A 57671-nucleotide genomic window follows, 5' to 3' on the forward strand; every position below is an offset into this window, starting at 1 on the left:
CGTATTTGGAGACACCAAGAGCATTGGCAGCGGCAGCACAGCCCATGCCTTGCTCGAAACACTCCACCAGCTGCTCACGCTGATGCTCACTCAGCGAACTTCGTGCTCTCAATGAAAACTACTCCCCACTAGTCGGTAACTGATTTCTCAGTCCAACTAATGGGGAGCAGTTCATTTTGAGAGGTGGCGGGCGTTTGATTTAAAGCTTTAGCGACGCAGACCCAGGCGCTCGATCAGGGAGCGGTAACGGTCAACGTTGTTCTCGGCCAGGTACTTCAGCAGGCCCTTGCGGCGACCAACCAGCAGCAGCAGGCCACGGCGGGAGTGGTGGTCGTGCTTGTGGTACTTCAGGTGCTCGGTCAGCTGACGGATGCGAACGGTCAGCAGTGCAATCTGAGCCTCCGGGGAGCCCGTGTCGGTCTCGTGCAGGCCGAACTCCTTGAGAGTCTCGGTCTTCTGTTCCTTGGACAGTGCCATGGATGAATCTCCTTGATAGTTATTTCAGTCCGCGCGAAAGGTTTAACCAGCGACTACCGCAGACCACAGTCGCTAGACCTGGGGAGTCTAGCACGCCCATGCCCCAGTTCCCAAAACGCTTAGCCCAGCGCCTTGCGGGTTTCGGTTACGTCCTGGCCGATAGCCTCGATCAGCTCGTCTAGCGAGTTGTAGGTTTCCATTCCCCGCAGGTGGTGTACGAACTCCACCGCGATGTCCAGGCCGTATAGGTCGGCATCGTGGTCCAGGATGAAGCTCTCCACGCTGCGTGGCTCGTGGCCGAAGGTGGGGTTGGTACCAACGGAGATCGCGGCCGGCAGCCGCTCGCCCACCGGCATGGTGCCAATGGTCGCCCCGGTGGAGATCCCATGCCCCGGCAGGATCGTCACGTAGCCTGCGTAAACGCCGTCAGCGGGCAGTGCGAACTTCTCGGCGAAGTACAGGTTGGCCGTGGGGAATCCCAGCGCCCTGCCGCCGCGGCCAGCACCGTGGGTTACTTCCCCGGCTACTCGGAAGTGCCGACCCAGCGCCTCGTTCGCGCCGTCCACGTTGCCCTCGGCCAGGGCCCGGCGGATCCACGTAGAGCAGACCACGTGGTCGCCGTCTTCCAGCAGCTCCAGTACGTCCACCCGCATGCCACGCGCCTCGCCCAACTCGCGCAGCGTCTCGGGCGTGCCCGCCGCCTTGTGGCCGAAGGTGAAGTTATCCCCCACCACCACGGCCTTGGCATTCAGCATCTTGACCAGCACCTGGTCCACGTATTCCTCCGGCGACCAGCTGGCGATCTCCTTGGTAAAGGAAACGACCACCACGTGGTCAATGCCGTACTCGTGCGCCAGCTCCGCGCGACGGCGCACGCTCGACAGCAGCGGCGGCACCGCCTCCGGCTTAAAGACGACGGTCGGGTGCGGGTCGAAGGTGAACATCACACTCGGCACGCCCCGTTCGCGCGCCAGCTCCACCGCCCGCTGCAGCAATTCTTGGTGCCCGCGATGCACGCCGTCGAACACGCCGATGGTGACGACGGTGCCGCCGGCTGCCAGGTGCTCGGGAATTCTGTCCAGTCCGTACCAGATACTCACACGTTGCATGCTAGTCGATAGTCTGTGGGTATGAACCAACGCAGTGCCCGTTCCGTCCTGAGCCGCTCCGGGGTCGTCCTCGTGGACAAGCCCTCCGGCCCCACCTCGCACGACATGGTGGCCAAGCTCCGCCGGATCATGGGTACGCGCCGGGTCGGCCATTCGGGCACCCTCGATCCGATGGCCACCGGGCTGCTGGTTGTGGGCGTCGAAAGAGGAACAAAGTTCCTGGCCCACGTCGTCGCGCACGACAAGCGCTACGAGGCCACCGTTCGTTTGGGCTCCGCCACCCACACCGACGATGCACAGGGCGATGTGCTTTCCACCGCCTCTCCCCAAGACCTGCAGGCGCTTACCGAACAGCAGGTCCGCGAGGCTTTCGCCGCACAACGGGGCGACATCATGCAGCGCCCGACCTCGGTTTCCTCCATCAAGATCGACGGCAAGCGCGCCCACGAGCTCGTCCGCGAAGGCCACGACGTTGTGCTGCCCGAGCGCCCCGTCACGATCTTTTCTCTGGAGGTTCTCGATGTTGTTGTGGATGACGCCACCTCGTGCATCGACGCCCGCATTTCCGTGCACTGTTCCAGCGGTACCTACATCCGGGCGATTGCCCGGGACGTCGGCGAGGCTTTGGGTGTGGGCGGACACCTGACACAGCTCCGCCGCACTGCGGTGGGTCCCTTCGATGTCTCCGAAGCACGCACGCTGGAGCAGCTCGAGGAGGATCCGAGCCTGACACTCACCTTGGACGAGGCGATGGTGCGCTGCTTCGAGACCCGCGAGATCAGCGAGTCGGAGGGAGTAGACCTTTCCCTCGGCAAGTGGCTGGAACCCGTCGGCAACCAGGGTGTACGTGCGGCGATCACGCCGTCCGGGCAGGCCATCGCGCTGATCGAGGAGAAAGGCAAGCGCGCTTCCAGCGTGTTCGTCGCCCGCCCGGCGGGAATGGACTAGCGAGCCGGAACGGCCGCGGCGGTGATCACGTATCCGTTGCGGATGGTCCAGCGCCCCTGAATGAACGGCACCGGCACCGGGCGCGCCAACAGGTACGAGGTAAACGTGCCGTCGGGGCGCAGGTCGATGTCGGCCTGGTCGAAGTCCAGGAAGCGGTGCGTCAACGGGAACCACGTCTTGTAGGTGGCTTCCTTAGCGCTGAACAGCACGGTATCCAGCAGCTGCAGGTCCTCGGAGCGCATTGCCTTGTGGATGCGGCGTTGCTCACCCAAGTTGGCGATCGTGTTAAACACGCCTTCCGGCAGCGGGCGAGCCACCTCCACGTCGATGCCGACGGACGCCCAGCGGTCGGTTGGCGCCAACAGTGCCGCACGGAAACCGTCGGTGTGGGTCAAGGATCCGGAGATCCCCTGCGGGAACAGCGGCATCCCGCGCGACCCGCGCAGGATCGGCGGGTGTGCGTCCATGAAGTTCTTCAGAGCCTGGTGCGCACACCAGCGCGAATCGCCGAAGTCGGCCTTACGCCGGTCCACTGCCCCATCCACCAGAGCCTGCTCCTCTGCCGGGAGTGCGTTGAACTGGCTCAGGTCCCCCTGAATGCTGTGCAGCTCTGCACAGGCCGTACCCTGGGGCAGCAATCCGCACGGAATGGTCGGCTGCTGTGCGCCGAAAGTCTCCACGATCGCCAGCTTCCCTGGCGCCGTTGCGAGCGTTCCGTTGTGCCTCATGCTGTCACCTCCTCGACGAGTACTGGGTAGGGCCACAAATTCTTCTCCAAGCGGGGCGGAAGGCTGACCTTCCTCTCCCTCGGGTAACCGAGTGAGACTTCCGCGTGCGTTACATTGCCGAGCGAAAATTCTACCGGAATGTGCAAATGGCCATAAATCACGGCACTCGCCCGGTAGCGCTCTGGCCACTCCTGTGTGTGCCGCGTTCCCGACCACAGGCCGATCTCCTGGTGCCGGACGTTAGCCATTGCCTCCCGCGCCAGCGGCCAGTGGTTCACCAGAATGGTCGGCCCCTCCACAGACGCCAGCCGGCGCACGGAGTAGCGCAGCCGCTCACGGCACCACAGAATCACATCCTCATACGGCGCAATCGCCAGGTCGTCCATCAACACGATGCCTTTGTCGCGGGCTGCCGCCAGCGCTGCAGTGGGCGTCATTGTGGGGTCGCGCCACGAGTGATCGTAGAGAGTAAACAGCGGCACCACAGTGTGCCCCGCGAACATCGGGAAGGGATCCTCCGGGGTGAGCACGCCGAGGCGCTGGGCGACCGCGATCACGGCATCGTACTTCGCCCGGCCGTGGGTGGTATCGCTGGTGCGGCTATAAAGCTCGTGGTTACCGGGCGCGTAGATGACCTGGGCGAAGCGGCTCTGCAGCAGCCCCAGGGTGCGCTCGATGGTGGGCAGGTCCTCTGCAATGTCCCCGGCGATGATGAGCCAGTCGCCCGCGCTAGCAGGCCGGACGTGCTCGCGGACAAGATCCAGATTGCCAGGGGCGCGCACGTGCAGGTCGCTGACGGCCCATAAGGTTCGGGACATCGGGCGCTCCCCTCCCCTCTCGCAATCAGGTCACAACGGTTACCAAGTTTAACACTAGCTAACCCATTTATCACCGGCGAAGCGCCAAGTCACGAAGGCCAGGCGAATCAGGATGAAGCTAAAGAGGCCCCACCAGATGCCAACCAAACCCCAGCCAAAGATCCAGGAAAGCCACACCAGCGGAATAAACCCGGCCAGCACAGAGACAATCGTGGCGGTGCGCAGGAAGGCCGCGTCCGCCGCCCCGAGCAGCACGCCATCCAGGGCGAAAACCACGCCCCCGGCCAGCACCAGGAGCACCAATAGCCACCATGGGCCGCCGATCGTGGCCAGCACGTCGGCATCCGCTGTGAAGATGCGCGGGATGAAGTGGGCTCCCGCAGCCAGCCCCGCCGCGAGCACCAGGCTGGCGCCGACGGAGAAGCGCAGCACGGACACGCCGACCTTGCGGGCCGTCGCAGCCGACCCCGCGCCCAAAGCCGCCCCTACCAGCGCCTGGGCTGCAATGGCTACGGAATCCAGCACCAACGTCAGGAAATTCCACAGCTGCAGCAGCACCTGGTGGGCGGCCAGCGGAGCCGGCCCCATGCGCCCGGCGACCGCTGCCGCAGAAATGAAGGCCACCTGGAAGCTCAGGCTGCGCAGGATCAGGTCCCGCCCCATCACCAGCTGCGACTTAATCACCGGCCAGTTCGGAGCCAGGGACTTTCCGTCCCCCTCCGCGCGCCAGTACAAGACCAGCGCCCCGAGGAAGCAGGCGGCGATGATCACCTCACCCAGCACGTTGGCATACGCCGAGCCGACCAGCCCGTAGCGCCTGACTGCCAGCGGGACTATAACCGCCATAGGAATCACCCCAGCCAAGGTGAACCACAACGGCAGCTTCGTGTTAGACATTCCCCGCAGCCAACCATTGCCCGCCATGGTGCACAGTGCCGGGATGATCGACGCGCACGTCACCCGCATCCACTTCGTGGCCTCGGAGACGACGGTGGCGTCACCAGAAAAGAAGCCCATAATCGCCGGGGCGAAGACGAGAACAACGCCGGCCAACAGCGCACCCACGGCCAGGGCAACCCACGTCGCCTGCACGCCCTCGTAGATCGCATCGGAACGGCGGCCGGCGCCATAGTGCCGCGCGGCGCGGGCAGTCGTGCCATAGGAAAGGAACGTCAGTTGGGTGGTGACGGTACCCAACACCGTCGCGCCCGCAGCCAGCGCGGCCAGATCAGCCGCACCCAGGCGGCCAACGACCGCCGTGTCCAGCAACAGATACAGCGGCGTGGCCGCCAATACAACGAGAGCCGGCCAGGCCAACCCCAAGATAGTGCGGGCATCGGCCTGGCCGGTAGAAGCGTGGGCAGTCACTACGACTTGTACGGATCCTCGTCGCCTGCCGGGCGGGCACCCGCGGACTGCGCACGCAGCGCCTCGTCCTGGGCCTTCGCCCGGGCCAGCAGCTCCTCGAAGTGCGCGGAAGCCTCCGGCACCGTGTCCAAGCTAAAGCTCAACGTCGGAGTGAAACGCACGCTCAGCTGATCGCCGACAATCTTGCGCAACTGTCCCGTAGCCTTAGCCAGCGCTGCCTCCGCTGCATCCGTATCCGGTTCCGCATCCACGGTCTTACCACGCACGGTGTAGAACACCGTCGCGTCGTGGAGGTCGCCGGTAACGCGCGCGTCCGTGATGGTCACGAACTCCAGGCGCGGGTCCTTAATCTGCCGCTCGATGGCCGTGGCAACAATCTGCTGAATACGCTTGGCCATGCGCGCAGCACGCGCGTGATCAACCATTAACTTCTCCTTCTAAAGACCTTGGACACTAAACGGTTTAGGTGCGCGGCACCTCAACCAGCTCGAATACCTCGATGATGTCGTCGACCTGGATGTCAGGGTACGACAGCACCATACCGCACTCGTAGCCTGCGGAGACCTCGGTGACATCGTCCTTCTCGCGGCGCAGCGACTCGATAGTCGCCTTCTCCGCCACGACGTTGCCGTCGCGCACCAGGCGCGCCTGAGCGTTGCGGCGCACCTTGCCGGTCTCCACCTTGCAACCTGCAATAAGGCCTACGGAGGATGCCTTGAAGATCTGGCGGATCTCCGCGGTACCGATCTCCTTCTCCTCGTAGATCGGCTTCAGCATGCCCTTCAGTGCTGCCTCTACCTCCTCGATCGCCTTGTAGATGATCGAGTAGTAGCGGATATCCACGCCCTCGGCGTTGGCCACCTCGGTAGCCTTGCCCTCGGCGCGGACGTTGAAGCCGATAATCACCGCGTCGGAGGCGGCTGCCAGGTTGACGTTGGTCTCCGTCACTGCACCGACGCCACGGTCGATGATGTTCAGATCCACTTCGTCGTCGACCTCGATCTTCAGCAGCGCGTCTTCCAGGGCCTCGACGGTACCGGCGTTGTCGCCCTTCAGAATCAGGTTCAGGGTGTTGGTTTCCTTCAACACCGCGTCCAGATCCTCCAGGGAAACGCGCTTGCGACTGCGTGCAGCCAGCGCGTTGCGGCGACGGGCGTCACGGCGGTCCGCGATCTGGCGCGCAGTGCGATCCTCGTCGACAACCAGCAGGTTATCGCCAGCACCGGACACGCTGGTCAGGCCGAGCACCTGAACCGGGCGGGACGGGCCGGCTTCCTTAACGTCGTTGCCGTGCTCGTCGATCATGCGACGCACGCGGCCGTAAGCGTCACCCACAACGATGGAATCACCGACGCGCAGGGTACCGCGCTGGACGATGATCGTGGCAACCGGACCACGGCCGCGGTCGAGGTGCGCCTCAATGGCCACACCCTGAGCGTCCATATCCGGGTTAGCGCGCAGATCCAGCGACGCATCGGCCGTCAGCAGGACGGACTCCAGCAGCTGGTCGATGTTTGTGCCCTGCTTTGCAGAGATGTCCACGAACATCGTCTCGCCGCCGTACTCCTCCGGAATGAGGCCGTATTCTGTCAGCTGGCCACGGATCTTGTCAGGCTGGGCGCCTTCCTTATCGATCTTGTTCACCGCAACCACGACAGGAATGTCAGCGGCCTTGGCGTGGTTGATTGCCTCCACGGTCTGCGGCATCACGCCGTCGTCCGCAGCGACCACCAGGATCGCGATATCGGTGGACTTTGCACCACGGGCACGCATGGCGGTGAACGCCTCGTGGCCCGGGGTATCCAGGAAGGTGACCAGGCGGTCCTCGCCCTCCATGTTCACGGAGACCTGGTAAGCACCGATGTGCTGGGTGATGCCGCCGGCCTCGCCGGAACCGACGTTGGCCTTGCGGATCGTATCCAGCAAGCGGGTCTTACCGTGGTCAACGTGACCCATGACGGTAACCACCGGCGGACGGTGTGCAAGGTCCTCGTCCTCGCCCTCGTCCTCGCCGAACTGCAGGTCGAAGGATTCCAGTAGCTCGCGGTCCTCGTCCTCTGGGGAGACAACCTCGACCTTGTAATCCATTTCCTCGCCGAGCAGCATCAGGGTTTCGTCGGAGACCGACTGGGTTGCGGTCACCATCTCGCCCAGGTTGAACAGTGCCTGGACCAGTGCTGCTGCATCCGCATCAATCTTCTCGGCGAAGTCCATCAGGGATGCACCACGAGCAAGGCGAATCTTCGCGCCCTTGCCGTTAGGCAGCTTCACGCCGCCAACGACGCTTGGCGCCTGCATTGCCTCGTACTCGTTGCGCTTCTGACGCTTCGACTTGCGCCCCTTACGCGGTGCGCCACCCGGACGGCCGAATGCACCTGCGGTGCCGCCGCGACGCCCACCGCGTCCACCGCGCGGGCCTCCCGGACCACCGGGGCCACCGGGACCGCCGTGACGTCCACCGCGACCGCGGCCGCCACCGAAGTTGTCGGACTTCGACGGCATCTGAGCCGGGTTCGGGTGGCTCGGCATCATAGCCGGCGACGGACGACGGCCGCCGCCCTGCTTAGCTCCTGGCTTCGGGCCAGACTTCTTGGCGCCACCCGGGCGGTTGCCCGGACGCGGCATGTCGCCCGGACCAGCCTGCCCACCGCGCGGACGCGGTGCAGGACGCTCGGCCGGAGCGCCAGAGGAGAACGGGTTGTTGGCCACACGCGGGGCGCGACCGCCCGGCTTCGGACCCGGCTTGGCGCCCGGCTTCGGACCTGGCTTGGCTCCCGGCTTTGGCCCCGGCTTAGCACTACCAGGCTTCGGACCCGGCTTTGCACCGCCCGGCTTCGGGCCTGGCTTAGCGCCCGGCTTCGGTGCTGGCTTCTCGCCTGGCTTCACAGAGGAGGTAGGACGGGTGCCAGCGCCCGCGACCGGGTTGGTGTTCTTCACTGGCTGGGGACCCGGCTTGGGGCCGGGCTTCGGACCCGGCTTCGCGGCAGCCTTCGGAGCTGCCTTGGCGGCAGGCTTCGGCCCCGGCGTCGTTGCGGGCTTCGGGGTAGCTGCACCCTCCTTGGCAGACTCTTCACCCACCCCGTAGTACTTCTTCATCTTCTTTACGACGGGCGGCTGCACCGTCGAAGAAGCGGTCTTAACGAACTCGCCTTGTTCCTTCAGGGTGGCGAGCAACTCCTTGCTCGTCACTCCGAGTTCCTTGGCCAACTCGTGTACGCGTAGCTTTCCGGCCACTACTCTCCTTCATGTTTGCGGAGCCGTAGTGCGCTCTAGCGTGCAGGTGCGCCTGCAGCCGGGCTACTTACGACTCCCGTACTTGTAGATACTCATCGCTGATGCTGCTTCATCGCGTGCTCATCAGGGCTGGTTGTTCTTCATGTCGACGTAACTTCCTCGTCTTTACTTGTCACTGTCACTGGCAGTGTGACGATGTATTCACGTACAGGGTCTGCATCCACATTGGCGGATACCCTCAACGCACGGCCAAAGGCCCTGCGTTTCACGGCGATTTCCCATGCCTCCACTGTGGGGGTGATCCACGCGCCTCGCCCGGGAAGTTTCCGACCCGGATCGGGGACAACCTGAAGTTCACCCTCGGCATCTTCCGCACGTTTCTGCACAACGCAACGCAACAGCCGATCTATTCCCATCACCTGCTTCGTTGCAATGCACGTCCTTAGCGGAATGTGCTTGCTTGTGGGACACTCATGGAATACCACCAGTCCAGTGTATCGCGCCGACCCCCGAAACAGTTAACTGGGCGTGTCCTCCGCTGCGGCGTCCGTCTCCGAGCGAATGTCGATCTTCCACCCGGTCAGGCGCGCGGCCAGTCGGGCATTTTGCCCCTCGCGGCCGATGGCGAGGCTCAGTTGATAGTCCGGCACGACGGCGCGAGCGATCTGCATCTCCGGGTCAGTAACTTTCACACTGACGACCTTCGACGGCGACAGCGCATTGCCGACGAACGTCGCTGGATCGTCGGAGTAGTCGATGATGTCGATCTTCTCCCCGCCCAGCTCCTGCATAATGTTAGACACTCGCTGGCCGCGCGGCCCGATGCAGGCTCCCTTGGCGTTCAGCCCCTTGACGGTCGAGCGCACGGCAATCTTGGTGCGGTGTCCCGCCTCACGCGCCACGGAGACGATCTCCACGGAACCATCGGCGACCTCCGGAACCTCCAGGGCAAACAGTCCCTTAACCAGCTCCGGGTGCGTGCGAGACAGGTTGATCTGCACCATCCGGTTGGCGTTGTTGATCACGTCCGTGACGAAGGCCTTCACGCGCATCCCGTGCTCCAGCTCTTCACCTGGGATGTGCTCGGCGGGCAGGATCTGCCCGTCTTGGCCGTTCGCCTCGGTACCCAGGTGCACGATCGTCACACCGCGCTCGTTGGCGCGGGCATCGGCGGAAACCACGCCGGAGACCACGCGGTAACGTAGCTCGGCGTACTCGTCGTAGCGGTTCTGCACACGGGCGGAGTTGATGCGGTAACGGATGGCTTCACGTACGGCCAGCGCACCATCGCGTCCAAAATTTTTTGGAGTGTCGTCGATGCGTCCGGTGACGTTCCCCTCTTCGTCCTTTTCCACCTGGTAGATGGTCACTTCGCCGCTGATCGGGTCGATATCCACATCGACCGGCCCGGTGAACTGACTGTTCGCCCGGTATGCCTCGCGCAGCCCCCGCTTAACCCCCTCCAGCAGATCGTCGAAATCCACCGACTCCTGCTTTTCGACTGCGCGCAGTGCGGCCATATCAATATTCACTTGTTACTCCTAGTTTTCCGCGGGACTATCCTGCTGATCTTCTGCATCGGGCAACCCGTAGGCGTCAATAGCCAATCCGACAAGATCTGCCTCGGCGGCGGGCGCCTGTGAGAATTCCACTTCTACCACCGCACCAGCTACATCTGCGAATCGCACACGGCGCACGCTGGGCTGTTTCTTGCCCGGTGTGATCAAAACGACATCGTCGCCGTCTACTTGCGCGATGCGCTCCACTCCGTCGGCCAGTCGAACGAGGCGCCCGATGTTGCGCACCCAGTGACGTTGCTCCACGAGAGGGAAATCGACGCCAGGAGTCGTCAACTCCAGGGTGTATCCGGCTCCGAAGCTCATCTCCCCCGCTGCCTCGGCGTCATCCAAATGCTTGGAAACCTCGCGACTCAGTTCTTCCAACTGGTCCAGGTCCGGGCGCTCGGCGCGGGGGTCGGCGGTATCTACTGCGATCCTAATGGCGGACTTCGCTCCGGCTTTCGTGATCTTGATGTCCTCGATCACTAGCCCGAACTCTTTTACCAATCCGCGCAGCGAGTCTTCGAGCTGCTCCTTGTTTGGAAATGCCATGACCATGCAGTCTAGCAGCAGCGGACTTCTAGTAGACTCCTAGTCTTGATGAATATGACCAGCTCTCGCCCCCTCCTCACTCGCCGCCGCTTCCTGGGTGCCGGCACGCTTTTTGGCGCCGGCCTGGCGATATCCGCCTGCGAGTTCGGCGAGGAGCCCCAAGCAAACGAGCAGCTCATCGAGCTCGCCACTGCATTGCGTAGCGCCCAGAAAAATTTTGAGGCCAAGCGGGCGAAGAAATGGTCCGAGCTCCTCGGCAAGCAATACGATCTGGTCACGGAGGAAACTCTGCGCCAGTGTGGCACCGATAGCGAGGGCAACGCACCTGAGGGCTGCGCAGAAAGAGTTTCCGAAACCAAGAATGCGCCCAGGAAGGCTGTGTCCCTAGACAAGTCCTACACTCGCTCCCTCACGGGCGGGCTGGGCGCGCAGGCCTCCCTCATCGCCGGACTTTTCGCCGCATACAAGGCGGCCGGCGACAACGAACGCCCCGATCACCCCGCCGAAGTCAAAGCGGAGATCATCGAGGGCTTTTCTAATCCGGATGTCGATGTGGCAGCGGAGTTTCGTACTTTGTTGACGCTGACTTACGGCGCGATCTACGCCTCGGGCGTCGCGCTGGCCAAGAGCCCAGAGGACAAGGCTCGCTCGCGGATCCAATCCCTGGCCGATCAGCTGCGCGTGCTGCGCGACCTGACGACTGAGGTCTTGGAGGAGCTGGGCTCGGAGGTTCCCGCCCCCGAGCCCGGCTACACCCAGGGCAAAGCCGACGAGAAGTCGGATGCTGTGGAGTACTTCCGCCCCGCTGTGCAGCCCATCACCACCCAGCTTCGGCGCATCACGGAGCTGGCCACTAACGAGCAGGCCGTCGTCTACGCCGCCGACTGGGTAGCAGCCAACGCCTGGGGCGAAGCCGCCCTGGAGCGGCTCCAGGGTAAGGATCCTAAGGACGTACCTCTTCGCGGAGAGCCCGCTTAGCCTCCGGCAGCGCATTCGCGTAGTCGACCTCGTAGGTCTCGCCAGTCAGGCGGTTGCGCAGCTCCACCTTGCCGTCGGCGAACCCACGGCCAACCACGACCACCAGGGGCATGCCCAGCAGCTCGGAATCCTTGAACTTCACGCCCGGGGAAACCTTCGGGCGGTCGTCGAAGAGGACCTCCAGGCCGTCGTTGGACAGCGTTTCGACCAGTTCCGCTGCTGCTTCGCCCGCGGCTGCGTCCTTGTTGGCGATTACCACGTGCACGTCGAAGGGCGCGACGGACGCGGGCCAGCGCAGCCCGGAATCGTCCAGCATCTGCTCGGCAATCACGCCCACCAGACGGGAAACGCCCACGCCGTAGGAACCCATCGTCGGCACGGAGCGCTTACCGGACTCGTCCAGGATCTTCACGTCGAAGGCCTCGGTGTACTTGCGGCCCAGCTGGAAGATGTGGCCGATCTCGATGCCGCGAGCCAGCGTCAGAGTGCCCTTGCCGTCCGGAGACGGGTCGCCCTCCAGCACCTCGGCGGCCTCCACGAACCCGTCCGGGGTGAAGTCGCGGCCTGCAACCAGGCCCACGACGTGGCGATTCTTCGCGTCCGCGCCGGTAATCCAGGAGGTGCCTTCCACCACACGCGGGTCGGCCAGCACGCGCACTCCGTTGTCTGCCAACCCCTTGGGGCCTACGTACCCCTTGACCAGGAACGGGTTCTTCTTAAAGTCCGCCTCATCGGCGAGCTCCACCTGCGCGGGCTCCATGGACGCCTCGAGGCGCTTCATGTCCACCTCGCGATTGCCCGGAACCAGCACGCCGGCCAGGGACTCGCCGCGCGGCTTGCCTTCCTCGTCCAGCGTCGGGTCGTTGACCTTGATCACGATGCACTTCAGCGTGTCCGCTGCCTCCACGGAACGGCCGTCGATGGTGATGCCTTCGTTGTTGGCCCACTCCACCAGCGCCTCGATGGTCTCGCTGTCCGGGGTCTCGTACTCCTTGGCCTCCGGCTGGCCCTCGATCGGCTGAGCCGGCGGGACCTGCGTCACTACCGCCTCGACGTTCGCTGCGTAGTCGCTCTCTGTGGAGCGCACGAAGGTGTCCTCGCCGGTGTCGGCCTCAGCCAGGAACTCCTCGGATGCCGAGCCACCCATAGCGCCAGAGGTCGCAGAACAGATCGCGTACTTGATGCCCAGGCGGTCAAAGATGTTCTGATAGGCCCTGCGGTGCAGCTGGTAGGACTCCTCCAGCCCCTCGTCGTCCATATTAAAGGAGTAGGAATCCTTCATGATGAACTCGCGGCCGCGCAGGATGCCGGCGCGCGGGCGTTCCTCGTCGCGATACTTCGTCTGCACCTGGTACAGGATTACGGGGAAGTCCTTGTAGGAGTTGTATTCGGACTTCACAACCGAAGTGAACATCTCCTCGTGGGTCGGCCCCAGCAGGTAGTCCGCGTCCTTGCGGTCCTTCAGGCGGAACAGCGCGTCACCGTACTCGACCCAGCGGCCGGTCGTCTCATAGGGCTCGCGCGGCAGCAGCGCGGGGAAGGAAATCTCCTGCGCGCCGATGGCGTTCATCTCCTCGCGTACGACCTTTTCGACGTTGCGCAGCACGCGCAGGCCAAGCGGCAGCCACGAGTACACGCCGGGGGCAACGCGGCGGATGTATCCCGCACGTACCAGCAGCTTGTGGCTGGGCACCTCTGCGTCTGCGGGGTCGTCACGCAGGGTGCGCAAGAATAGTTGTGACATCCGAGTAATCATGAGTCATGACTTTACCTTTTCCCCCTTTGACTTGTGTCGTTCGGTAGGGGTTTTAGCTAGTCTGTGGGAATGCTGATCGTGCTTCCCCCGTCCGAAACCAAGGCTCCCGGTGGCTCGCTGCCCGCCGGGGAACCGTTGCACTTCCCGGAACTCGACCCGATCCGCGAGGAGCTCACCCGCGATCTGGTCGCCCTGTGCACCGAAGATCCGGAGGCCGCCATGCAGGTCCTGGGTCTTTCCGAGAAGCTGCGCGGCGAGGTCGAGGCCAATCAGGTCCTGCGCACCGCCCCGACAATGCCAGCCCTGCGCCGTTACACGGGCGTGCTCTACGATGCGCTCGATGTCACTTCTCTTGCTGACGCCACCACGTCTCACCTAGCCATCGGTTCAGCTCTGTATGGCCTGGTCATGGGCGGGGATCCGATCCCCCACTACCGGCTTTCGGGCGGCACCAAGCTCACCCCCGGAACCACCATGAAGAAGCGCTGGGGTTCCGCCATCACCGAAGCACTGCAACAAGCAGAACAGGAGCACGGCCTGGTGGTGGACTTGCGTTCCGGGGCATACCAGCAGCTCGGCAAGCTGAAGACTGCGGTAACTGTGCGGGTTGAATCCGTGCGGCCCGATGGCAGTCGCAAGGTCGTCAGCCACTTCAACAAGCATTACAAGGGCTTGCTTGCCCGCGCGCTGGCTCAGGATCCCAACGGCACCAATGCCGCCGAAGTTGCCGATATCGCGCGCGCGGCCGGTTTCACCGTGGAGCAAGACTCCACGGAACTCACTCTCGTCGTCTAGAGGCCCGCAACCTCGCCGATCACGTACACCGCCGGCGAGCCGATCGCGTTGGATTCAAAGGTTTCGGCCAGAGTGGCCAGAGTACAGCGGAATCCTCGCTGCTGGTCAGTGGTGCCCTCCTGAATCACGGCAGCCGGCGTGTCTGCGGCCAATCCCCCAGCCTGCAGCTCCGCGGCGATCGCGCCGACGTTCCGCACACCCATGATCACGCACAGTGTGGCCCCCGAGGCCGCCAGCGCGCGCCAGTCCACCAGGCTGCTCGAATGATCCGGCGCTACGTGGCCAGAGACTACGGTAAACGCATGCACCACACCCCGCTGGGTCACAGGTACGCCTATGGCCGCGGGCACGCTTACGGCACTAGTGACGCCCGGGATCACCTCGCAAGCCACGCCCGCTGCAGCGCAGGCCTGCACCTCCTCGAAGCCGCGCCCGAACACGAACGGGTCCCCGCCCTTGAGCCGGGCAACGGTCTTTCCTGCCCGAGCGTGCTCCACCAGCAGCTCGTTGGTCTTTTCCTGGCTGACCTGCCTGGAGTATGGCAGCTTAGCCACGTCGATAACTTCCTTGGTCTCCACGTCGCACAGCTTGTCCAACTCGCTAGCGGGGCCCAGGTGGTCGGTCAGGATCACGTCGGCCGCCTGCAACGCGCGCATTCCACGCACCGTAATCAGGTCCCATGCCCCCGGCCCGCCGCCGATCAGCACCACTTTCCCTGTGTCACTCATGGCAATTCAGCCTACCCCTACAATGGGCAGCACTATGAATACGTTCGCCGAACAGTTCCCGGAACTCGCTCTCCCCTGCACCGGGGAGGCCTTCCCAGAACCGCAAATTCTCGTGCTCAACGAGTCCCTCGCCGCCGAGCTTGGCCTGGATCCGCAGTGGCTTCGCAGCCCTGAGGGAATCGCCTTCCTCACCGGCCAGAACGGAGGCCATGCACTCGGCTACGCCGGCCACCAATTCGGCCAATTCAACCCACGCATGGGCGACGGCCGCGCACTGTTGCTATCCGAGCACACGGATCCCCAGGGCAAGGTATGGGACATCCACGCCAAGGGCTCTGGTCGTACCCCCTTTTCCCGTCAAGGCGACGGTCATTATCCCCTTGATTCCGCCCTCAAAGAGTACGCCTTCGCCGAGTCCCTTCACGCCCTGGGCATCCCCACCGCCCGCTCGCTGGCGGTCCTTTCCACCGGTCGAACCGTGCGGCGAAACCACTTCCACCCGGGCGCGGTTGGTGTGCGCGTCGCCAGTTCCCATATTCGCATCGGCACCTTCCAATACGCCGCGCTTATGGGCCCGCAGGTCACCGAACGCCTCGTCGACTACACCCTCGCCCGCCACTTTCCGGAAGGCACGTCGCCGCTCGATCTTTTTGACGCCACCGTCTCCCGCCAAGCCGAACTCGTCGCCAGCTGGATGCGCTTCGGCTTTATCCACGGGGTGATGAACACCGACAACATCGCGATTTCCGGGGAGACCATCGACTTCGGCCCGTGCGCCTTCATGGATTACTTCGCCACCAACACGGTGTACAGCTCCATCGACACCCGTGGCCGCTATGCATACGCTCAGCAGCCCGCGATTATGATGTGGAACCTCGCGCGCCTAGCTGAGGCACTCGTGCCGCTGGTGGATGAGGGCGTCAAAAAATTTACAGAGCGCTTGCAGCACTTCCAGCCGCAATATGCCGCGGCGTGGGACGAACAGATGACCGCCGCGCTGGGAGCCTCGGAATGCGCCGAGCAGCTGCTTGACCTGCTGCAGGTCGCGGCTCCCGACTACAGCGCGCTGCTGGCGAACTTGATCCCTGGCAAGATCCCCCAGGGCTTAGAAACCACCCCCGGTGCCGCCGAGTGGACCGAGCGCTGGACGGCGCAGGACCCCCACCCGCGCAACCCCATCTACCTACCGCGCAACCATGGCATGCAGGTCGCGCTCGAGCAGGCCGAGGCTGGTGACTTTAGCCGCTACAAGCTAGCTCTGGAGGCGCTTCGCAGTCCCTTCGAATGGGACGACAAATACAAAAAACTCGGCCTCCATGCGGCGGTGCCGCGCGAGGAAGCCGAGTTTACGACCTACTGCGGTACTTAGACCAACTTCAGGGCCTTTTGAGAGCGATCCCACTGCTCGTTGAACAGGTTGGCATCCTTGGACAGGCGGGTGCCGTAGGAAGGAATCATCTCCCGCAGCTTCGGTGCCCAGTCGGCGATGCGGTTGCCGAAGCAGCGCTCCACTACCTCCAGCATTGCGGACGGAGCGATAGAAGCACCCGGGGAAGCACCCATCAGGCCGGCGATGGTGCCGTCGTTGGAGTTGATCAGCGCGGTGCCGAACTCCAGGGAGCCGAACTTCGGCGCGCCGATCGGCTTGATGACCTGCACGCGCTGGCCGGCGGTGACCAGCTCCCAATCCTCGGCACGTGCCTCCGGCATGTACTCGCGCAGGGATTCCACGCGGGCTGCCTGGTCCTTCAGCACCTCCTCGATCAGGTACTTGGTCAGGCCCATCTCCTGCACGCCCACGCCCAGGTAGGACGGGAGGTTGCCCACGCGCAGGGACTTGAACAGATCCAGGTAGCTGCCCTTCTTCAGGAACTTCGGAGTCCAGCCTGCGTACGGACCGAACAGCAGGCCCTTCTTGCCGTCGATCACGCGGGTGTCCAGGTGCGGAACGGACATCGGCGGAGCGCCGACGGAAGCCTTACCGTAGACCTTGGCCTGGTGCTGCTCCACCAACTCCGGGTTGGTGCAGCGCAGCCACTGGCCAGATACGGGGAAGCCGCCGTAGCCCTTGATCTCCGGGATGCCGGCCTTCTGCAGCAACGGCAGCGCCATACCGCCGGCGCCGACGAAGACGAAGTTCGCGGTGATCACGGAGGTGTCGCCGGTGTGCAGGTTCTTGGTGGTGACCTTCCACTTGGAACCGTCGCGGTTGATGTTCTTGACCTCGTTGCCGTAGCGAACCTCCACGCCCTGAGCCGTGACGGCGTCCAAGTACTGGCGGGTCAGCGCACCGTAGTTAATGTCGGTGCCGGCGTCGAACCAGGAGATCGCAACCGGGTTGTTGAAGTCACGGCCACGGGCCATCAGCGGCAGGAACTCGGCGAACTTCTCGTCAGAGTCGCTGTACTGCATGTTCGGGAACAGCGGGTGATCCTTCAGCGCCTCGTAGCGAGCCTTCAGGTAGTCCACCTGATCCATGCCCTGCGCGAAGGAGACGTGCGGAACCTTGTTGATGAACTCGGACGGGTCGCCCAGCACGTTCTGCTCGACCAGGTAGCTCCAGAACTGGCGGGAGACCTGGAACTTCTCGTTCACACCGACGGCCTTGGAAATGTCGATCTTGCCGTTGACCTCGGGGGTGTAGTTCAGCTCGCACAGCGCGGAGTGGCCGGTACCAGCGTTGTTCCACGGGTCGGAGGATTCCGCACCAGGGGTGTCCAGACGCTCGATGATCACCTGGCTCCAGTCCGGCTGCAGCTGCTTCAGCATGACGGACAGGGTGGTGGAGATAACACCCGCACCAATTAGTGCGACGTCCACAGAATCTTTATGTGCCACTATCTATTCATTCCTTCAAAGGCGAAAAAGTCAGACCGTTATTGTGTCATATTTACTCTACGCCTATAGGCCGATGTTTCAACGATCTTTACCTATCCGTGGCGCTAGCATGGGTACATGCCTAATAGCTCCGCATCTCTCGCCTCCGCCGCAGATCTTGAATTTCTTCCCGATGAGCTGGGCGAAGGCTTCGGCCAATGCTTCCTCGAGTTGGGCGACGACCCAGATGGCGAGTCCCCCATTCGTTGCACCCTGGTGCGTTACTGCCCGGATGCGCCCGACGAATCCTTTTTCTCTCGCCCCGCCATGCTTTTTGTCCATGGAATGACGGACTATTTCTTTCAGGATCACGTAGCCCGCCATTTCCACGACTCCGGCTTTGCTGTCTATGGCCTGGATCTGCGCAAGTGCGGTCGTTCCTGGCGGGAGGGGCAGACTTGGCACCATGTCAGCGATCAGTCGCTCTACGACGTGGATCTCTCCACCGCCACGTCCCTCCTCGCCGCCGCCCACACCGCGGTCGTTCCTGTTGGGCATTCGACCGGCGGGTTGGATGTGACGATGTGGGCTCATCGCCTTTTTGACGCCGGTTCCCCCCTCCACAATTCCATCGCCGCCATCGTTTTGAACTCGCCATGGTTTGGCCTGCAGTTCAACCCGGCTGTTCGCTTCATTATCAACCGCGTGCTGCCGGTCGTCCACAAGCTGAAGCCGAACATGCTGCTACCCGGCGGGATCAACCCGACTTACGGCCGCTCCCTGCACGTCACCGAGGCCGGTGAGTGGAATTACAACCTGCGACTCAAGCCCTTGGAGCCCCGCCCGAAGTATCTGCAGTGGCTCCTGGGCGTGGCCCGGGAGATCCGCCGCCTCCACTCCGGCAAGGGCGACACGGGCGTGCCCACGCTGCTTTTGACCAGCCACACCCATCACTTCTCCAAGAAGCTGTCCCGCGAGTCCTACAACGCCGACCTCATCCTCATGCCGAGCCAGATGTGGCAGCAGGCCTCCAACGCTTCTTCCCTGTCCACCACCATCGTCATCGAGGGCGCACTGCACGACGTGTTCCTCTCCCGCCCCAAGATCCGCTCTAAGGCGTTCGCCGCCACCGACGAGTGGCTTAGCGACGTCTTCAACGAAAGGAAGGTTCACCGTGCCTGATTTCGACCTCATCATTGTCGGCACTGGCTCCGGCAACTCCCTGCCCAGCCCCGCCAACGAGCATCAAAAGATCGCCATCGTGGAGAAAGGTACCTTCGGTGGCACCTGCATCAACGTGGGCTGTATCCCGACCAAGATGTTTGTGCACACCGCCGACGTCGCCCGCAGCTTCTCCGAGGCCTCCCGCCTGAGCCTCACCGGCGAGCTCCAGCACGTCGACTGGGAGGACATCCAGCGCCGCGTCTTCGCCGACCGCATCGATCCCATCAGCGAGAGCGGCGCTGCCTACCGTGCGGGCGACGAAACCCCGAACATCACCCTGTTTGAAGGCACCGCCCGCTTCGTTGGCCCCCGCACCCTGCAAATCGGCGACGGCCCCACCATCACCGGCGCCAACATCGTGCTGGCTACCGGCGGCCGCCCGCGCATCCACCCCGTCCTCGCCGACGTGCGCTACCGCACCAACGAGGACATCATGCGCCTCGATGAACTGCCCGAGTCCCTTATCGTCGTCGGCGGTGGCATTGTCGCCGTGGAGTTCGCGGCCATGTTCTCTGGCCTTGGCACGCAGGTTACGCTCATCAATCGCTCGGAGAAGCTGTTGCGGAAGCTGGACGCCGACGTCTCCGAAGCCTTCACCACCCAAGCCAAGCAACAGTGGACCAACCACCTGGGGCGTACCATCACCGCCGCCGAGGAAACAGCCGGTGGCCAAATTTCCCTCACCCTCGACGACGGAACCACCGTCACCGGCCAGGAGGTCCTGGTCGCAATGGGGCGGGTCAACAATTCGGACACGTTGGACTGCGAAACGGGTGGCGTCAAGACCCGAGAAGACGGCCTAATCAAGGTCGACGAATACGGCCGCACCAGCGCCGACGGCGTGTGGGCGCTGGGCGATGCGTGCAATGACTTTGAGCTCAAGCACGTCGCCAACGCGGAGGCACGCGTGGTGGCGCACAACCTAGCTCACCCCGATGACCTGCGGAAATTCAACCACGACGTGGTACCCAGTGGCGTGTTCACTCACCCGCAGATCGGCGTGGTGGGCATGACCGAACAGGAGGCCCGCGAGACGGGCCGCCCCATTACTGTGAAGATCCAGAAATACGGAGATGTGGCCTACGGCTGGGCGATGGAAGACACCACCGGATTCTGCAAAGTCATTGCCGACCGCAACACCGGCGAGATTCTCGGCGCGCACATTATCGGCCCGGAGGCAAGCTCGCTGATCCAGAGCTTCGTCACCGCCATGACCTTTGGGATTAATGCCCGGGATTTCGCCGAAAAGCAGTATTGGCCCCACCCTGCTCTGACAGAATTGGTCGAGAACGCCCTGCTGGGGTTAGATATCGAAAACTAACAAAGGAGCTTTTCGCCATGTTTGCAGTAGTTACCGGAGCAGCCTCAGGTATCGGCCGGGAGGTGGCACTGCAACTGGCCGAACGTGGCTATGCAGTGGCCATCAGCGACCGCGACGCGGAAGGCCTGGCCACTACTGCCAACGACATCACCTCCCGCGGAGGCACCGTCGCCGACCAACGCACCGTGGACGTAACCGACGTGGAAGCAGTGAAAGCCTGGGCGGACGACGTGGTCTCCACTCACGGCGCCCCAGACCAGGTGCACCACGTGGCTGGCATCGCCATCTGGGGTGATGTGCGCCAGATGCCCCACGAAAAGTGGCAGCGCGTGATCGATGTGAACCTGATGGGTTCCGTGCACATGGTGGAGGCCTTCGCGCCGAAGCTCATGGAGAGCCAGCCGGTTCGACGGCGCCGCCGCGATCGCCGGAAATTCGTGTTCGTCTCCTCCGCTGCGGGCATTATCGGCCTACCATGGCACGCAGCCTACTCCGCTTCCAAGGGCGGCGTGCTGGGCATGTGCGAGGTGTTACGCTTCGACTTGGCCCCCTTCGGCGTGGATGTGCACGCCGTCGCCCCGGGCGCGGTGGACACTCCCCTGGTTCGCACCATCGACATTCACGGCGTGGATCGCTCCAAGAAGCGCATCCAGAAGGCAACCTCGCTGTTTCAGGGCCACGCGGTCACTCCCACCAAGGCTGCTCAAAAAATTTTGAAGGGCGTGGACAAAGGCAAGTACCTCATCAACACCAGCGGGGACATCCCTGTAGCCCGGTGGGCGCAAGTAAACGCCCCCTGGGCCTACAAGGGCGTTATGAAGGCGCTTAACGCTGGGTTCCGATGGGCGTCAAAGTAAGAAGGGCAACGAGATTGAAGCGAGCAGCACGAGCGCAACAAAAGCGAGGAACGCCTTGCCCTGCCAGTGGGCGTAGTTGAAGTCCACCCCCACCCCGTGGCGCTTGTCGACCATCACGGCCGGGTCGTCCGGGTTGTGGTAAAACATGCCCCACTTGTAGTGCTCGTCGTTGTCCCGGCCCTCGCCGCTCGTGTTCGCTAGCGCGGACTGTTTCCTCGCCAGCGCCACGACCATGGCCAGACAAACCGCAAACACGAGCACGAGCGAACCGATTATGGCCGGAGCCACCCAGTCCGTGTGCAGCACGGTCACAACCTGCAGGCTAGCGAACATGATGGCCCCCGCAACGTTCATCACCGCCAGCCACATCGCCGTATGACGCCGAATGATCTTCTGCGAGACCTTCCCCCGCAGCGACGTATCAGCTCGGGCCGGCACGCTAACGCGCAACAATGCGACCGTAATCAGCGCAAAAAGCAGCACCATTCCCACACCAAAGAACGTCGGGAAGAACACCGAACCCACAGACTTGTTATCCCAACTACCTGGTTCGAAGCCACTGCCGAAGTGAGTGGCGAAGCGCTCCGGAATATCACCCCACCGCGCGGCCACGTACCCGGCCGCGACGGCAAGCACAGCCAGCGCTGCCCAGGTGAAGGCCCATGCACGTTGCGGGAGTGTGTCCTCTGCCGGCGTGATCTCCCCGGCCACGACCGTGCGCACGCCGTCGAACCAGCCTTCCCGCTGCTTGGCCTCGCGTATTGGCCGCCCAGCCTGGTTGAGATTCCACATGAAGAAGCCCACCGGTACGAGGGTCAGCATTGCGCCAACCACTGGCACCACAGCGGCCGGTATCGCCAGCAGCGCAGAGGCCACAGTCGCCGCAACCTGGCGTTTAAAGAACGTACCCTCTTGTCTCCTCACCACATCGTCGCCCCGATGATCCTCCGGCACGCGCACGCCCAACCGAACACCCGGCGACGACAGCTTCGGCGTATATAGCAGGATCAGCCCTACAAGCAGCGCTGTTACGCAGAACACTCCTGCAAGGAATGGATCGAATGCAATCATGATGGTTCTCCTATTCCCACTTCACCGCGAGGTCTTCAACCGTCGCGCAAATGTCATCTGTCTTGAAGCCTTGAGCGAGCGCCCGCCGCACCGTGGCTCGGAGGTCCTCGCGCAGCTGTTCACGCTGCTGTGCACTAGGCCGCTTAGGCCGCGCAATCACGGAGCCCGATCGCGCCGCCGTGCGCACTAGCCCGTCTTCTTGTAGCTGGTCGTATGCCTTCTTCACTGTTGCGGGATTGACGCCATATTCCACCGCCAACCTCCTCACCGAAGGCAAGGGTTGTCCGTCTTGCAGTTCGCCGGAGATAATCCCCGCCACGATTCCGTCGTGGATCTGTTGAGCGATCGGCACAGGCGAGTCGGGCTCCACGATGAGATACATGGGACGAAAACCTCCTTCAGAATCTGTATCAGAGATAGTAACACAAACTGTATTACTATGAGCAACACAAAAAGATCTCTATGCCTGCTGTTCGATTTTTCTAGCTTCTACGCAAGGGGGTTGTCCGAGGCGGTTTATATAATGCTCGCACAAGCCAAGAGAATTCTTTGGCTACACCACAAAACCACCTCCGAACAGGCAAAAGAGGAAAGACCATGTTCGAGCATTCCACCGCCGCACCCTGCTGGCGCATCACCGACCCAAACGATCCACTAAGCGCCGCCGCATGCGAAGTAAACCGCGGGCACGTGAACCTCGCCGTGGCCTGTACGCCCGAGATGAACGCGTGCGTCATCGACGTATCCACCCGCCTGGCCGTGCGTCTGGGGCTAACGGAGTACCGCGCGCTAACACTGGTAGAAATCGGCCATATGTTCCGTCGCTTCCCTAGCATCCTCGAGCTGGCCCGCACCGGCGCTTACTCTCTTGACCTGCTGCGATGCATGGCCGAGTGCCTCAGCCCCGTCAAAGCAGACGTCCCCGAGATCTTCGAGGAAAAAATTTTTAAGGCGATCTCCCCGACCATCCCGAACCAAGCCATGCTGGCCAGAGCAACCATCCGCAGCCGCATCGAGAATGTGATTCGCAAGCACGATCCCCAGGCTCTGCCGGAGGAGCCGAAGGATACGGATGCCGGTTCCTCCGCACACCTGGACATCGACGATCGCCCCGATACCACCACTGTTTTCTTCTTGACGCTACCTAAGCTCGAGGGGCTGGAGGTGCTCAAAGCGGTCAACAGCGTGGCCAAGAGCAATTCCTGTTCCCGCGCCGAGGCGCTGATGAGGCTCGTGCGCAGGCAGACCACGGCGGAGGTGACGCTAAACCTGTACCGCAGTGTGGACGAACCGGACTCACAGATCTGGGCTGCAGGGGGCTGGCTCAGCTCGCTGGCCACGCCGGAGTGGATGAAGCGGGTGACGCACGTCCAGATCCCGGGTACTGCGAGCAACGAGGGCTACTCCCCCACACCCCTGGTGCGGGCCAGCGTGGAGGGACGCGACGGGACGTGCCGCTTCCCAGGATGTTCGGTACCCGCGCACAAGTGCCAGTTGGATCACGTGCAGCGCTACGACCATGAAAACCCGCAGGCAGGAGGTCCTACCGCCACCGCAAACCTCCACTGCCTTTGCACCAAGCACCACAATGCGAAAACGACTGGCACCTGGGACGTCACCATCCACCCGAACGGCAACGAAACCTGGACCAGCCACGGCGACGGGCACACCGTCATGACGGCACCCAACGGGCCGCTGGGGCGGGAAACCTTCGCCCAGCGCGCAGCGAACCGCAGGAGGGTTGCCTAACGCGGCTCGTCTACTGGGACTCCCATGACGTCCAGCGCCGTGGCCAGGCCATCGTAGTTGGTGACCAGCATGACGAACGCGACCTGCTCGCGCTCGCTCAGCAGACCCCGCAGCCGCTGGGCCATGTCGGCGGAAAGCCCGCGGTCGCGGACGAGCTGCTCGGCGGCGTCCAGCAGGGTCCCGTGGCGGCCGGTGCGGCCGTGTTCGGGCTGGAACAGGGCGTCAATATCCTTGACCCCAACCTTTGCAGCGAGGGCTCGGTGCTGGTCGGCTTCGTAAGCGCTGCCGCGCAGGTAGGCGACGCGCAGGATGATCATTTCGGTTTCGACGCGCGAAAGGTAACCAAAGGGCATCATCGACCCGCCGTAAAGCAGCCAGAAGAAGAACAGGCGCGGGGCGCGGCCGATGGTGGCGAACACTCCGAGGTTCTTCTTCTTGGTCACGCGGGCGCCCACGCGCGTGGCGAAGGCACCGAACGGACCGAGGCGGCGAAGGTGCTGTTTACGTGCAACGGGGCCGGGGCCCAGCGGTGTAGTTTTGTCTCCCATACTTTTGGGAGGTTAGTCGGTCGAGCTAATCCTCGCTGGGAATTGTCAGAACCTCGTAGCCGTCTTCGGTGACGACCAGGGTGTGCTCGAACTGAGCGGTCCACTGGCGATCCTTGGTCTGGACGGTCCAGTCGTCGTCCCACACCTCGTATTCCAGCCCGCCGAGGTTGATCATCGGCTCGATGGTCAGGGTCATGCCCGGCTCGAGCAGGTCGGTGTACATGGTCGGGCGGTCGTAGTGCAGCACGACCAGGCCGTTGTGGAAGGTTGGGCCAACGCCGTGGCCGGTGAAGTCCTCCACGACGTTGTAGCCGAAGCGCTTGGCGTAGCTTTCGATCACGCGGCCGATGACGTTGATCTGCCGACCGGGCTTCACGGCCTTAATGCCGCGCCACATCGCCTTTTCGGTGCGTTCGACGAGCAGGCGGTGCTCCTCGGAAACGTCGCCAGCCAGGAAGGTCGCGTTGGTGTCGCCGTGCACGCCGTTCTTGTAGGCGGTGATGTCGATGTTGACGATGTCGCCGTCCTGGATCACGGTGCTGTCGGGGATGCCGTGGCAGATGATCTCGTTGAGGCTCACGCAGCTGGACTTCGGGAAGTGCCGGTAGCCAAGCGTGGAGGGGTAAGCGCCGTGGTCGCACATGTACTCGTGCGCCACGCGGTCGACCTCATCGGTAGTCACGCCGGGGGCAACGGCAGCGCCTGCAGCCTGCAACGCATCGGCGGCGATGCGGCTGGCTCCGCGCATCTTCTCGATGGTCTCGGGAGTCTGCACCCACGGCTCGCCCACGTTCTCCTGCACGCTGTCCTTCCAGGCGTACTCCGGCCTTTCGATGTGGGCTGGGACGGAGCGGATGGGCGTGGGATTACCGGGGGTCAATGGTGCTCGAGTCATGGGTCCCTATCTTACTCTTGACGCCCTTCCGCCTCCGCGGCCGGGCCATCCAGGTTCTTGAAGAAGTCGGCGGTCACGGAAGTAGCGTGCTCGGAGCCGCCGCCAAGGACAATGAGGGTGGCAAAGGCCAGGTCTCCGCGGTATCCGGCGAGCCAGCTGTGGGAGCCCTCGTTGATCTCGGCCTCACCGGTCTTGGCATAGACCTCGCCGGCGCCGGCCACTCCGGAGCCAGAGCCGCTGGTGACCACGGCACGCATCATGCGGCGTAGTTCTTGGATGGCTTTCGGGTCCAGCTTCTTCTTGGCGTCCTTCTTGGCCTCGTCGTTCTTGGCTTCCGTGTGATGGTTCTCGCCAGCGATGAGGTAAGGAGTGGGCGCCTTGCCGGCTGCCACGCTGGAGGCAACCATGGCCATGCCGAAAGGGCTGGCGAGGTCGAGGCCCTGGCCATAGCCCGCCTCGGTGCGGTCAAGCATCTTCTCGCCATCGGGCACGGAGCCGGTGATGGTCTCCAGCCCCTCGATGTCGTAGTCGGCGCCCAGGCCGAACTGCGCGGAGATGTCCTTCAGTTCGCCCGGCTTCAGCTTGGTCGAGATATCCGCGAAGGTGGTGTTACAGGACTTAGCGAAGGCATTCTCCAGCGGAGTGCTGCCCAGCGAGAAGCCGTTGTAGTTGGTGACGATGCGCCCGCCGATGTCCTGGGTGCCGGGGCAGCCGACGATCGAATCCGGGGAGAGCCCCTGCTTCTGCAGGCCCGCGTACGCGGTGAGCATCTTGAACGTCGAGCCCGGCGGGTACTGGCCCATCAGGGCAACATCGCCGTCTTCGTCGGCTTTCTCCGATTGGGCGACCGCCAGCACTTCGCCGGTCGATGGGCGCATGACCACCATCATGGTCTTGGCGTCGGCACGGGTGTCCACGGCCTTCTGGGCGGCATCCTGCACCTTGCGGGAAAGGGATACGCGCACACTTGGGGAAGACTTCGGATCTTCGCCGCCGACCTTGGCTACTTCGTTGCCCTCGCTGGTCGCGGCGACGACCTTCCAGCCAGCCTCGCCCTGCAGATCCTTCTCCACGACACCCCGGACGCGCGCCATGATGTCGGGGGCGAAGGAGGGATCGGGGCGCACGAGGGCGGGTTCCTCGTTGAGGCGTACTCCTTCAACGTTGCCGAGCGCGCCCTGCAGGCGCTTGCCCTGGGCCTGGTTGACGGTCAGGACGGAGTACTCCCCGTCCACATCGGCAGCCTCCTTGGCCTTTTCTACCGGGTCGATGCGGGGCACGGACTTATCGGCGCCCCGCAGCGAGTCCAGCTCGCCGGCGATGCGCTGCATGGCGCTCTGGACGCTGGAGACCTCATTCGGATCGACGAGGATCCGATACTGGGTACCCGGCTCCAGCAGCACCGCGCCATCGGATCCCACCACGTTGGCGACGGTGGCGGGAACGCTGCGCAGCTCCAGGTGCTGGTTGGCACCCAGCTCCGGGTGCAATACCGCAGGCTGCCAGCGCACGGACCAGTCGTCGCCGGTGCGGGTGAGGTTCATCGAGGAGTCATAGGAAAACTCGCGCCCGCCCGGCAGGTCCCAGCGCATCGAATACTGCGCGGTGGCCTGGTTGTCCTGGGTGTTGACGTTTTTCAGTTCCGTCTGCAGGCCCTCGGCCTGCAGAGACTCCCAAGCCTTCGCGATGGCCTGGGTTGCCTTGTCAGGGTTATCGGTCTCCCCTCCGGCCTGCGAGGCTTCGCCCGGATTGGACAGGGCGGCGAGGAAGGCCTGGGCGGCGTCATCAGCAACATCGGGTTTCGGCGTACAAGCCGCAGCGCCCAGCACAAGGCCAGCCGTCGTGACGGCCGCGGTGATGCTCCGGCGAGGGGTCCAAGAGGTGGTGCGCATAGGCACAGAGAGTAACAGGGTTAATCGATGATTCCGCGTTCCCTCGCCACGGCGACGGCAGCTGTTCTGTTTTTCACATTCAGCTTGGAGAAAACGTGCGCCATGTGGGACTTCACGGTCGCCTCGGTCAAGATGAGCTCCTTTGCGATCGCCCGATTGGACTTGCCTTGGCTGGCGAGCACAAGCACCTCCTGCTCGCGGTTGGTTAGCGACTCGAAGGGGTTGGCCAGCCGGCCGCGGAGTTTGCCCATGATGTTCTTGTTCATCACCGTCTGCCCGCGAGCAGCCTGGCGGATGCCCTCGGCCAACTCGTCGGGGGCGCAGTCCTTGAGCAGGTAACCCACCGCGCCGGCGGAGATGGCGCCGAGGACATCGCTGTCGGTGGAATAGTTTGTCAGTATCAGCACCTGCGGGGCGGGCTTGCGCTTGCGGATCGCGCGGGTGGCACGCACTCCCCCGGACTCTGCGCCCTCGCTGCTGGGGCTTTCTCCGAAGCGCAGATCCATGAGCACCACGTCGGGCTGTTCCTCAGCGCAGATGGCGACGGCGCGGTCGGGGTCGCCGACAGAAGCCACGATCTCCACGTCGCCCGTTCCGCGGAGCATCGCCTCGATCCCGGCGCGGACCACGGGATGATCGTCGCAGATCAGGACACGTAGCTGGTCTGGCACTGTTCAAACTCCTAACGAATCGGCACCTGGATGGATACACCACAGCCGGCGCCCGGCGAGCTTTCCACGTGCATGGTCGCGCCAATAAGGTTGGCGCGACGCCGCACGCCCGCCAAGCCAACCGGCGACAGGCTCATCTTGTCTGCGGCGATCTTGCTGACTAGTTCTTCGTCCATTCCTCGGCCGTTGTCCACGACATCGAGGCTGAGCAGGTCGCTCTGGTAGGTCAGGGTGACCCGGGCGCGCGTGGCCTCCGAGTGCTTCACCACGTTAGAGACGAGGGACTGCGCAATGCGGGTGAGCTCCTGCTCCACTTTCTCGTCCAGGTCGTAGGGCTCACCCTCGACCTCGAAGCTCAAGGCCTCGCCCAGCGGGGTGCCGGAGCTTACGCGCGCCAGGGCGATTGGCAGGTCGCCGCCGACCAGCGGCCCGGGCTGCAGCGCGGCGATGATGCGCCGGGTTTCGGCCAGGTTGTCCTCGGCGGTGGTGCGGGCAAGACGCAGGTCCTCCAGAACCTCCGGATCTTCCACCCGGTTCTCTACGGCCTGCAGGATCATGTGGATGGAGCTTAGCCCCTGCGCGATGGTGTCGTGGATCTCCCCGGCCAGGCGCGTGCGCTCGCCCATTTCGCCTGCGTGTCGGCTGGCTGTCTCGCGGGCGCTGGCCTCGTCACGCAGCTCCTTGAAGCCCACGCCGACGACGGTGGCGACCACTGCGGCGACGATCGGCCCCAGTGCCTCGCCGCCCTGATAGACCGACAGGGTGGTCACCACTGCGTTGCACGCGATCGCCGGCCACAGTGGCAGTACGCCGACGCATAGGAAGAACAGCGCGAATGCCATGAAAACGGCGCTCGGAGCCACCAGCAGCAGGCACGCCCAGGTGGCGATGACCAACGTCAGCCACAGCCAGGTGGGGCGCAGCCACAGGCCCATAACGTAGATGAAGCACAAGGCCACCGCGTTCCACGACCAGCCGTCCCTGATGATGACCACGGCCATCAGCAGAGCCATCAGCAGGTGGAGCCCCATACCCAGGTAAGCCCAGGCACGGTTCAGCGCAACGACTTTGTTCGACTTGGCTTTTTGTATCATGATCGCCACCAAGTCTAGTGGCCGAAAGGTGCTATCCGCCTCCGCCAAAAGTATGAGGCAAAGACTACTCCTTAGCCCGATGTGTTCCTTCTATAACGCGCGAAGAATAAGAACCATGCTAAGTAATAAGTCGTTAGCCCCGGTCCGGGGATTCATGTTTCAGGGGATCCGCGAGCTGCGCGTATCCCGTGGCAAGACGGCGCTCATCATCACCACCGTCCTGCTCATCACCGCAATGGTCACGCTCCTGAGCTCCCTGTCGGCAGGCCTGAGCTACCAGTCCGCCTCCGCCTTGGAGCACAAGGTCGGCAACGATCGCCAGCTCGTGCTGAACGATTCCGGCGGCACTGTGAACTTGAGTACTGGTTCTCTTACTGACGCCCAAGTTAGCGAGGTCAAGAGCCGTGGCGGAGAGGTCGTCACAATGGCCCGCTCGAAGGATGAGGAGGGTCAGGCCTTCATCGCAATGTCCGACAACGGCCACAAGCCCAGCGAGGACCTCTACCTCGAGCACCAGCCCATCCACTGGATGAGCACCGGCGAGGTGGAGAACTTGCCCGGAGCCTCCACCTTCGGCGTGGTTGCCGAAGATGCCGAGCCGATCGACGGCGCAGTCATGCTGCAGGGCAAGGACGCCCTGGAGGCCAGTGCCTCCTACAAGGGCGAGCAGTCCTCCCTGAACCTCATGATCGTCCTACTCTACGTAATCTCCGCCCTGGTGCTGGGTGCGTTCTTCACCGTGTGGACGATGCAGCGCCTGCGCGGCGTGGCGATCACCGTGGCGCTCGGCGGAACCCGCTCCAGCATCCTGAGCGACGCGGTCGGCCAGGCTCTGGTCGTGCTCTTCGTGGGCATCGCCGCGGGCACCCTGCTCACCGTCGGCGTCGGCGGATTCATGGAAGGCATCCCCATGGACGTCACCGCCAACACCACCCTCGTCCCGGCCGCCATCCTGCTGGCAGCTGGCCTGCTCGGCGCCGGCCTGTCCATCATCCCCGTAATGAAGGTCGATCCGCGAAAGGCAATGAACTCATGATCTACCCAGCCCTCGAAGTAAAAAACATCTCCCTCGAGATCACCGACGGAACCACCAAGCGCAACCTGCTGACGGACGTCAGCTTCAACGTGGATCCCGGCGAGGTCGTAGGCATCACCGGCCCCTCCGGTTCCGGTAAGTCCACCCTGCTGTCCATCATCGGCTGCCTGGAGACCGCCACCTCCGGCTCCGCCACCCTGCACGGCGCGGACACCCTAGAGCTCGGCACCGTCTCCGGCCGCCAGGCCGCGGAGATCCGCCGCCGCCACCTGGGCATCGTGTTCCAGCAGCCGAACCTGCTGCCGGCACTGACGGCTAAGGAACAGCTCATGGTGATGAGCCGCCTGGATAAGCCATTCGGCATCAGCGGAAAGGCGTGGCGTCAACAAGAAGAGAAGGCCGAGCGCCTACTCGAGGAAGTGGGCCTGGAAGGGCGAGAAAATGCGAAGGTCTCCGAACTCTCCGGCGGCCAGCAGGCGCGCGTGAACCTGGCGCGCGCCCTGATGAACGACCCGGCGCTGCTGCTGGTGGACGAGCCGACCGCGGCGCTGGACACCGCCAACGCGCAGCGTGTAACCGAGCTGATCGTGGATATGGCGCGCGAGCGCAACACGCCGGTGCTGTACGTCTCCCACGACCAGGAGCAGCTGGCCACGCTGGACCGCCGCATCGAACTGGTCGACGGCAAGGCCAGCGAAGTAGAGATGGCGACTACTTAGTCACCCGCACCTCGGCCTTCTGGCCCTCGACGGCCTCCAGGCCCTCCTCCTCGGCGATGCGCATAGCTTCCTCGATGAGGGTTTCCACAATCTGATCTTCCGGCACGGTCTTGATGACCTCGCCCTTGACGAAAATCTGGCCCTTACCGTTGCCGGAGGCCACGCCCAGGTCGGCATCGCGCGCCTCGCCCGGGCCATTCACCACACAGCCCATAACAGCCACGCGCAGCGGGAACTCCATGCCCTCCAGCCCCGCGGTGACCTCGTCGGCCAGCTTGTACACATCCACCTGCGCGCGACCACAGGAGGGGCAAGACACAATCTCGAGCTTGCGCGGGCGCAGGTTCAGCGACTGCAGGATCTGGTCGCCGACCTTGATCTCCTCCACCGGATCGGCGGACAGGGACACGCGGATCGTGTCGCCGATGCCCTCGGCCAGCAGGGCGCCGAAAGCCACGGAGGACTTGATGGTGCCCTGGAAAGCCGGGCCGGCCTCCGTGACACCCAGGTGCAGCGGGTAATCCGACTGGGCGGCGAGCTGGCGGTAGGCCTCCACCATCACGACCGGGTCGTTGTGCTTCACGGAGATGGCGATGTCGCCGTAGCCGTGCTCCTCGAAAAGGCTGGCCTCCCACAGCGCGGATTCGACCAGCGCCTCAGGCGTGGCCTTCCCGTACTTCTCCATGATGCGCTTATCCAGCGAACCAGCATTGACGCCAATACGGATCGGAATGCCCGCATCCCCGGCGGCCTTCGCGACCTCCTTGACCCGGCCGTCGAACTCCTTAATGTTGCCGGGGTTCACGCGCACCGCCGCGCAACCTGCGTCGATAGCGCTGAAGATGTACTTCGGCTGGAAGTGAATATCCGCGATCACCGGGATCGGGGACTTCGCGGCGATCGCCGGCAGGGCCTCGGCATCCACCGTCTTCGGGCACGCCACGCGGACGATGTCGCAGCCGGAGGCGGTCAGCTGGGCGATCTGCTGCAGCGTCGCATTAACATCGTGCGTCTTCGTGGTGGTCATCGACTGCACCGAGATCGGGTGGTCACTACCGACCCCTACCCCGCCGACCATCAGTTGGCGGGTCTTGCGCCGCGGAGCCAGCACCGGAGGCGGACCGTCGGGGATACCCAGGGAAATACCAGACATGTACGAAGACAACCTTTCAGTCGTGAATGCCGTTCAAACTCCCACCAATTCTACGCGCCGTTCGGCGGGCGCAGAGGTGGGCATCAACTAACTAGAAAATACGGATCGGGTTAACCACATCGGCGACGATCACGATGATGCCGAACACCAGCAGCACCGCCGTGGCCGCGTACGTGAGCGGCATCAGCTTTGTGTAGTCGGCGGGGCCGCCGGGCTGCTTGCCGCGCAGGCGGCGGAAGAAATCGCGGATCTTTTCGTAGATCACCACGGCGATGTGCCCGCCGTCCAGCGGTGGCAGCGGTACCAGGTTGAAGGCGGCCAGGAAGAGGTTCAGGCTCGCCAAGGTCATGAGGAAGCTCATCCACTGCTGGTACTGCACCAGCTCGCCCCCGACGCGGGAGGCGCCGACCACGCTCATTGGGGAATCGTCCTCGCGGTTGCCGCCGAAGATGGACTCGACCACGCCTGGCACGCGCTGCGGCAGGGCGATCAGGCCGTGGAAGGTGTCGTTGACCATGCCGCCCGTGAAGGACAGCGTGCCGCCCACCGCGCTGACGGGGTTGTACTGGTTGATCACGAGCTCCGGGCGCTTGGCGCGGATGCCGACGGCGCCGGAGGTCATGGTGTTGCCGGCGGTGTTCAACCGTTCGACCAGTTCGATCTGCAGGTCGAGGTTCTTGTGCTGCCCGTTGCGGTCGACGACTGCCGGGACCGTGATGCGGTCGCCGACCTGCTTGCCGTCGTCGGCGGCGCGCTCGGCCTCGGCGGCGATGGCCTTGGTGAACTCCCGGAAGTCTTCTGTCTCTTCGCCGTTGACGGAGAGGAAGGTATCGCCGGTCTGGACGCCAGATGCCGCCGCGGGACCGTCGCCCGTACACTCTTGCAGCGTGCCGTCCGAATTTTGCTTCGCCGGTGCGCACTGGGTGGATTCGACGGTGGGAGTAAAGACCACGTTGCGGTCCGGCAGTCCCCAGGCCAGCGCCACCCCGTAGAGGATGCCGAGAGCCAGCAGGATATTCACGATGATGCCGCCGAGCATGACGAAGATGCGCCGGTGCGCCGGCTTGTCATACATGGCGTGCGGGCGCTCTTCGTCGGTCATCTCGTCCAGCTTCGTCATGCCGGCGATGTCGCAGAAGCCGCCTAGGGGGATGCCCTTCAGGCCGTACTCGGTGTGGCCCTTGCGGAAGCTAAAGATCGTCGGGCCGAAGCCGATGAAGTAGCGTCGCACGCGCATGCCGGACATGCGGGCGGCAATCAGGTGCCCCGCCTCGTGCAGGGCGATGGATAGGGCGATGCCTAGGGCGAAGAGAAGGATCCCTAGTCCGAAAGCCACGTGGCCATCCTTTCGTGCGCCTTGGCTCGGGCTTCGCGCTCTGCCGCCAGCACATCTTCGAGGTCGTTGGGTTCGGCGGACAGGTGCTGGCAGGTCTCCATGGTTGCCGCAACCGTGTCCACAATGCGGGGGAAGCTCAGCCTGCCGTTGAGGAACTCGACGGCCGCTTCCTCGTTCGCAGCATTATAAACCGCGGGCATCGTTCCCCCGGCAGTGACCGCCTGGCGTGCCAGGATTACGGCCGGGAAGACCTCGTCGTCCAAGGGCTCGAAGTGCCAGTCGGTTGCCTGGGAAAAGTCCAGCTTGGGCTGTGCATCCGCGATGCGGTCGGGCCACCCGAGGGCCAGGGAGATCGGCAGCTTCATCGACGGCGGGGAGGCCTGGGCGATTGTCGCCCCGTCGATGAAGGTGACCATGGAGTGGACGATCGACTGCGGGTGGACAGTCACGTCGATCTTCTCAGCGGGGATGCCGAACAGCAGGCTGGCCTCAATCAGTTCCAGCCCCTTGTTGACCATCGTCGCGGAGTTAAGGGTGTTCATCTGCCCCATCGACCAAGTCGGATGGTTGGCGGCCTGCAGCGGGGTTACGTCCTCCAGCTGAGCGCGCGTGTAGCCACGGAAAGGGCCGCCCGAGGCGGTGAGCACGAGCGAGTCCACCTCGTCCACCCGCCCGGAACGCAGGCACTGCGCCATCGCGGAGTGCTCGGAATCCACGGGGATTAGCTGCCCTTCGTCCGCCGCCTTCAGTACCAGCTGACCACCTGCGACGAGCGATTCCTTGTTTGCCAGCGCCAGTTTCGCCTTGGTTCCCAGGGTCGCCAATGTCGCATCGAGGCCCAGAGAGCCGACTAGAGCGTTCAGGATAACGTCGCCCTCCCCCAGTTCCGGGCCGATGGCCTCGACCAGCTCACTGGCGGAATCCTTGCCCCGGATGCAGTGGGCGCCGAACTCCCCGTCCAGCCACTCCGCCGTGTGCTCGGAGGCCACCGCCACGCGCGCAAGATCCAGCCCAAAGTCGCGGACCTGCTGCGCCAGCACATCCGGCTTGGAGCCGTGCGCGGAAATGCCAACCAGCTCGAAGCGCTCTGGGTTATCCGCCATCACCTCCAGCGCTTGGGTACCGATGGATCCGGTGCTGCCTAGTACTACTACTCGCGTTTTCACGCGGTCTATTCTATTTCTTTTCTTGGTGACGCCCCGTCTCCCCACCTAAATTGGGTACTTTCCTGGCCACGCCTGCACACGGATAGGGACATTCTTGTCCTGATGTGTCAAAATAGCGGGGATAGAATTTTTTTGACTTTCAGGAGGAAACGGTGGCGCAACACTCTAAGGAAGCTGAAGTTTACAACGGCGTATCCACCGCGGACGTTCCGTCTGCGGCCTGGGGCTGGAGCGAGCTTCCGCGTCGCGGAATCATTACCGCCGGTGTCATCGGCGGCCTGTTCTTGTTGGGCATGCTGTTTGGCAACCACAAGGGCAACGTTGAGAACATCTGGCTGATCGTGTTGGCAGTCGTGGTTTTCCTCGGCGTTGGCCTGTGGGTGGCTCGCCCGACTTTCAAGCAGCGCACGACCGTTACCGCTCGCAACAAGCCGGAGGGTCACGTGGAGCCGGTCTGGTCCGCTGACCAGCTGAACCTGACGGGCGCTTACTCCGATCTGAGCGACGATGAGCTGCGTACCCAGAACATCGACCCGGCTACGCTGAACCGCTAGCTCTGATCGGCTAGTTTTTAGCCCTCAAAAAATTTTTTACTGCGCAGGCTGCTTTAAAGCCTGCGCAGTTTTTTATCGCTCTTCTGCCGCCAGCTGGCCACAGGCCGCGGCGATCTCCTGGCCCTTCGTATCGCGCACAGTGCAAGGCACGCCCTGGGCTTCCACCCGGCGGACGAACTCGTCTTGACGATCCTTCGGGGAGGCATCCCACTTGGAGCCGGGCGTGGGATTCAGCGGAATCACATTTACGTGCACCTTCGTCCCCAGCGCTCCACGTAGCTTCTTCCCCAGCAGGTCCGCACGCCACGGCTGGTCGTTCATGTCGCGGATCAGTGCGTACTCAATGGAGACGCGACGGCCGGAAGTATCCGCGTAGTAGCGTGCGGCGTCCAGCACCTCCTCCACCGACCAGCGGTTATTCACCGGTACTAGCTCGTCGCGCAACTCGTCGTCCGGGGTGTGTAGGGAAACGGCCAGGCGAACCTTCATCTCCTCGTCCGCCAGCTTGCGGATCGCCGGGGCCAGGCCGACCGTCGACACGGTGATGTTGCGCTGGGAAATGCCGAAGCCGTCCGGCGCTGGTGCGGACACCTTGCGGATGGTGTCCACCACACGCTTGTAGTTGGCCAGTGGCTCCCCCATTCCCATGAACACGATGTTGGACAGGCGACCGCCCTCCTCCTGCATCGTGCTGGCCGCCGCGCGGGCTTGCTCCACCATCTCGCCGACGGACAGGTTACGGTCCAGGCCGCCCTGGCCGGTCGCGCAGAACGGGCAGGCCATGCCGCAGCCAGCCTGGGAGGAAATGCACAGCGTGGCGCGCCCCGGGTAGCGCATCAGCACGCTCTCCAGCATCGTGCCATCGTGCAGTCGCCACAGCGTCTTGCGCGTCTCCCCATCGTCGGCCTCCATGTTGCGCATGGGGTGCATCAGCTCGGGGAATAGAGCATCCTTTACCGACGCGCGCTTGGACTCGGGCAGGTCGGTCATCTCCATCGGGTCGCCCTGCAAACGGCCGTAGTATTGACGCCGAATCTGATCCGCCCGGAACTTCGGCAGACCGAGCTCCTGCACACGCTCCTTGAGTGTCTCCTCATCGAGATCCGCCATGTGTACCGGCGGCATCCCCCTTTTGGGTGCTGCGAACTGAAGTTTTACTGGTGTAGCCATGATGCGCCCATTATTGCACGTAACGGGGGTAACCCTCACATTGCAAAAATCTGAACCCAGCCACGTTATGCCGTTGAATGGTAGGTATGAGCGACAACATCCGGAAGTCCATACCGCAGCCGACCAACAAACAAGCGGGTAACACTCCCCCGCACCCGCCGACAACGCACACTAATCCTCCAGCTGGAACCTCGGCGCAGAATCCGGCGTCACCAAAAAAGAACAGCGAGCAGCGCGAGGTGAAGAAGACCCTGGCGGGAACGACGTGGGTGGCGCTTATCGTCGGCGTGCTGCTGCTGATCCTGTTGCTGGTGTTTATCCTCCAGAACCAGGAATCCGCCGAGCTCCAGCTGCTGGGCTGGACGATGACCTTCCCGATCGGCGTAGGCATGCTGATCGCCGCGATTGTCGGTGCGCTGATCATGGCACTGGTCGGCGGAGTGCGCATCGTGCAACTGCGCAAGCAGGTTACGGAATAGCTACACGCCGCTGAGCATATTCAGCACAACCCAGGTGATCATCGCCGACGGCAACATGCCATCCAGGCGATCCATCAGGCCGCCGTGGCCCGGCAGCATACCGGACATATCCTTGATCCCGAGGTCGCGCTTGAACTGCGACTCCACCAGGTCGCCGAGGGTGGCGCAGCAGGCCAGGCCGGGCCCCAGCAGCAGACCGACCCAGAACGGGCCGGAAAGCAGCAAGGTCACGCAGGCCACACCGATGGCGGTGGATAGGATCAGCGAGCCGACGAAGCCCTCCCAGGACTTCTTGGGACTGACAGCGGGCGCCATCGGGTGCGTGCCGAAAAGCACGCCGGCGATGTAACCGCCCACGTCGGAGCCCACAACACACAGCATGAACGTGACGATGAAGGCCCAGCCGTCGACGTGATCGCGCTCCATACGCGACAACATGGCCGCGAAGCTGCCAAACAGGGGGATCCACGTCAGTACAAAAACGCCGACCGCCGTATCCCGCAGATAGTTATGCGGAGGCGAGGAACGGCCGTGGTGGAATAGGCGCGTCACCATCAGCAACAACACGCTGATGACGAAACCCGCCAGCGCGCCCGTCGGCCCGAAGGGCCACGAAAGCCACACGATCACCTGCGCGCCTAAGAAGAGGACGGGCAGGTTCAGCACATAGCCGCCCTCGTAGAGCCGGCGCCAGACTTCATAAACCGCCAGCGACAAGGCCAAGGCCACCAGCGGATACCACGCGAAAGGTGTGAAGAGCCCCGCGATGGCGATGGCGCCCAGAAATACGCCGACGGCGATGGCCTGTTTCAGATCCCGGCCGGGACCATTCTTGGGTTTCGGGCGAGCAACGATGGGAAATCGGCCTTTCGTGCGCGGGGGCTGGCGGGCGCTCGAGTTAAACCTCGAGCAGTTCCTTCTCCTTGGCCTCGACCAGGGAATCAACCTGCTCGACGTAGTTGTGGGTGATCTTCTCCAGATCCTTCTCAGCTGCGCGAACTTCGTCCTCGCCGGCCTCGCCATCCTTCTGGATCTTGCCCAGCTGCTCCATGCCCTTGCGGCGGATGTTGCGGATGGCGATCTTCGCGTCCTCGCCCTTGGCCTTGGCCATCTTGACCATTTCCTTGCGGCGCTCCTCGGTGAGCTGCGGGATCGTGACGCGCAGCACCTGGCCGTCGTTGGTGGGGTTGACGCCCAGGTCGGAGTTGCGGATAGCGTTCTCGATCGCATCCATGGTGGACTGCTCATAAGGCTTGATCAGCAGCATGCGGGGCTCCGGAACACTGATGGTGGCCATCTGGGTGATCGGAGTGGGAACGCCGTAGTACTCGGCGACAACGCCGTTGAACATGGAGGGGTTGGCGCGACCGGTGCGGATGGTCGTCAGATCCTCTCGGGCGTGCTCCACGGAGCTAGTCATGCGCTCTTCGGACTCAAGCAGAATATCGTCAATCATGATTAGAAATTTACCAGCTTACGGTGGGGATATGGGTTTAGGGATCGGGTTATGTTGGCTCTTTAGCGGGCACCGACGTTGCCGTCGACCAGGGTGCCGATGCGCTCGCCGTTGATCGCGCGGGCGATATTGCCCTCGGTGAGCAGGTTGAACACCAGGATCGGCATCTTGTTGTCCATGCATAGGGAGAACGCGGTGGCGTCGGCGACCTTGAGCCCCTTCTCGATGACCTCCCACGGCGTGATCTCGTGGAAGAGCTCCGCATCTGGGTTGGTGCGCGGATCGTCGCTGTACACGCCGTCGACGGCCTTGGCCATCAGTAGCACCTCGCAGCCGATCTCCAGGGCGCGCTGGGCGGCGGTGGTGTCGGTGGAGAAGTACGGCATGCCCATGCCCGCGCCGAAGATAACGACACGCCCCTTCTCCAGGTGGCGGGAGGCGCGCAGCGGCAGGTAGGGCTCTGCAACCTGCGTCATCTGGATGGCGGTCTGCACGCGGCAGTCCACGCCCTCCTGCTCGAGGAAATCCTGCAGAGCCAGGCAGTTCATGACCGTGCCGAGCATGCCCATGTAGTCGGAGCGGGAGCGGTCCAGGCCGCGCTGCTGCAGCTCTGCCCCGCGGAAGAAGTTGCCGCCGCCGATGACCACGGCGACTTCCACACCAGACTTGGAAACCTCCGCGATCTGTCGCGCCACGTTCTGCACGACGTCGGGGTCGATGCCGACCTTGCCGCCGCCGAACATCTCACCCCCCAGCTTCAACATAACGCGCTTGTAGCCTTCGCGGTTTTCGGCTGTAGTCACCGGGGAATCTCCTTTGTCGACGTGTTTTGCACTGCTGGCCATACTACCCCACCCAAGACATGGAAAAAGGCCTCGGCACCCTTACGGGCCGAGGCCTTGAAATGCGAGGCTTCATGCCTGGCGATAGGTGGCTATGCCTGGCCAACCTCGAAGCGCTTGAAGCCCTTCAGGGTCACGCCGGCCTCGTCCATAACCTGCTTAACAGACTTCTTGGACTCGGTGACGGACGGCTGGTCCAGCAGGCAAACGTCCTTGAAGTAGCCCTTCAGGCGACCCTCGATGATGTTCGGCAGAGCCTTCTCCGGCTTGCCTTCCTCGCGTGCGGTAGCCTCGGCGATCTCGCGCTCCTTAGCAACGGTCTCAGCCGGGACCTCGTCGCTGCTCAGGTACTTAGCCTTCAGAGCGGCAACCTGCATAGCGGCGGCCTTTGCTGCGCCCTCGTCGTCGCCTTCGTAGGCAACCAGCACGCCAACTGCCGGCGGCAGGTCAGCGGAGCGGTGGTGCATGTAGACAGCGACCTTGTCGCCCTCGATGGTGGTGGCGCGCTTCAGCTCCAGCTTCTCGCCGATCTTTGCGGACAGCTGCTGCAGAGCGTCGACAGCCTTCTGGCCGTCAACCTCGACTGCCTCGAGCTCCTCGCGGGAGTTAGCCTTAACCTCGGCTGCAGCGGCTGCGACCTTGTCGGCGAACTCGATGAACTCGGAGTTCTTGGCCACGAAGTCAGTCTCAGCGTTGACCTCGATCATGGTGTTACCGGAAACGGCGATCAGGCCCTCGGAGGCGGAGCGCTCTGCGCGCTTGCCAACGTCCTTGGCGCCCTTGATGCGCAGGATCTCGATGGCCTTGTCGAAGTCGCCAGCGGCTTCTTCCAGGGCCTTCTTGCAGTCCATCATGCCGGCGCCGGTGATCTCGCGGAGCTTCTTAACGTCTGCAGCGGTGTAGTTCGCCATGTGGGGCGATCCTCCTTCTGGTGGAAGTGTTCATAGTGGCTGAAATAACAGTTTCTAAATTCAGTCCTGTTTTCCAGCCTAGGTTACAAGTAACGCCCACGCCCGTCGGACACGGGTCTGAAACTGTGTCCCATACGGGGGTGGGCGCTAAATCGCTAGCTCTAAAGCAGCTTATGCCTCGGTGTTGCCCTCGGCCTTTGCCTCAGCCTGAGCCTCTTCGGCGGGGGCCTCGGTCTTCTCAGCCTCAGCCGGTGCCTTGTCAGCGTCGCCGGCAGCTTCCTTGGCTGCAGCCTCCTGGCGCTCGGCGCGGGCCTGGCGGCCAGCCTCGACTGCGGAGGAGATGATGCTGGTCAGCAGGTTTGCGGAGCGGATAGCGTCGTCGTTGCCCGGGATCGGGTAGTCGACAACATCCGGGTCGCAGTTGGTGTCCAGGATTGCGACAACCGGGATGTTCAGCTTCTGTGCCTCGGAGACAGCGATGTGCTCCTTGTTGGTGTCGACGATCCACAGAGCGGACGGAGTCTTGGTCATGTCCGCGATGCCGCCGAGGACGCGCTCCAGCTTGTTGCGCTCGCGGGTCAGCATCAGAACTTCCTTCTTGGTGCGGCCCTTGTAGCCGTCCTCAGCTGCGTCCATTGCCTGCAGCTCCTTGAGGCGGTGCAGACGCTTAGCAACGGTCTGGAAGTTGGTCAGCATGCCGCCGAGCCAGCGGTGGTTGACGTAGGGCATGCCCACGCGCTCTGCCTCGTTGGCAACTGCTTCCTGGGCCTGCTTCTTGGTACCGACGTACAGGATGTTGCCGCCGTGGGCGACGGTCTCCTTGACGAACTCGTATGCCTCGTCGATGTAGGTCAGGGTCTGCTGCAGGTCGATGATGTAGATGCCGTTGCGGTCGGTGAAGATGAAGCGCTTCATCTTCGGGTTCCAACGGCGGGTCTGGTGACCGAAGTGGACACCAGCGTCCAGCAGCTCGCGCATAGTAACAACAGCCATGGTGTTACAGGGGCGTATTTCTTCTAGCCAACCGCGTGGTCGGCGCCGCCCCTTCCTCGCTTTCAAAGTTTAGGGTTTGACGGTTTTCTTCACGATGCACTCGACACTCACTGTACGTGCGTGGCTTATGCACCATCCTGGCAGATAGTCCCCGGTGTAGCTGTGGCTCGCCATGTTCGCCCGCTTCTTCTATCGGGACCGTGCTGGTGAGCCATTAGGTGGGGTGCGAATATCTACGCGTAGTCAGTCGCCTTACTCCGCCTCTCGGTCTTCGCGAAACCGAGTGCACTCCCTTAGAACTTGTGTGTATCAAGAAAGTGCGGCAGACGGATCCGGACATACTGCGCTTGCTACCCTACCCCCACTCACGCTGCCTAAACAAGTCCTATCGCCGCGCGTTGTGCCGTTTCTGTGGACAACTTTTAGTTATCCACAGCCTCGCCGGTTCGCCCTTTCTTTTTGGTGACGCCCCCACGCATCATCTGTAGCCATGACCCCACGGCTATACCGCACCATTTCCTTAACGCTTGCGCTGGTTCTCCTCTGGGTTGGCGCCCCGCCTGCCCCCTTGCCAACTGCAAGTTCCCAACCCGATGCGTCCCGCATAGTCCGCTCACATAGGTTGCCAACTGCCAAGGATGCGCAGGTAATCCGCGCTGCGGACATTCCCGATGCCGTGTGGGAACCGGGTCACCGGGGCGTGGACCTGCAGGCCTCTCCCGGTGAGGCGATTTTAGCCAGCCGGGGTGGCACCGTCGCCTTTGCAGGAGTCGTCGCTGGCACGCCGGTTGTCTCCATCAGCCACGCGGACGGTATCCGCACCACCTATGAGCCCGTCATGGCACGCGTGCGCGCCGGTCAAAAGGTGCGCCGAGGCGAGGTCATCGGCGTGCTGGCGGATGTCGCCAACTTGCCTGAGCATGCCCGGAAATCGCCGGGGCTATCCTGGGGCGCGCGATTCGAAGGCAAGGGGCGGGTGTACATCGACCCGATGACGCTTCTCGGTTCCGTACGGGTCAGGCTCTGGGATGCGCCTGGTTAAAGACGGCCTTCAGGCGCTCGGTGCCGACGTGGGTATAGATCTGCGTGGTGGACATGTTCGAGTGGCCAAGGAGCTCCTGCACCACGCGGAGGTCCGCCCCGCCCTCCAGGATCGCCGTGGCCGCGGAGTGCCGCAGCCCGTGGGGAGACAGGCGCGGGCCGGGGCCGGCCTGGGTTACGCGGTTCACCACGGTGCGCACCTGACGGGGGTCAATGCGCTTACCGCGGACTCCCACAAAGAGAGCCGGAGTGCCTTTCGCCATGTCCCCGCGCACCTCGAGCCACTTCTCAAGGGCTGTCACCACGGTGGCCCCAAAGGGGACCACGCGGGTCTTGCTACCCTTACCCGTCACGCGGAGGAGGCGGTTGGAAAAGTCCACGTCGTCCACATCGCAGCCAGTCAGCTCGGAAACGCGGATGCCGGTGGCGTACAGCAACTCAACCATGGCCCAGTCGCGGATGGCGCTAGGCGTGGAGGCATCACCCTCGGGCTGCAGGCCGTTGAGCATGTCGGAGGCCTGATCGGCGCGCAGCACGCGCGGCAGCGTGCGCTGCGGCTTCGGCGCCTTCAGCGCGGCGACCGGGTTGGCCTGCACGAAGCCGCGGTGGGCAAGGAAGGCTCCGAAGCCCCGCATGCTGGAGGCCAGCCGGGAGAGGCTGGCCCGGCTGGCGCCGTTATCCACCGCCCAGCCCAGCACGTCGCGGGCGCGGTCCAGGTCGAACTCCTCGATGCGCTCTAAGCCTTCCAGCGCGCTGTCGAGATCCCGTCGGTAGGCGCGGATCGTGTTCTCGGAGCGCCCGACCACGTGGCGCAGGTGCTGCTCGTAGTCGTCCAGCACAGACCACAGCGGCGCCGTGGTGCCAGTGGGACGGGAGTTACTCATGTGACCAATCTAGCCGGTCACTCGACCCTAATCCAGCGATCCGCCTCCCTCCGGAGCCTGCCCATGGCCTCCAGGTCTCGCAAGCAGCGGATCACCGTGCGGGCGGGCAAACCGGTGGCTTCCACCAGTTGCGGCAGTCTGCCTTCGGGGCCTTTGCCGCTCGGCAAGGCTGCGGCGTCAATAATGGCGAGGTGCTCCCAGCTAGGCAGGAACGAACGATCCTCCTGGCCTAGCCCCAGCACCATCTGCTCGCCGAGAGGGGTGAGCTCCTCGATCAGGTCACGGGCGCTGACGGCCAGCGTGGCGCGGGCGGTACGGATGCGGTCGAGGCACCCGAGGGAAGCGTGGGATGTGACGGGGCCAGGGACGGCAAAGGTAGGCTTCACGAAGGCCTCAGCCCAGTTCAGGGTGTTGAGGGCTCCGCTGCGCTGCGGGGCCTCCACCACCAGGGTCGCCTGTCCGAGCGCCGCCGCCAGGCGGTTGCGGGTGAGGAAGCGATGGCGGGCCGGCGGGATGCCCGGTGGATACTCACTGATGAGCATTCCGCCGGCGGCGACTATCTGCTCAAACAGATCCCCATGCGCCTTGGGGTAGGAAACGTCGAGCCCGCAGGCCATGACCACAATCGTGGGCATCTTGGAATCGAGGGCCGCGCGGTGGGCGATAGCATCGATGCCGATCGCACCCCCGGAGATCAGGCTGAAGCCCGCGTCCGCGAGGTCTCCCGCGAAGGATTCGGTGACCTGCTCGCCGTAGCGCGTGGCGGCGCGGGTGCCCACGACCGTAACCGAGCGGCGCACCAGCGCATCCAGGCGAACATCCCCGCGCACCCACAGGGCGAAGGGCGCGGCCGCCTGGCCGCGGACGGAGGAATCGTGATCCGCACCCGATTCGGCCATGCGGACGAAACTGGCGGTCAGTTCGGCAGGCCACTCGTCGTCCTCCGGGGTGACCAACCGCCAGCCGCGGGCGATGGCCAGCTCCGCGTCGCGGGTGGGGTCCTGCTCGTAGCGCTGCGAGGTCGAGTCCGCCAGTGCGTCCGGCAGCTTCCCTCCCCGGCGCGCCAGGGCTTCTGCTACGGATCGCACGTCCGCGGGGCCGAGCTGCTCCCAACCGTTGGGCCACAGCATGTCCAACACGTCGAGGCGCGATGCCTCTATGACCCGGCGCACGTAGACCCACTCCAAAAAATTGTCCTGGGTCGTCATCGCTGTACCTCTACCAATTCCCTGTCCGCTCCGAAGAGTTCCACCGCGTCGCTGATGTGCCCCAGGTGCGGAGCGGAAGCGCGGTCTAGGTCCGCAAGTGTCCAGGCGACCCGGATGGTCCGATCCACTCCCCGCTGCGTGATCGTGCCGGTGCGCAGCATGTCCTCCAGCAGCACGGCGCCGGAATCGTCCACGCCTACCTGCCGCAAAATTTTTCCGGGCACCAGCGCGTTGCTGGCGGTGCCCCACCGCTGGCGGGCGCGCTCCCTGGCCTCGGCCACCCGTTCGGCCACGGCGGCGCTGGTCTCTCCAGGACTGCTAAGCGCCTCAATCTGGGGCCTGCCCGTGGTGGTGGCGAACACGTCCACTCGGTCGCGCAGCGGACCGGATAGCTTCGCCTGATAACGCAGCCGCGCCCCCGATGGGCACGTGCAGTCAATCGGCAGCTCCGCGCCACACGGGCAGGGGTTGGCGGCCATCACCAGTTGAAAGTCGGCGGGGAAGCTGGAGATTCGATTCGCCCGCATGAGCTCCACGCGGCGCAGCTCCATGGGCACGCGCAAGCACTCCAGGCTATCCCGGCGCGCCTCGCTGACCTCGTCGATAAACAGCACCCCGTGGTGGGCTAGGCTCACGGCCCCGGGCGCGGGCACGCGACCGCCACCGATCAGTGCCGCCGGGGTCACGTTGTGGTGCGGGGCGATGAACGGCCGCTGACCCGCGAGCACTTCCAGCAAGCTCCCCTTTACTCCCGCCAGGGAGTGCACGCTCGCGGCCTCCACCCGCTCGGTATCGGTCATGGGCGGCAGGATCCCCGGCAGACGTTCGGCCAGCATCGATTTGCCGCTTCCCGGCGGCCCCGTCAGCATTAGGTTATGTCCCCCGGCCGCGGCCACCTCCACCGCCCGACGGGCGGCGGGCTGTCCCACGACTTCCGCCAGGTCCCCCATCTGCCGAGGCGGGGCGTACTCCCCCGGGCATGCCTCTCGCAGCTCTCCCCCACGCAGCCAGTCGATAACCGTACCCAGGTTCGGGGCCACCAGCACGCTCACACCCCCATCGCTCGCTGCTGCCTGCGCAGCCTCGGCTGCCTCGCTTTCGTTTCCCACGGGCACCACGACAGTGGAGAATCCCTCCATCGCCGCGGCCAGCACCAGCGCGAACACTCCCTGCACCGGGCGGATCTGCCCGTCCAACCCCAGCTCCCCCACCAGAATCGTCTGAGCTAGCCGTCCCGCTGCTAGCGCATCATCAGCAACCGCAGAGAGCATCGCGCACACCATCGCCAGGTCATAACCGGCCCCCTGCTTCGGCAACCCGGCAGGCGACAAGCTCATCACGGTCCGCGACCCCGGCCACCTCACGCCGGAATTCTTCAACGCCGACCGGATGCGGTCCTTCGCCTGCACCACCGCGGTATCCCCCATACCCACGATTGATATTCCGGGTAGCCCCCTGCTCACGTCGCACTCGACAGTGATCACCGTCCGTCGGGTCCCCTCCAGCGCTATCGACTGCGCATGCCCCACGGCCATTGGTCACCACACCCCCTCGACGTGCTCGCGCACGCCGTCCGGTCCGACGTCGATCACGTCCACGCGCAGTCCCCCGGAAAACTGCACCCCCTCGCGGTTCTGTTCCAGCCACAGTCCGGCCAGCGTGCGAATCCGCCTGAGCTTCCGCGACCCCACCGCCGCCACTCCGCCCCCGTCGGAGTCCGAGGCGCGATACTTTACCTCGATGAAAGCCAGGTCGTCCTCGGGTGTCCGCGCCACCAAGTCCAGCTCCCCGTAGCGGGTGTAAAAGTTGCGGTCCAGCACCTCATACCCCGCCCGCTGCAGATACTCAGCCGCCAGGTCCTCCCCCAGGTTTCCCACTGCTCGCTTGTTCGCCGCCGTCACTAGTCGCCCTCCCCTTTTCCGTGATCCGGCACCGGTCCTTCACGCCCGGTACCTGGTTCACAAGTGTGGGGCATCATCCCCGTGGGGTGGCGTCATAAAAAGAAACAGAGACAACAAAAGCCCAGGGGGTTGTGGAAAACCCCTGGGCTGTGAATAAGCGGAAAAATGCAGGTCAGTCGGGCAGCTGTAGCTCGGGCTTGTCGAGCTCCTCGATGTTTACGTCCTTGTAGGTGATTACGCGCACGTAGCGGACGAAGCGAGCGGGGCGGTACATGTCCCACACCCAGGCATCAGACATGCGGACCTCGTAGTAGACCTCTCCGCCGGAGTTGCGCGGGATCAACTCGACGGCGTTGGCCAGGTAAAAGCGGCGCTCGGTCTCCACAACGTAGGAAAACTGGCTGACCACGTCGCGGTACTCGCGGTACATCGACAGCTCGACGTTTGCCTCGTAGTCGTCTAGTTCCTCAGCACTCACGGACTTACCCTCGATCCTTCCCTTTAAGCCACTGCTGGTGCGCAGCGGCCACGTTCTTGTAACTGTAACGGTGATAAGGGGTGCCACCGTGCAGGCTCACCGCAGTCATGTGCGCCTTGGTGCCATAGCCCTTGTGACTAGCCAAACCATACCCCGGGAATTCCTCGTCGAGGGTTCGCAACACTCGATCCCTGGAAACCTTTGCCAGCACACTCGCCGCGCTGATGCACTTGGCCATCTGGTCGCCCTTCACCACCGGCAGGTGCGGCATGGGCAGGCCGGGGACCTTCACCGCATCCGTTAGCACGTAGCCGGGCTGCACATCCAAAGCGGCCACGGCACGCCGCATGCCGGAGACGTTCGCGTGCTGAATGCCGAAGCGGTCGATGTCCTCGGCGCTGATGTGGATGATCGAGTAGGAAACGGCAACGTCGCGGATGACGTCGTACATCCGCTCGCGGGTCTTTTCCGTGAGCTTCTTCGAATCGGTCAGGCGGTCCAGCCCGGCCCCGTCCAGGTCGGAGGGCAGGATGCACGCCGCAATCGAGATCGGCCCGCAGCACGCGCCGCGCCCGGCCTCATCCACCCCCGCGACAGGCCCCAGCCCCGCGGCCTCTAGCTCGCGTTCCATCTAGCCCTGGATGGGCAGGGAGTCCACGCCACCAATGCGGCTGAACGGCAGCAGGATGGACTCGACCTCGCCGACGATGTTCTCCACCGGGATGGTGCCCTGGTGCTCGTCGCCCATGTGCGCGCGGGAGTCCAGCGAGTTGGTGCGGTTGTCGCCCATCACCCAGACAGCGTCGTCCGGCACGGTGACAGGTCCGAAGTAGTCGCCCTGGCACTCCTTGGAGCCCGTGGTCGGGTCGATCGGGTTCGCCGGCGGGTCCATCGTGTAGGAATCATCGACCTTCTTGCCGTTGACCATGATGCCCGGGTCGCCCTCCTGGCACTGCACGGTCTGCCCACCGGTGGCGATCACGCGCTTGACCAAGGTGTTTTCGTCCGGCGCAACGATGCCGATGGTGGCGCCGACGTTCTGCAGCCCACGCACCACATCGTTGGAGCTGCGGCGGGAGGTGTACTCCTCGTTCCAAGACTCGGTTCCGACGAAGACGACGACATCGCCCGGGTCGGGCATCTTGTCGCCGCGGTAGGCCAGCTTGTTCACGAAGATGCGGTCAGGTGTGCAGCCCACGCAACCGTGCAGCGTTGGCTCCATCGACTCGGAAGGAATCAGGTACATGCGGCCCACAAAGTTATTGAAAGCGCCCAGTACCAGCATCGTCACCAGGATGATGATCGGCATCTCGACCCACCAAGGGTAGGTCTTCTTCTCCTTCTTCTTTTTTGGTGACGCCCCCTGCTCCGGCTGCGCTGCAGCCTCATCGGGCACGTTAGGGTCGTTGGGTTCCTGTCGATGAGTCACAAAGAACGAGGATACCAGTGGGGCGAACAGCAAAAAACCCAGCCACGAAAGTGTGACTGGGTTGATAGCACTTAGGGGGTAAGTACTAGATGCGCTCCTTGATGCGGGCTGCCTTGCCGCGACGCTCGCGCAGGTAGTACAGCTTCGCACGGCGGACCTTACCGCGGGACAGGACGTCGATGCGGTCGATGTTCGGGGAGTGAACCGGGAAGGTACGCTCCACACCGATGCCGAAGGAAACCTTGCGGATGGTGAAGGTCTCGCGGATGCCGGAGTTCTGGCGGCGGATCACAACGCCACGGAAAACCTGCAGACGGGACTTGGAGCCCTCGATAACCTTGACGTGAACGTCCAGGGTATCGCCGGCGCGGAACTCGGGAATGTCGTCGCGCAGCTGAGCTGCGTCAACCTTATCAAGAATGTGCATGGATGAAATCCTTTTGCTCGTCTGGATAGAGGATCCTCGCGGCTTTTCGCGTGACGCGCGCGCCTACGGGTTCGTACCCACAACAGAAATTAACTTGAGTAGTATGACACCGACTAGTGGCTTTGTCCAAATCCCGCGTTCTTCAGCGCGGCGGCCATACTGCCCTGCGGAGCCTGATTGCGCTGGTTGGGCTTCCTCCGCGCCCCCTTCTTCGGCTTGGACTTGCCGTTGGCTGTAGGGGCCTTGGGTTCGTCCTGCAGGCGCAGGGAAAGGCCAATGCGGTTGCGCGGAACGTCCACGTCAACGACGCGCACCTTCACCACCTCGCCAGAGCTGACCACGTCGTGCGGATCCTTTACGAATTGCTCGCTCATGGCGGAGACGTGAACCAGGCCATCCTGGTGCACGCCGATGTCCACGAAGGCTCCGAAGGCCGCAACGTTAGTGACCGTGCCCTCTAGCACCATGCCCGGCTTGAGATCCTTGATGGTCTCGATCCCCTCGGCGAGCGTGGCGGTTTTAAACGTCGGGCGCGGGTCGCGCCCCGGCTTGTCCAGCTCCGCCAGCACGTCCGTGACGGTGGGGATGCCGAACTGCTCGTCCGCGAAGTCCCCCGCACGCAGCTTGCCCAGCACGGCGGAGTTGCCCACGAGCTGCGCAACCTCCACGCCGGTGGCGTCCACGATGCGGCGCACCAGCGGGTAGGCCTCCGGGTGCACGGCTGAGCCGTCCAACGGGTCGGCAGCTCCGTTGATCCGCAGGAAGCCCGCGGCCTGCTCGAACGCCTTCGGCCCCAGGCGCGGCACCTTCAGCAGCTCCTTGCGGGACTTGAAAGCGCCGTTCTCATCACGGTAGGCCACGATGTTTTCCGCCAGGGTCGGAGTAACGCCCGCCACCCGGTTGAGCAGTGGCGCACTGGCCAGGTTCACGTCCACGCCGACGGAGTTCACTGCATCCTCCACCACAGTGTCCAGCCCGGCGGCCAGCAGCGCCTGGTTGACGTCGTGCTGGTACTGCCCCACGCCGATGGATTTCGGGTCGATCTTCACCAGCTCCGCCAGCGGATCCTGCAGGCGGCGGGCAATGGAAACGGCTCCGCGCAGCGAGACGTCCATGTCCGGGAACTCCTGGGCGGCCACCTCGGAGGCGGAGTAGACCGACGCACCCGCCTCGGAGATGACGACGGTCTGGGGCTTGGTACCCTCAGCCAGCCCGGCGATCTCCTTTGCCAGCTTCTCCGTCTCGCGGCTGGCGGTGCCGTTGCCGACTGCCAGCAACTCCACACCATGCTTGTTCACCAGGGCGCTGAGGATCGTGCGGGCCTTATCCCACTGGCCGGAGTGCGGGTAGACAACCACCGTGTCCAGCACCTTGCCGGTGCCGTCCACCACGGCACACTTCACGCCGTTGCGGTAGCCCGGATCCATGCCCAGGGTCGCCCGGTGGCCCGCGGGGGCCGCCAGCAGCAGATCCTTCAGGTTCTTCGAGAACACGCTCACGGCAGCCTCGTCGGCCCTCTCCTTCAGGCGCATGCGCACATCCACCGCGGAGCTGACCGCCAGCTTCGTGCGCCAGCCGAAGCGCACGCATTCGGCGCGGAACTTATCGGCCGGGTCCCCCTGGGCCTGCAGCCCAGTGCGGTCGGCGATGATGCCCTGGTAGAACTCGTCGTCCTCCCCCGGCGCAAAGTTCACGCGCAGCACGCCCTCGTTCTCACCGCGCAGCAGCGCCAGCACGCGGTGGCTCGGCAGGTCCCCGAAAGGCTCGTCAAACTCGAAGTAATCGCGGTACTTCTGGCCTTCTTCCTCCTTGCCCTCAATCACGGCGGATTCGGCACGGCCGCGCTTGAAGTATTCCTCGCGGATCTCCCCCACCAGATCTGCATCGGTGGAAATGTCATCGACCACGATGGCCCTGGCGCCGGCCATCACCGAGGCGGCGTCAGCAAAACCCTCCTGGACGTAGTCCGCGGCCAGATCGGGACTACCTCCGGCGAGCAGCTTCTCAACCAGCTCCCCCAGGCCGGCCTCGCGTGCGATGGCGGCCTTGGTGCGGCGGGACTTCTTAAACGGCAGGTACAGGTCCTCGAGGCGGGCCTTCGTGTCCACGGCCAGGATCTTTTCACGCAGCTCGTCGGTGAGCTTGCCCTGCTCTTCGATGCTCTTGAGGATGGTCTCCTTGCGGGCGGCGAGCTCGCGTAGGTAGTCGAGGCGCTGCTCGAGCTGGCGCAGCTGGCTATCGTCCATGCCGCCGGTGACTTCCTTGCGGTAGCGGGCGATAAACGGCACGGTCGCCCCGCCATCCAGCAGGTCGATGGTGGCCTGAACGCGGGGCTGATCCACCCCGAGCTCGTGGGCAATGATGCTAGCGATGCTATCGGTCATTCCCCACATTCTAGAGGGGCTACTGCTTGCCGAAGTCCTCGCCCCACTCGGGCGCATCGCTGGTGAACTCCGTCAGATCGCGCTCGCCGCTAAAGCCCTGCTGCATGTGCAGGTACTCCAGGTGGCGATCGAAAAGATCCAGCACGTTATTGATCAGCTGCGCGCGGGTGTAGCCGAACACGTCGAAGCCCAGGGAGCCGTTCATGCCGAAGACCTCGAGGCGGACGTAGTTCTTGCCGTTGTCGAGCTTGTCCGACGCACCCTCGCGAACCGCGAACTCCGGGGTGGTGGAGATGACCGGGTAGAGCTGATAGCGGAAGACCGGGTCCTCCCCGAAAATCACGGACAGGTCCAACTGGGGAACCTTGGTGTCCTTACTGTCGGCGACCAACAACGTGGCGTCATAATCCCTAGCCCGCAGCGCCGTAGCGACCGATTCAAGGGCGGGCTTGGCGATCTGCACCACATACCGGTGCGCGGTCTGCTCCGACGGCCAGGTAGAAGTGCGATCGAGGCGGTTCTCCCAGTCCAGGTCGTTGCCAGAGGGCAGGGTACGTCCGGAGATTGCGGAGTGCAGAGCGATGGCACGGGAATCCACCTGGGCGGTCTCCATGCGTATCGAGCGCATCAAGCCCACCATGATCAGGTACACCACCACCATGAACGGCAAGCCCATGATCAGCGTGGCCATCTGCAGCGTGGCGATGCCGCCAACTTGCAGCATGGCGATCGTCAGCACGGCGACGGCACCCGACCACATCAGGCGCATCCACGGCGCGCCGTCCTGCTGTGGGTCCTGCGAGATGGAGGAGAACTTCGCCATAACCAGCGCGCCGGAGTCCGCGGAGGTCACGAAGAACAGCAGACCCACGAGGATGGCGATAAACACCACGATCGTGCCGCCGGGCAGTCCATCGAGCAGGGTGTAGAAGCCACGCTCCGGGGAGTCCACGGCGGTCTGCAGGAAGTCGTGATCCTTGTTGTTGACCGCACGATCCAGCGCAGTGTTGCCCAGGATGGAGGCCCACAGCGCGACGAAAAGGAAGGGGACGCACAGGGTACCGATGACGAATTGGCGGAAGGTGCGGCCACGGGAAATACGGGCCAGGAACAGACCTACGAACGGCGCCCAGGCCACCCACCAGGCCCAGAAGAACAGGGTCCAGTTAGCCATCCAATCCGCGGTGGCTGCCGGGTCCTGGGAGTAAGAGAAAGTCTCGAAGGTCCAGCGCGGCAGCCAGGCGAGGTAGTCGCCCATGTTCTTCACCACGGAGTTCAGCAGCCAGCCAGTGCGGCCGGTGAACAGGACGAACAGCAGTAGTGCGGTGGCGAGGTAGACGTTCGCCTCACTGAGGCGCTTAATGCCCTTGTCCACACCGGATACTGCGGAGATCGCTGCGACGCCCACTGCCAGCGCCACCAGAGCGATTTGCATGCCACGGCCCTCGGGCAGGCCGAACACCATGTTCAGACCGAAGTTCAGCTGCACCACGCCGATACCCAGGGAGGCCGCCACGCCGAAGATCGTGCCGAGCAGGGCGGCGATATCGACCGCGTCGCCGATCGGCCCGTTCACCCGCTTGCCGATCAACGGGTACAGGGCGCTGCGGATGGCCAGGGGCATGTTCAGGCGGTAGGCGTAGTAGCCAAAGGCCAGGCCCATCAGCGCGTACAGCGCCCAGCCGGACACGCCCCAGTGGAAAAGAGTCCAGGCGATGGCCTCGTTGTAGGCCTGCTCCGTCATCCCCTCGCCCACCGGCGGGGTGGAATACTGCGCCAGCGGCTCGGCCACGGAGTAGAACATCACGCCGATGCCGATACCGGCGGCGAAGAGCATTGCCGACCAGGAGAAAAGGCTGTACTGGGGCTTGGAGTGGTCGGGACCCAAGCGGATAGCGCCCGCCTTGGACAGGGCGATCCAGATCATGAAGATCAGCGCAATGGCAACGGTGGCGATGTAGAGCCAACCCAGGCTCTCTGTCAGCCACCCGGTGATTCCCCCGACGACGGAATCGAAGTTATCGCTGGCGACGGCGGCCCAGATAGCGACCAGCAAAGTGATGACCATCGTGACCGCCACCACGGGCCAGTTGGCCTTGGGAGGCTCCCCACTGCGTGAACGGTCCGCCCCCGCAGAGTACGTACCGACGATGGCCCGAGGGCCAGCTGACAGTCTGGATCGCTTCTTGTCCGCCAACTTTTCCTATTCCTTAAACCACCCCGTCACCGCTGGCGCGATGTTGGTGTAGACGTGCTTGTGCTCTTGGTACTCGGCCAGTCCGGTGGGGCCGAGCTCGCGGCCGTTGCCGGACTGCTTCATTCCGCCCCACTCCGCCTGCGGCAGGTAGGGGTGGAAGTCATTAATCCAAATAGTACCGTGACGCAGCTTACGTGCGACCCTTTCCGCCTTTCCTGCGTCAGTGGTCCACACAGCTCCGGCCAGGCCGTACTCGGTGTCGTTGGCGATGGCTACGGCCTCGTCCTCGGTGGTGAAGGTCTCGATGGTCACGACCGGGCCGAAGGCTTCGTCGTGCACGCAGTCCATCTCTTGCGTGCAGCCATCGATGATCGTCGGCAGGTAGAACACGCCCTGGGTCAGGTCCGTGTTGCCCGTGGCGTGGGAGCCCTGGTTGTTCTCGGCCGTCGGGATGCGGCCGCCGCAGAGGATCTTCGCGCCTTGCTCGCGGGCGCGGTCGACGTAGGCCGCAACCTTGTCGCGGTGATCGGCGGAGATCAGGGCGCCGGTCTCGGCGGCCTCGTCCAGCGGGCCGCCGACCTTGATCTTCTCGGCCTTGGCCACCAGAGCCTCGACGAACTGGTCGTGGATGGACTCCTCCACCACGATGCGGGAGCCCGCAGAGCACACTTGGCCGGAGTGGACGAACGCGCCGTTCAGTGCGTTATCCACCGCAGCGTCGAAGTCCGCGTCGGCGAAGATAACGTTCGGGTTCTTGCCACCCAGCTCGAGGGCCACGCGCTTGACGGTCTCCGCCGCGTTGCGGGCGATCAGCTTGCCGGTGACCAGGCCGCCGGTGAAGCTGACCATATTCACATCCGGGCTCTGCGACAGCGGGTTGCCGCAGTTGGCGCCCGCGCCGGTGATCAGGTTAGCCACGCCAGCCGGCAGCCCCAGCTGGTCCAGGACCGTCATCAGCATCATGGCGGTGTGCGGGGTGAGCTCCGCCTGCTTCAGCACAAAGGAGTTGCCTGCGGCCAGGGCCGGGGCGACCTTCCAGGCCACCTGCAGCAGCGGGTAGTTCCACGGGGTAATCAGGCCGCATACGCCTACCGGTTCGGCGTCAATACGAGAGCGAACATTTGCATCGCCCGGGTCCACGACGCGACCGGCCTGGTGCTGGGCGAGAGTGCCGAAGTACTCGAAGGAGTTGGCGATGTCGTCCATGTCGATCTCGGACTCAGCCAGGCGCTTGCCCGTGTCGGCGGACTCGGCGCGGGCGAAGGCATCCTTGTTCTCGCGGATCTTGTCGGCAACCTGCAGCAGCAGCTTGCCACGCTCGGCGGCGGGCACGTCGGCCCACACGCCGGAGTCGAAGGAGGCACGGGCAGCGGCGATGGCCTTGTTCGTGTCCTCGTCGGAGGCCTCGGACACCAAGCCCACGGTGGAGTTATCGGCGGGGTTGGTGATCGTGCGGGTCTCGCCCTTTTCGGCTGCTACCCACTCGCCGTTGATGAACAGCGAGGCGGGAGCGCCCTCGTTCTTGTGCACCCCGGCCAGCAGTTCGCAGGTGGTGGGGTCGAACAGTACAGCGTTCATGGTTGTGATTCTCGCTTTCTGTATTTGACCTTTTGGTCCAGTTGGTCGGTCCAGTTGGTCCAGCTTTTAGTCTTCGGTCCAGGTGCGCACGGGATCCGCGCCATCGGACATGTCGGAGGTGCCCGGCAGGTCGCGCTGCATGTGCAGGAACTCCAGGTGGCGCTCGTAGAGGTCCAGGACGTTATCGATCAGCTGTTCCGTGGTGTAGCCGTAGATGTCGTAGCCCAGCGAGCCGGTGTTGTCGAAGACCTCGAGTCGGTAGTAGTTCTCCCCATTGTTAGTGCTGCGGGTGAAGCTCGGCACCGGGTGCTCCAAGGGGTAGATCTGGTAGCGGAAGTCTTGCTCTTCACCCAGGTGGATGGTGAGGTCTAGCTGGTTTACCGGCAGGTTCGGCACGTCTGCAGCCACCAGCGTAGTGTCGATGCCTTCGTCCTTCAGCTCGCGGGCAACGGCCTCCAGCGCAGGCTGCGCCACGTTAGTGAGGTACTCGTTGGCCTTGGCCTGGCTAGGCCAGGTGGATGCTCGAGACAGGCGCTTGCGCCAGGACTGCTTGTCCCCGCCGGCACCGGAGCGGCCGGACATAGCACTGTGCAGCGAGATGCTGCGGGCCTCGGTGGCGTAGCTCTCCAGGCGCAGAGAACGCCACAGACCAAACATGATGAGGTAGATCACGATCGTGAACGGCAGGCCCATCACGATGGTTGCCAGCTGCACTGTTTCGACGCCGTTAACTTGCAGCATGACCAGGGTCAGCAAGCCGACCAGCACGGCCCAGAAGATGCGGGACCACTTGGCACCGTCCTGGCGGGAATCCTCGATCTTGGAGGTGAAGTTGGCGGTCACCAGCGCACCGGAGTCGGCGGAGGTGATGTACAGAAGCAGGCCAATCATGGTGCACAGGACGATCAGCACCGCGCCGCCGTTCATGTCCTGCAGCAGTGCGTAGAAGCCCTGCTCCGGAGTTTCCATGGTGTTGTTGGCGAAATCCATGTCGCCACCGACAACGCGCTTCAGGGCGGTGTTTCCGAACAGGCTCATCCACAGCAGGATGAACAGGAACGGGATGGTCAGTACGCCGACGACGAACTGGCGCAAGGTGCGGCCGCGGGAAATGCGGGCCAGGAACAGGCCGACGAAGGGCGCCCAGGCTACCCACCAGGCCCAGAAGAACAGCGTCCACGCGCCCATCCATGCCTTGGTGGCCTCCGGGTCCTCGGAGAAGGCAAACGTGTCCATCGTCATGCCCGGGAAGGAGGACACATAGTCGCCGATGTTCATCACGAGGGCGTCAAGAAGGAAGGCAGTCTGGCCCGTGACGGTGACATAGAGGACCAGGCCGATGGCGAGCAACACGTTGATCTCACTCAGGCGCTTAATGCCCTTGTCCACGCCGGAGATGGCGGACAGGGTGGCGATGCCGACGGCGAAGATGATCAGGCCGGATTGGACGGCCACGCCCTGATCCCAACCGAAGATGAGGTGCAGGCCGTAGGTCAGCTGCACCACGCCGATGCCCAGGGAAGCCGCGATGCCGAAAACGGTGCCCAGCACAGCGGCGATGTCCACTGCACCGCCGATGGGTCCATGGATGCGCTTACCGATCAGCGGGTACAAGGCGCTGCGGATGGCCAGTGGCATGTTCAGGCGGTAGGCGTAGTAGCCGAAGGCCATACCCATCAGGGCATACAGGGCCCAACCTGTGATGCCGTAGTGGAACAGTGCCCACACGACTGCCTGCTCTGCAGCCTCGCGGGTCTGCCCCTCCCCTACTGGCGGCGCCATGTACTGAGTCACCGGCTCCGCGACGGCGAAGAACATCAGATCCACGCCAATGCCGGCGGCGAAGAGCATCGCCGACCAAGAAAAGAGGCGGAATTGCGGACGGGAGTGGTCCGGCCCCAGGCGAATGTTGCCCGACTTCGAGAAAGCAACCACTAGGACGAAAATCACGGCTACCGTCGCGGTGACGATGTAGAACCAGCCGAGGTTCGTGGAGATCCAGCCGGTGACGGTGCCCAGGGTGTCCTTGGCCTGCTCGCGACCGAAGAAAGCGTAGAGGGCGACGGCCAGGATGCCGAGTGCCGAAACGATGAAGACGGGCCAGTTGGTCTTGGGGTCCGTTACTTCACCCGGCGAATAGCTATCACGGTCGTTAACATCAAAAGAGCCGACGATCACTCGCGGGGCAGAGGCTTTTTTCCTGCTCACGAGGCGCCGGGAGGCGCTTTCGGCCGCCTCCGGCTGGTGGTCGTTTTCGGGATTTGTCATGTAATTCTCCTCTTGTTCTCCACGATCGCTACTACGCCAAAGGGAGTTCATTTTCTCAGAAATACAATTCCCTAGAATACACAGGTCTTTCTAATTTTCCAGCATTACCCCTCACATAGGTGTCTATTTACACTTCACTAGTGAGGTAGATTAATCATGCCTTTTACCTGCCATCTAGCGATCTGTAAAAGAAAATGGCATACTGGTTTACGTTCAGTCATTTAACTAGGAGGCGAGTGAATAGATGAGCTTCATTGACAAGCTGATTCCAGGAAAGAAGAACGACACCACAGGCCAGGTAATCGAAGACCGTCGTCGGGACATCGTCATCGTTGGCGGCGGTTCCGCAGGTTCCGTATTGGCCAACCGACTCTCTGAAGACTCCACCAAGGACGTCATGGTCCTGGAGGCCGGCCGCCCGGACTCCCTGTGGGATCTGTTCATCCACATGCCGGCGGCGTTCTCCTTCCCCATCGGCGACAAGCACTACGACTGGCAGTACGAATCCGAGCCGGAACCGGAGATGAACGGCCGTCGTATCTACCACGCCCGCGGCAAGGTGCTGGGTGGCTCCTCCTCCATCAACGGCATGATCTTCCAGCGCGGCAACCCGATGGACTACGAGAAGTGGGGCAAGCTGCCTGGCATGTCCAACTGGGGTTGGAGCCACGTCCTGCCCTACTTCAACAAGATGGAAACCGCTCTGGGCGCCGACGCTAACGACCCGCGCCGCGGCCACAACGGCCCGCTGAAGCTGACCCGCGGCCCGGCCACCAGCCCGCTGTTCCAGGCCTTCTTCAAGTCCGTCCAGCAGGCCGGCTACAACCTCACCAACGACGTCAACGGCTACCGCCAGGAGGGCTTCGCTCCCT

General features: G+C 63.7%; 55 protein-coding genes (1 of these 55 running past the window's edge). 14 read left to right on the forward strand and 41 right to left on the reverse strand.

The window, feature by feature from the left end:
* Positions 1-207 precede the first annotated feature (207 nt).
* Together rpsO and JQ46_RS05940 are read right to left on the reverse strand one after the other, a co-directional pair.
* The gene (gene rpsO, locus JQ46_RS05935) at positions 208-477 is read right to left on the reverse strand and encodes a 30S ribosomal protein S15 (protein WP_005295163.1); all 270 of its coding nucleotides are present in this window, start codon (positions 475-477) and stop codon (positions 208-210) included.
* A gap of 119 nt (positions 478-596) precedes the next feature.
* The gene (locus JQ46_RS05940; protein WP_192817248.1) at positions 597-1577 is read right to left on the reverse strand and encodes a bifunctional riboflavin kinase/FAD synthetase; all 981 of its coding nucleotides are present in this window, start codon (positions 1575-1577) and stop codon (positions 597-599) included.
* A 30-nt stretch (positions 1578-1607) separates the two neighbouring features.
* Here JQ46_RS05940 and truB point away from each other — a divergent pair, with 30 nt between their 5' ends.
* Complete coding sequence (gene truB / locus JQ46_RS05945; protein WP_034986320.1) at positions 1608-2534, forward strand: tRNA pseudouridine(55) synthase TruB; 927 nt, start codon at positions 1608-1610, stop codon at positions 2532-2534.
* Here the strand turns inward: truB and JQ46_RS05950 are convergent.
* From JQ46_RS05950 to rimP, 8 genes are all read right to left on the reverse strand, one after another.
* Positions 2531-3262 carry a 4'-phosphopantetheinyl transferase family protein gene (locus tag JQ46_RS05950; RefSeq protein ID WP_034986321.1) on the reverse strand — a complete coding sequence of 244 codons (732 nt, stop codon included), beginning with the start codon at positions 3260-3262 and terminating at the stop codon, positions 2531-2533. The genes truB and JQ46_RS05950 overlap by 4 nt on opposite strands.
* Complete coding sequence (locus JQ46_RS05955) at positions 3259-4080, reverse strand: metallophosphoesterase family protein (RefSeq protein WP_034986322.1); 822 nt, start codon at positions 4078-4080, stop codon at positions 3259-3261. The genes JQ46_RS05950 and JQ46_RS05955 overlap by 4 nt, the downstream gene beginning before the upstream one ends.
* Positions 4081-4134: 54 nt before the next feature.
* Entirely contained in the window at positions 4135-5448 is a 1314-nt protein-coding gene (locus JQ46_RS05960) for an MATE family efflux transporter (protein WP_034986323.1), read from the reverse strand.
* Complete coding sequence (gene rbfA / locus JQ46_RS05965; protein WP_034986324.1) at positions 5448-5873, reverse strand: 30S ribosome-binding factor RbfA; 426 nt, start codon at positions 5871-5873, stop codon at positions 5448-5450. The genes JQ46_RS05960 and rbfA overlap by 1 nt, the downstream gene beginning before the upstream one ends.
* 37 nt (positions 5874-5910) lie before the next feature.
* Entirely contained in the window at positions 5911-8682 is a 2772-nt protein-coding gene (infB, locus tag JQ46_RS05970; RefSeq protein ID WP_034986325.1) for a translation initiation factor IF-2, read from the reverse strand.
* Positions 8683-8822: 140 nt separating this feature from the next.
* Complete coding sequence (locus tag JQ46_RS11040; RefSeq protein WP_080719508.1) at positions 8823-9167, reverse strand: YlxR family protein; 345 nt, start codon at positions 9165-9167, stop codon at positions 8823-8825.
* 33 nt (positions 9168-9200) lie between these two features.
* Positions 9201-10214, reverse strand: a complete 1014-nt coding sequence (gene nusA, locus JQ46_RS05975; protein WP_034986326.1) for a transcription termination factor NusA — start codon at positions 10212-10214, stop codon at positions 9201-9203.
* Between the two features lie 9 nt (positions 10215-10223).
* Entirely contained in the window at positions 10224-10799 is a 576-nt protein-coding gene (rimP, locus tag JQ46_RS05980; protein WP_034986327.1) for a ribosome maturation factor RimP, read from the reverse strand.
* A gap of 48 nt (positions 10800-10847) precedes the next feature.
* Between rimP and JQ46_RS05985 the strand changes: the two genes are divergently transcribed.
* Positions 10848-11771: a ferritin-like domain-containing protein gene (locus JQ46_RS05985; protein ID WP_237744746.1), complete on the forward strand. Its 924-nt coding sequence runs from the start codon at positions 10848-10850 to the stop codon at positions 11769-11771.
* On the opposite strand, the gene JQ46_RS05990 is transcribed toward JQ46_RS05985, so the two are convergent.
* Positions 11737-13527, reverse strand: a complete 1791-nt coding sequence (locus JQ46_RS05990) for a proline--tRNA ligase (protein WP_034986329.1) — start codon at positions 13525-13527, stop codon at positions 11737-11739. The genes JQ46_RS05985 and JQ46_RS05990 overlap by 35 nt on opposite strands.
* Positions 13528-13596: 69 nt before the next feature.
* On the opposite strand from JQ46_RS05990, the gene yaaA reads away from it, so the two are divergent.
* Positions 13597-14322 (forward strand): peroxide stress protein YaaA, encoded by a 726-nt coding sequence (gene yaaA / locus JQ46_RS05995; protein ID WP_034986330.1) that lies wholly within the window; start codon positions 13597-13599, stop codon positions 14320-14322.
* Here the strand turns inward: yaaA and cobA are convergent.
* Positions 14319-15050, reverse strand: coding sequence for a uroporphyrinogen-III C-methyltransferase (gene cobA, locus JQ46_RS06000; protein WP_005295208.1), 732 nt, complete (start codon positions 15048-15050; stop codon positions 14319-14321). The two genes, yaaA and cobA, sit on opposite strands and share 4 nt — an antisense overlap.
* On the opposite strand from cobA, the gene JQ46_RS06005 reads away from it, so the two are divergent.
* Positions 15049-16419, forward strand: coding sequence for a protein adenylyltransferase SelO family protein (locus JQ46_RS06005; RefSeq protein WP_034986331.1), 1371 nt, complete (start codon positions 15049-15051; stop codon positions 16417-16419). The genes cobA and JQ46_RS06005 overlap by 2 nt on opposite strands.
* Here JQ46_RS06005 and mqo read toward each other — a convergent pair.
* Positions 16416-17888, reverse strand: a complete 1473-nt coding sequence (mqo, locus tag JQ46_RS06010) for a malate dehydrogenase (quinone) (protein WP_080719509.1) — start codon at positions 17886-17888, stop codon at positions 16416-16418. The two genes, JQ46_RS06005 and mqo, sit on opposite strands and share 4 nt — an antisense overlap.
* Before the next feature lie 117 nt (positions 17889-18005).
* Between mqo and JQ46_RS06015 the strand changes: the two genes are divergently transcribed.
* The 3 genes from JQ46_RS06015 to JQ46_RS06025 are packed head-to-tail and all read left to right on the forward strand — an operon-like array spanning position 18006 to position 21269.
* Complete coding sequence (locus tag JQ46_RS06015; protein WP_034986333.1) at positions 18006-19049, forward strand: alpha/beta hydrolase; 1044 nt, start codon at positions 18006-18008, stop codon at positions 19047-19049.
* Entirely contained in the window at positions 19042-20412 is a 1371-nt protein-coding gene (mtr, locus tag JQ46_RS06020; RefSeq protein ID WP_034986334.1) for a mycothione reductase, read from the forward strand. Before JQ46_RS06015 ends, mtr begins: the two co-directional genes overlap by 8 nt.
* On the forward strand, positions 20370-21269 hold the full coding sequence (locus tag JQ46_RS06025) for an SDR family oxidoreductase (protein ID WP_272944695.1): 900 nt from the start codon (positions 20370-20372) through the stop codon (positions 21267-21269). Before mtr ends, JQ46_RS06025 begins: the two co-directional genes overlap by 43 nt.
* Here JQ46_RS06025 and JQ46_RS06030 read toward each other — a convergent pair.
* Both JQ46_RS06030 and JQ46_RS06035 read right to left on the reverse strand, forming a co-directional pair.
* A complete protein-coding gene (locus JQ46_RS06030; protein WP_034986336.1) occupies positions 21261-22340 on the reverse strand; it encodes a DUF5808 domain-containing protein in 1080 nt (359 codons plus the stop codon). The genes JQ46_RS06025 and JQ46_RS06030 overlap by 9 nt on opposite strands.
* A gap of 10 nt (positions 22341-22350) precedes the next feature.
* Positions 22351-22722, reverse strand: a complete 372-nt coding sequence (locus tag JQ46_RS06035) for a GntR family transcriptional regulator (RefSeq protein WP_034986337.1) — start codon at positions 22720-22722, stop codon at positions 22351-22353.
* A 215-nt stretch (positions 22723-22937) separates the two neighbouring features.
* On the opposite strand from JQ46_RS06035, the gene JQ46_RS06040 reads away from it, so the two are divergent.
* Positions 22938-24089: an HNH endonuclease signature motif containing protein gene (locus JQ46_RS06040; RefSeq protein WP_034986338.1), complete on the forward strand. Its 1152-nt coding sequence runs from the start codon at positions 22938-22940 to the stop codon at positions 24087-24089.
* Here JQ46_RS06040 and JQ46_RS06045 read toward each other — a convergent pair.
* Genes JQ46_RS06045 through JQ46_RS06065 form a run of 5 tightly spaced genes read right to left on the reverse strand, consistent with a single transcriptional unit; the run spans position 24086 to position 29189 of the window.
* Positions 24086-24637: a carboxymuconolactone decarboxylase family protein gene (locus JQ46_RS06045; RefSeq protein WP_034986339.1), complete on the reverse strand. Its 552-nt coding sequence runs from the start codon at positions 24635-24637 to the stop codon at positions 24086-24088. The genes JQ46_RS06040 and JQ46_RS06045 overlap by 4 nt on opposite strands.
* Before the next feature lie 25 nt (positions 24638-24662).
* The gene (map, locus tag JQ46_RS06050; RefSeq protein ID WP_034986340.1) at positions 24663-25532 is read right to left on the reverse strand and encodes a type I methionyl aminopeptidase; all 870 of its coding nucleotides are present in this window, start codon (positions 25530-25532) and stop codon (positions 24663-24665) included.
* Between the two features lie 11 nt (positions 25533-25543).
* Positions 25544-27424: a penicillin-binding transpeptidase domain-containing protein gene (locus JQ46_RS06055; protein ID WP_034986341.1), complete on the reverse strand. Its 1881-nt coding sequence runs from the start codon at positions 27422-27424 to the stop codon at positions 25544-25546.
* A gap of 20 nt (positions 27425-27444) precedes the next feature.
* Positions 27445-28095 carry a response regulator gene (locus JQ46_RS06060; RefSeq protein ID WP_034986342.1) on the reverse strand — a complete coding sequence of 217 codons (651 nt, stop codon included), beginning with the start codon at positions 28093-28095 and terminating at the stop codon, positions 27445-27447.
* 11 nt (positions 28096-28106) lie between these two features.
* Positions 28107-29189 carry a sensor histidine kinase gene (locus JQ46_RS06065; protein ID WP_080719511.1) on the reverse strand — a complete coding sequence of 361 codons (1083 nt, stop codon included), beginning with the start codon at positions 29187-29189 and terminating at the stop codon, positions 28107-28109.
* Positions 29190-29343: 154 nt separating this feature from the next.
* On the opposite strand from JQ46_RS06065, the gene JQ46_RS06070 reads away from it, so the two are divergent.
* Entirely contained in the window at positions 29344-30225 is an 882-nt protein-coding gene (locus JQ46_RS06070; RefSeq protein ID WP_034986343.1) for an FtsX-like permease family protein, read from the forward strand.
* Positions 30222-30944 (forward strand): ABC transporter ATP-binding protein, encoded by a 723-nt coding sequence (locus JQ46_RS06075; protein WP_034986344.1) that lies wholly within the window; start codon positions 30222-30224, stop codon positions 30942-30944. Before JQ46_RS06070 ends, JQ46_RS06075 begins: the two co-directional genes overlap by 4 nt.
* Here the strand turns inward: JQ46_RS06075 and ispG are convergent.
* From ispG to dxr, 3 genes are all read right to left on the reverse strand, one after another.
* On the reverse strand, positions 30937-32097 hold the full coding sequence (ispG, locus tag JQ46_RS06080; RefSeq protein WP_011273699.1) for a flavodoxin-dependent (E)-4-hydroxy-3-methylbut-2-enyl-diphosphate synthase: 1161 nt from the start codon (positions 32095-32097) through the stop codon (positions 30937-30939). The two genes, JQ46_RS06075 and ispG, sit on opposite strands and share 8 nt — an antisense overlap.
* Positions 32098-32188: 91 nt before the next feature.
* Positions 32189-33433 (reverse strand): M50 family metallopeptidase, encoded by a 1245-nt coding sequence (locus tag JQ46_RS06085; protein WP_034986345.1) that lies wholly within the window; start codon positions 33431-33433, stop codon positions 32189-32191.
* Positions 33418-34608 carry a 1-deoxy-D-xylulose-5-phosphate reductoisomerase gene (gene dxr, locus JQ46_RS06090; RefSeq protein ID WP_034986403.1) on the reverse strand — a complete coding sequence of 397 codons (1191 nt, stop codon included), beginning with the start codon at positions 34606-34608 and terminating at the stop codon, positions 33418-33420. Before dxr ends, JQ46_RS06085 begins: the two co-directional genes overlap by 16 nt.
* Before the next feature lie 143 nt (positions 34609-34751).
* Between dxr and JQ46_RS06095 the strand changes: the two genes are divergently transcribed.
* Positions 34752-35153, forward strand: coding sequence for a DUF2631 domain-containing protein (locus JQ46_RS06095; RefSeq protein ID WP_034986346.1), 402 nt, complete (start codon positions 34752-34754; stop codon positions 35151-35153).
* 72 nt (positions 35154-35225) lie between these two features.
* On the opposite strand, the gene rlmN is transcribed toward JQ46_RS06095, so the two are convergent.
* Positions 35226-36323: a 23S rRNA (adenine(2503)-C(2))-methyltransferase RlmN gene (gene rlmN, locus JQ46_RS06100; RefSeq protein ID WP_034986347.1), complete on the reverse strand. Its 1098-nt coding sequence runs from the start codon at positions 36321-36323 to the stop codon at positions 35226-35228.
* Between the two features lie 77 nt (positions 36324-36400).
* Between rlmN and JQ46_RS06105 the strand changes: the two genes are divergently transcribed.
* Positions 36401-36802 carry a LapA family protein gene (locus JQ46_RS06105; protein ID WP_034986348.1) on the forward strand — a complete coding sequence of 134 codons (402 nt, stop codon included), beginning with the start codon at positions 36401-36403 and terminating at the stop codon, positions 36800-36802.
* On the opposite strand, the gene JQ46_RS06110 is transcribed toward JQ46_RS06105, so the two are convergent.
* From JQ46_RS06110 to rpsB, 5 genes are all read right to left on the reverse strand, one after another.
* On the reverse strand, positions 36803-37747 hold the full coding sequence (locus JQ46_RS06110; RefSeq protein WP_424648002.1) for a phosphatidate cytidylyltransferase: 945 nt from the start codon (positions 37745-37747) through the stop codon (positions 36803-36805).
* Positions 37701-38258, reverse strand: a complete 558-nt coding sequence (frr, locus tag JQ46_RS06115; protein WP_034986349.1) for a ribosome recycling factor — start codon at positions 38256-38258, stop codon at positions 37701-37703. The genes JQ46_RS06110 and frr overlap by 47 nt, the downstream gene beginning before the upstream one ends.
* Positions 38259-38320: 62 nt before the next feature.
* Positions 38321-39103 carry a UMP kinase gene (gene pyrH / locus JQ46_RS06120; protein WP_049050452.1) on the reverse strand — a complete coding sequence of 261 codons (783 nt, stop codon included), beginning with the start codon at positions 39101-39103 and terminating at the stop codon, positions 38321-38323.
* 89 nt (positions 39104-39192) lie between these two features.
* Positions 39193-40011, reverse strand: coding sequence for a translation elongation factor Ts (gene tsf / locus JQ46_RS06125; RefSeq protein WP_034986351.1), 819 nt, complete (start codon positions 40009-40011; stop codon positions 39193-39195).
* Positions 40012-40182: 171 nt separating this feature from the next.
* On the reverse strand, positions 40183-41004 hold the full coding sequence (rpsB, locus tag JQ46_RS06130; protein WP_034986352.1) for a 30S ribosomal protein S2: 822 nt from the start codon (positions 41002-41004) through the stop codon (positions 40183-40185).
* A 622-nt stretch (positions 41005-41626) separates the two neighbouring features.
* Between rpsB and JQ46_RS06135 the strand changes: the two genes are divergently transcribed.
* On the forward strand, positions 41627-42046 hold the full coding sequence (locus JQ46_RS06135) for a M23 family metallopeptidase (RefSeq protein WP_034986353.1): 420 nt from the start codon (positions 41627-41629) through the stop codon (positions 42044-42046).
* On the opposite strand, the gene JQ46_RS06140 is transcribed toward JQ46_RS06135, so the two are convergent.
* The 12 genes from JQ46_RS06140 to betT (JQ46_RS06195) all read right to left on the reverse strand — a co-directional run bounded on the left by JQ46_RS06140 (position 42021) and on the right by betT (JQ46_RS06195) (position 56799).
* The gene (locus JQ46_RS06140; RefSeq protein WP_034986354.1) at positions 42021-42929 is read right to left on the reverse strand and encodes a tyrosine recombinase XerC; all 909 of its coding nucleotides are present in this window, start codon (positions 42927-42929) and stop codon (positions 42021-42023) included. The genes JQ46_RS06135 and JQ46_RS06140 overlap by 26 nt on opposite strands.
* Before the next feature lie 17 nt (positions 42930-42946).
* Positions 42947-44137, reverse strand: a complete 1191-nt coding sequence (gene dprA / locus JQ46_RS06145; RefSeq protein ID WP_034986355.1) for a DNA-processing protein DprA — start codon at positions 44135-44137, stop codon at positions 42947-42949.
* Positions 44134-45672 carry a YifB family Mg chelatase-like AAA ATPase gene (locus JQ46_RS06150; protein WP_034986356.1) on the reverse strand — a complete coding sequence of 513 codons (1539 nt, stop codon included), beginning with the start codon at positions 45670-45672 and terminating at the stop codon, positions 44134-44136. The genes dprA and JQ46_RS06150 overlap by 4 nt, the downstream gene beginning before the upstream one ends.
* 3 nt (positions 45673-45675) lie before the next feature.
* Complete coding sequence (locus JQ46_RS06155; RefSeq protein ID WP_034986357.1) at positions 45676-46038, reverse strand: YraN family protein; 363 nt, start codon at positions 46036-46038, stop codon at positions 45676-45678.
* A gap of 172 nt (positions 46039-46210) precedes the next feature.
* Entirely contained in the window at positions 46211-46516 is a 306-nt protein-coding gene (locus tag JQ46_RS06160) for a DUF2469 domain-containing protein (protein WP_005295294.1), read from the reverse strand.
* Between the two features lie 4 nt (positions 46517-46520).
* Positions 46521-47147, reverse strand: a complete 627-nt coding sequence (locus JQ46_RS06165; RefSeq protein WP_034986358.1) for a ribonuclease HII — start codon at positions 47145-47147, stop codon at positions 46521-46523.
* A complete protein-coding gene (gene lepB, locus JQ46_RS06170) occupies positions 47148-47945 on the reverse strand; it encodes a signal peptidase I (protein WP_034986405.1) in 798 nt (265 codons plus the stop codon).
* Positions 47946-48030: 85 nt separating this feature from the next.
* Positions 48031-48372: a 50S ribosomal protein L19 gene (gene rplS, locus JQ46_RS06175; protein ID WP_005295302.1), complete on the reverse strand. Its 342-nt coding sequence runs from the start codon at positions 48370-48372 to the stop codon at positions 48031-48033.
* Between the two features lie 113 nt (positions 48373-48485).
* Complete coding sequence (locus tag JQ46_RS06180; protein ID WP_034986359.1) at positions 48486-50756, reverse strand: Tex family protein; 2271 nt, start codon at positions 50754-50756, stop codon at positions 48486-48488.
* 19 nt (positions 50757-50775) lie between these two features.
* Positions 50776-52953, reverse strand: coding sequence for a choline BCCT transporter BetT (gene betT / locus JQ46_RS06185; protein ID WP_034986360.1), 2178 nt, complete (start codon positions 52951-52953; stop codon positions 50776-50778).
* A 6-nt stretch (positions 52954-52959) separates the two neighbouring features.
* Positions 52960-54531 (reverse strand): aldehyde dehydrogenase family protein, encoded by a 1572-nt coding sequence (locus tag JQ46_RS06190; RefSeq protein ID WP_034986361.1) that lies wholly within the window; start codon positions 54529-54531, stop codon positions 52960-52962.
* A gap of 66 nt (positions 54532-54597) precedes the next feature.
* Entirely contained in the window at positions 54598-56799 is a 2202-nt protein-coding gene (gene betT / locus JQ46_RS06195) for a choline BCCT transporter BetT (protein WP_237744748.1), read from the reverse strand.
* Positions 56800-57043: 244 nt separating this feature from the next.
* Here betT (JQ46_RS06195) and betA point away from each other — a divergent pair, with 244 nt between their 5' ends.
* Positions 57044-57671, forward strand: partial view of a choline dehydrogenase gene (betA, locus tag JQ46_RS06200; protein WP_034986362.1) — the 5' end (the start) only. 1157 nt of this gene lie beyond the right edge of the window; the window shows 628 of its 1785 coding nt (coding positions 1-628); its start codon is at positions 57044-57046; the stop codon falls past the right edge of the window.

It is taken from the genome of Corynebacterium jeikeium (genome assembly GCF_000738175.1).
Lineage (GTDB): Bacteria > Actinomycetota > Actinomycetes > Mycobacteriales > Mycobacteriaceae > Corynebacterium > Corynebacterium jeikeium_C.

Bases quoted from the DNA above. Each gene is read 5' to 3' on its own strand.
- JQ46_RS06015 (WP_034986333.1), top strand. From the start codon at position 18,006: ATGCCTAATAGCTCCGCATCTCTCGCCTCCGCCGCAGATCTTGAATTT.
- JQ46_RS06005 (WP_034986331.1), top strand. From the start codon at position 15,049: ATGGCAATTCAGCCTACCCCTACAATGGGCAGCACTATGAATACGTTC.
- pyrH (WP_049050452.1), bottom strand. From the start codon at position 39,103: ATGGCCAGCAGTGCAAAACACGTCGACAAAGGAGATTCCCCGGTGACT.
- JQ46_RS06075 (WP_034986344.1), top strand. From the start codon at position 30,222: ATGATCTACCCAGCCCTCGAAGTAAAAAACATCTCCCTCGAGATCACC.
- JQ46_RS06055 (WP_034986341.1), bottom strand. From the start codon at position 27,424: ATGCGCACCACCTCTTGGACCCCTCGCCGGAGCATCACCGCGGCCGTC.
- JQ46_RS06045 (WP_034986339.1), bottom strand. From the start codon at position 24,637: ATGGGAGACAAAACTACACCGCTGGGCCCCGGCCCCGTTGCACGTAAA.
- JQ46_RS05955 (WP_034986322.1), bottom strand. From the start codon at position 4,080: ATGTCCCGAACCTTATGGGCCGTCAGCGACCTGCACGTGCGCGCCCCT.
- JQ46_RS06105 (WP_034986348.1), top strand. From the start codon at position 36,401: ATGGTAGGTATGAGCGACAACATCCGGAAGTCCATACCGCAGCCGACC.
- rpsB (WP_034986352.1), bottom strand. From the start codon at position 41,004: ATGGCTGTTGTTACTATGCGCGAGCTGCTGGACGCTGGTGTCCACTTC.
- JQ46_RS06065 (WP_080719511.1), bottom strand. From the start codon at position 29,189: ATGATACAAAAAGCCAAGTCGAACAAAGTCGTTGCGCTGAACCGTGCC.
- JQ46_RS06150 (WP_034986356.1), bottom strand. From the start codon at position 45,672: ATGGCCGTGGGGCATGCGCAGTCGATAGCGCTGGAGGGGACCCGACGG.
- tsf (WP_034986351.1), bottom strand. From the start codon at position 40,011: ATGGCGAACTACACCGCTGCAGACGTTAAGAAGCTCCGCGAGATCACC.
- rlmN (WP_034986347.1), bottom strand. From the start codon at position 36,323: ATGGCTACACCAGTAAAACTTCAGTTCGCAGCACCCAAAAGGGGGATG.
- JQ46_RS05950 (WP_034986321.1), bottom strand. From the start codon at position 3,262: ATGAGGCACAACGGAACGCTCGCAACGGCGCCAGGGAAGCTGGCGATC.
- JQ46_RS06165 (WP_034986358.1), bottom strand. From the start codon at position 47,147: ATGGAACGCGAGCTAGAGGCCGCGGGGCTGGGGCCTGTCGCGGGGGTG.
- map (WP_034986340.1), bottom strand. From the start codon at position 25,532: ATGACTCGAGCACCATTGACCCCCGGTAATCCCACGCCCATCCGCTCC.
- betT (WP_237744748.1), bottom strand. From the start codon at position 56,799: ATGACAAATCCCGAAAACGACCACCAGCCGGAGGCGGCCGAAAGCGCC.
- JQ46_RS06040 (WP_034986338.1), top strand. From the start codon at position 22,938: ATGTTCGAGCATTCCACCGCCGCACCCTGCTGGCGCATCACCGACCCA.
- JQ46_RS06035 (WP_034986337.1), bottom strand. From the start codon at position 22,722: ATGTATCTCATCGTGGAGCCCGACTCGCCTGTGCCGATCGCTCAACAG.
- ispG (WP_011273699.1), bottom strand. From the start codon at position 32,097: ATGTCTGGTATTTCCCTGGGTATCCCCGACGGTCCGCCTCCGGTGCTG.
- JQ46_RS05990 (WP_034986329.1), bottom strand. From the start codon at position 13,527: ATGATTACTCGGATGTCACAACTATTCTTGCGCACCCTGCGTGACGAC.
- rpsO (WP_005295163.1), bottom strand. From the start codon at position 477: ATGGCACTGTCCAAGGAACAGAAGACCGAGACTCTCAAGGAGTTCGGC.
- frr (WP_034986349.1), bottom strand. From the start codon at position 38,258: ATGATTGACGATATTCTGCTTGAGTCCGAAGAGCGCATGACTAGCTCC.
- dprA (WP_034986355.1), bottom strand. From the start codon at position 44,137: ATGACGACCCAGGACAATTTTTTGGAGTGGGTCTACGTGCGCCGGGTC.
- truB (WP_034986320.1), top strand. From the start codon at position 1,608: ATGAACCAACGCAGTGCCCGTTCCGTCCTGAGCCGCTCCGGGGTCGTC.
- JQ46_RS06030 (WP_034986336.1), bottom strand. From the start codon at position 22,340: ATGATTGCATTCGATCCATTCCTTGCAGGAGTGTTCTGCGTAACAGCG.
- yaaA (WP_034986330.1), top strand. From the start codon at position 13,597: ATGCTGATCGTGCTTCCCCCGTCCGAAACCAAGGCTCCCGGTGGCTCG.
- rimP (WP_034986327.1), bottom strand. From the start codon at position 10,799: ATGGTCATGGCATTTCCAAACAAGGAGCAGCTCGAAGACTCGCTGCGC.
- JQ46_RS06140 (WP_034986354.1), bottom strand. From the start codon at position 42,929: ATGAGTAACTCCCGTCCCACTGGCACCACGGCGCCGCTGTGGTCTGTG.
- JQ46_RS06180 (WP_034986359.1), bottom strand. From the start codon at position 50,756: ATGACCGATAGCATCGCTAGCATCATTGCCCACGAGCTCGGGGTGGAT.
- cobA (WP_005295208.1), bottom strand. From the start codon at position 15,050: ATGAGTGACACAGGGAAAGTGGTGCTGATCGGCGGCGGGCCGGGGGCA.
- JQ46_RS05985 (WP_237744746.1), top strand. From the start codon at position 10,848: ATGACCAGCTCTCGCCCCCTCCTCACTCGCCGCCGCTTCCTGGGTGCC.
- JQ46_RS06070 (WP_034986343.1), top strand. From the start codon at position 29,344: ATGTTTCAGGGGATCCGCGAGCTGCGCGTATCCCGTGGCAAGACGGCG.
- rplS (WP_005295302.1), bottom strand. From the start codon at position 48,372: ATGCACATTCTTGATAAGGTTGACGCAGCTCAGCTGCGCGACGACATT.
- rbfA (WP_034986324.1), bottom strand. From the start codon at position 5,873: ATGGTTGATCACGCGCGTGCTGCGCGCATGGCCAAGCGTATTCAGCAG.
- JQ46_RS06190 (WP_034986361.1), bottom strand. From the start codon at position 54,531: ATGAACGCTGTACTGTTCGACCCCACCACCTGCGAACTGCTGGCCGGG.